65 protein-coding genes (1 of these 65 running past the window's edge) are annotated in these 54077 nt (G+C 60.3%); 27 read left to right on the top strand and 38 right to left on the bottom strand.

Annotated features, from left to right (window positions below; translation table 11 throughout):
• The 3 genes from ACR0C9_RS17085 to parC form a co-directional block, all read right to left on the bottom strand.
• On the bottom strand, nucleotides 1-559 hold a 559-nt coding region (locus ACR0C9_RS17085), incomplete at its 3' end, for a GTP-binding protein (RefSeq protein ID WP_480781554.1).
• A 115-nt stretch (nucleotides 560-674) separates the two neighbouring features.
• Nucleotides 675-1265, bottom strand: a complete 591-nt coding sequence (locus ACR0C9_RS17090; RefSeq protein WP_170454599.1) for a hypothetical protein — start codon at nucleotides 1263-1265, stop codon at nucleotides 675-677.
• Nucleotides 1266-1361: 96 nt separating this feature from the next.
• Complete coding sequence (gene parC, locus ACR0C9_RS17095) at nucleotides 1362-3710, bottom strand: DNA topoisomerase IV subunit A (protein WP_480781555.1); 2349 nt, start codon at nucleotides 3708-3710, stop codon at nucleotides 1362-1364.
• 215 nt (nucleotides 3711-3925) lie between these two features.
• Here parC and ACR0C9_RS17100 point away from each other — a divergent pair, with 215 nt between their 5' ends.
• The 6 genes from ACR0C9_RS17100 (at nucleotide 3926) to ACR0C9_RS17125 (ending at nucleotide 8345) form a co-directional block, all read left to right on the top strand.
• Nucleotides 3926-4573 carry an SH3 domain-containing protein gene (locus ACR0C9_RS17100; protein WP_480585398.1) on the top strand — a complete coding sequence of 216 codons (648 nt, stop codon included), beginning with the start codon at nucleotides 3926-3928 and terminating at the stop codon, nucleotides 4571-4573.
• A gap of 68 nt (nucleotides 4574-4641) precedes the next feature.
• Nucleotides 4642-5469, top strand: coding sequence for an SDR family NAD(P)-dependent oxidoreductase (locus ACR0C9_RS17105; RefSeq protein WP_170454602.1), 828 nt, complete (start codon nucleotides 4642-4644; stop codon nucleotides 5467-5469).
• A gap of 80 nt (nucleotides 5470-5549) precedes the next feature.
• The gene (locus ACR0C9_RS17110; protein WP_170454604.1) at nucleotides 5550-5753 is read left to right on the top strand and encodes a twin transmembrane helix small protein; all 204 of its coding nucleotides are present in this window, start codon (nucleotides 5550-5552) and stop codon (nucleotides 5751-5753) included.
• On the top strand, nucleotides 5754-6326 hold the full coding sequence (locus tag ACR0C9_RS17115; protein ID WP_170454606.1) for a cob(I)yrinic acid a,c-diamide adenosyltransferase: 573 nt from the start codon (nucleotides 5754-5756) through the stop codon (nucleotides 6324-6326).
• A gap of 331 nt (nucleotides 6327-6657) precedes the next feature.
• Entirely contained in the window at nucleotides 6658-7416 is a 759-nt protein-coding gene (locus ACR0C9_RS17120) for an electron transfer flavoprotein subunit beta/FixA family protein (protein ID WP_170454609.1), read from the top strand.
• Nucleotides 7416-8345: an FAD-binding protein gene (locus ACR0C9_RS17125; protein WP_170454611.1), complete on the top strand. Its 930-nt coding sequence runs from the start codon at nucleotides 7416-7418 to the stop codon at nucleotides 8343-8345. The genes ACR0C9_RS17120 and ACR0C9_RS17125 overlap by 1 nt, the downstream gene beginning before the upstream one ends.
• Nucleotides 8346-8401: 56 nt before the next feature.
• On the opposite strand, the gene ACR0C9_RS17130 is transcribed toward ACR0C9_RS17125, so the two are convergent.
• Nucleotides 8402-9214, bottom strand: a complete 813-nt coding sequence (locus ACR0C9_RS17130) for a DUF6473 family protein (RefSeq protein ID WP_480781556.1) — start codon at nucleotides 9212-9214, stop codon at nucleotides 8402-8404.
• Nucleotides 9215-9376: 162 nt separating this feature from the next.
• Here ACR0C9_RS17130 and ACR0C9_RS17135 point away from each other — a divergent pair, with 162 nt between their 5' ends.
• A complete protein-coding gene (locus tag ACR0C9_RS17135) occupies nucleotides 9377-10252 on the top strand; it encodes a 3-hydroxybutyryl-CoA dehydrogenase (protein ID WP_170454613.1) in 876 nt (291 codons plus the stop codon).
• Between the two features lie 74 nt (nucleotides 10253-10326).
• Here ACR0C9_RS17135 and ACR0C9_RS17140 read toward each other — a convergent pair whose 3' ends face one another.
• Genes ACR0C9_RS17140 through ACR0C9_RS17170 form a run of 7 tightly spaced genes read right to left on the bottom strand, consistent with a single transcriptional unit; the run spans nucleotide 10327 to nucleotide 15749 of the window.
• A complete protein-coding gene (locus tag ACR0C9_RS17140) occupies nucleotides 10327-11226 on the bottom strand; it encodes a lysophospholipid acyltransferase family protein (protein ID WP_170454615.1) in 900 nt (299 codons plus the stop codon).
• Nucleotides 11227-11265: 39 nt separating this feature from the next.
• Nucleotides 11266-11535, bottom strand: a complete 270-nt coding sequence (locus tag ACR0C9_RS17145; RefSeq protein WP_170380425.1) for an HPr family phosphocarrier protein — start codon at nucleotides 11533-11535, stop codon at nucleotides 11266-11268.
• Nucleotides 11536-11551: 16 nt separating this feature from the next.
• Nucleotides 11552-11944: a PTS sugar transporter subunit IIA domain-containing protein gene (locus ACR0C9_RS17150; RefSeq protein WP_170454617.1), complete on the bottom strand. Its 393-nt coding sequence runs from the start codon at nucleotides 11942-11944 to the stop codon at nucleotides 11552-11554.
• Nucleotides 11941-12822 carry an RNase adapter RapZ gene (rapZ, locus tag ACR0C9_RS17155; RefSeq protein ID WP_170454619.1) on the bottom strand — a complete coding sequence of 294 codons (882 nt, stop codon included), beginning with the start codon at nucleotides 12820-12822 and terminating at the stop codon, nucleotides 11941-11943. Before rapZ ends, ACR0C9_RS17150 begins: the two co-directional genes overlap by 4 nt.
• On the bottom strand, nucleotides 12819-13289 hold the full coding sequence (locus ACR0C9_RS17160; RefSeq protein ID WP_170454621.1) for an HPr kinase/phosphatase C-terminal domain-containing protein: 471 nt from the start codon (nucleotides 13287-13289) through the stop codon (nucleotides 12819-12821). The genes rapZ and ACR0C9_RS17160 overlap by 4 nt, the downstream gene beginning before the upstream one ends.
• 4 nt (nucleotides 13290-13293) lie before the next feature.
• Nucleotides 13294-15012 carry an ATP-binding protein gene (locus ACR0C9_RS17165; protein ID WP_480781557.1) on the bottom strand — a complete coding sequence of 573 codons (1719 nt, stop codon included), beginning with the start codon at nucleotides 15010-15012 and terminating at the stop codon, nucleotides 13294-13296.
• 32 nt (nucleotides 15013-15044) lie between these two features.
• The gene (locus tag ACR0C9_RS17170; RefSeq protein WP_170454625.1) at nucleotides 15045-15749 is read right to left on the bottom strand and encodes a response regulator transcription factor; all 705 of its coding nucleotides are present in this window, start codon (nucleotides 15747-15749) and stop codon (nucleotides 15045-15047) included.
• 344 nt (nucleotides 15750-16093) lie between these two features.
• Here ACR0C9_RS17170 and ACR0C9_RS17175 point away from each other — a divergent pair, with 344 nt between their 5' ends.
• From ACR0C9_RS17175 to ACR0C9_RS17200, 6 genes are all read left to right on the top strand, one after another.
• A complete protein-coding gene (locus ACR0C9_RS17175) occupies nucleotides 16094-17692 on the top strand; it encodes a phosphoenolpyruvate carboxykinase (RefSeq protein WP_170454627.1) in 1599 nt (532 codons plus the stop codon).
• 365 nt (nucleotides 17693-18057) lie between these two features.
• Entirely contained in the window at nucleotides 18058-18348 is a 291-nt protein-coding gene (locus tag ACR0C9_RS17180) for a hypothetical protein (RefSeq protein WP_170454629.1), read from the top strand.
• 33 nt (nucleotides 18349-18381) lie between these two features.
• Complete coding sequence (locus ACR0C9_RS17185; RefSeq protein ID WP_480781558.1) at nucleotides 18382-18924, top strand: hypothetical protein; 543 nt, start codon at nucleotides 18382-18384, stop codon at nucleotides 18922-18924.
• A 235-nt stretch (nucleotides 18925-19159) separates the two neighbouring features.
• Entirely contained in the window at nucleotides 19160-20851 is a 1692-nt protein-coding gene (locus tag ACR0C9_RS17190; protein ID WP_170454631.1) for an acyl-CoA dehydrogenase family protein, read from the top strand.
• A gap of 205 nt (nucleotides 20852-21056) precedes the next feature.
• On the top strand, nucleotides 21057-21611 hold the full coding sequence (locus tag ACR0C9_RS17195) for a hypothetical protein (RefSeq protein WP_170454633.1): 555 nt from the start codon (nucleotides 21057-21059) through the stop codon (nucleotides 21609-21611).
• A 105-nt stretch (nucleotides 21612-21716) separates the two neighbouring features.
• Nucleotides 21717-22109 carry an META domain-containing protein gene (locus tag ACR0C9_RS17200; RefSeq protein WP_170454635.1) on the top strand — a complete coding sequence of 131 codons (393 nt, stop codon included), beginning with the start codon at nucleotides 21717-21719 and terminating at the stop codon, nucleotides 22107-22109.
• On the opposite strand, the gene recO is transcribed toward ACR0C9_RS17200, so the two are convergent.
• Entirely contained in the window at nucleotides 22093-22818 is a 726-nt protein-coding gene (gene recO / locus ACR0C9_RS17205; RefSeq protein WP_170454637.1) for a DNA repair protein RecO, read from the bottom strand. The genes ACR0C9_RS17200 and recO overlap by 17 nt on opposite strands.
• 179 nt (nucleotides 22819-22997) lie before the next feature.
• On the opposite strand from recO, the gene ACR0C9_RS17210 reads away from it, so the two are divergent.
• Nucleotides 22998-23387, top strand: a complete 390-nt coding sequence (locus ACR0C9_RS17210; protein WP_170454639.1) for a VOC family protein — start codon at nucleotides 22998-23000, stop codon at nucleotides 23385-23387.
• Nucleotides 23388-23396: 9 nt separating this feature from the next.
• Here ACR0C9_RS17210 and ACR0C9_RS17215 read toward each other — a convergent pair whose 3' ends face one another.
• From ACR0C9_RS17215 to era, 3 genes are all read right to left on the bottom strand, one after another.
• On the bottom strand, nucleotides 23397-23720 hold the full coding sequence (locus tag ACR0C9_RS17215; RefSeq protein ID WP_170454640.1) for a SemiSWEET transporter: 324 nt from the start codon (nucleotides 23718-23720) through the stop codon (nucleotides 23397-23399).
• Between the two features lie 110 nt (nucleotides 23721-23830).
• Nucleotides 23831-24160 carry a DUF1491 family protein gene (locus ACR0C9_RS17220; protein ID WP_480781559.1) on the bottom strand — a complete coding sequence of 110 codons (330 nt, stop codon included), beginning with the start codon at nucleotides 24158-24160 and terminating at the stop codon, nucleotides 23831-23833.
• Nucleotides 24157-25065, bottom strand: a complete 909-nt coding sequence (gene era / locus ACR0C9_RS17225; protein ID WP_170520306.1) for a GTPase Era — start codon at nucleotides 25063-25065, stop codon at nucleotides 24157-24159. The genes ACR0C9_RS17220 and era overlap by 4 nt, the downstream gene beginning before the upstream one ends.
• A 158-nt stretch (nucleotides 25066-25223) precedes the next feature.
• On the opposite strand from era, the gene ACR0C9_RS17230 reads away from it, so the two are divergent.
• Nucleotides 25224-26600 (top strand): multicopper oxidase family protein, encoded by a 1377-nt coding sequence (locus ACR0C9_RS17230; RefSeq protein WP_480781560.1) that lies wholly within the window; start codon nucleotides 25224-25226, stop codon nucleotides 26598-26600.
• A gap of 118 nt (nucleotides 26601-26718) precedes the next feature.
• Here the strand turns inward: ACR0C9_RS17230 and rnc are convergent, their stop codons facing one another.
• The 10 genes from rnc to folK all read right to left on the bottom strand — a co-directional run bounded on the left by rnc (nucleotide 26719) and on the right by folK (nucleotide 34451).
• Nucleotides 26719-27399: a ribonuclease III gene (rnc, locus tag ACR0C9_RS17235; protein ID WP_480781645.1), complete on the bottom strand. Its 681-nt coding sequence runs from the start codon at nucleotides 27397-27399 to the stop codon at nucleotides 26719-26721.
• A complete protein-coding gene (lepB, locus tag ACR0C9_RS17240; RefSeq protein WP_480781561.1) occupies nucleotides 27396-28235 on the bottom strand; it encodes a signal peptidase I in 840 nt (279 codons plus the stop codon). Before lepB ends, rnc begins: the two co-directional genes overlap by 4 nt.
• Nucleotides 28236-28266: 31 nt before the next feature.
• Nucleotides 28267-28710, bottom strand: a complete 444-nt coding sequence (gene acpS / locus ACR0C9_RS17245) for a holo-ACP synthase (RefSeq protein ID WP_170454649.1) — start codon at nucleotides 28708-28710, stop codon at nucleotides 28267-28269.
• The gene (locus tag ACR0C9_RS17250) at nucleotides 28707-29198 is read right to left on the bottom strand and encodes a hypothetical protein (RefSeq protein WP_170624239.1); all 492 of its coding nucleotides are present in this window, start codon (nucleotides 29196-29198) and stop codon (nucleotides 28707-28709) included. Before ACR0C9_RS17250 ends, acpS begins: the two co-directional genes overlap by 4 nt.
• A complete protein-coding gene (locus ACR0C9_RS17255; RefSeq protein ID WP_170454652.1) occupies nucleotides 29198-29821 on the bottom strand; it encodes a LysE family translocator in 624 nt (207 codons plus the stop codon). Before ACR0C9_RS17255 ends, ACR0C9_RS17250 begins: the two co-directional genes overlap by 1 nt.
• A complete protein-coding gene (locus ACR0C9_RS17260; protein ID WP_170454654.1) occupies nucleotides 29818-30564 on the bottom strand; it encodes a pyridoxine 5'-phosphate synthase in 747 nt (248 codons plus the stop codon). The genes ACR0C9_RS17255 and ACR0C9_RS17260 overlap by 4 nt, the downstream gene beginning before the upstream one ends.
• Nucleotides 30557-31255 carry a DUF2062 domain-containing protein gene (locus ACR0C9_RS17265; RefSeq protein WP_170454657.1) on the bottom strand — a complete coding sequence of 233 codons (699 nt, stop codon included), beginning with the start codon at nucleotides 31253-31255 and terminating at the stop codon, nucleotides 30557-30559. Before ACR0C9_RS17265 ends, ACR0C9_RS17260 begins: the two co-directional genes overlap by 8 nt.
• 16 nt (nucleotides 31256-31271) lie before the next feature.
• Entirely contained in the window at nucleotides 31272-33404 is a 2133-nt protein-coding gene (locus tag ACR0C9_RS17270; protein WP_170454659.1) for a RelA/SpoT family protein, read from the bottom strand.
• Between the two features lie 29 nt (nucleotides 33405-33433).
• Entirely contained in the window at nucleotides 33434-33787 is a 354-nt protein-coding gene (gene rpoZ / locus ACR0C9_RS17275; RefSeq protein ID WP_010437681.1) for a DNA-directed RNA polymerase subunit omega, read from the bottom strand.
• 94 nt (nucleotides 33788-33881) lie between these two features.
• Nucleotides 33882-34451: a 2-amino-4-hydroxy-6-hydroxymethyldihydropteridine diphosphokinase gene (folK, locus tag ACR0C9_RS17280; RefSeq protein WP_480781562.1), complete on the bottom strand. Its 570-nt coding sequence runs from the start codon at nucleotides 34449-34451 to the stop codon at nucleotides 33882-33884.
• Nucleotides 34452-34588: 137 nt separating this feature from the next.
• Here folK and ACR0C9_RS17285 point away from each other — a divergent pair, with 137 nt between their 5' ends.
• From ACR0C9_RS17285 to ACR0C9_RS17315, 7 genes are all read left to right on the top strand, one after another.
• Nucleotides 34589-35164 (top strand): LabA-like NYN domain-containing protein, encoded by a 576-nt coding sequence (locus tag ACR0C9_RS17285; RefSeq protein WP_170520280.1) that lies wholly within the window; start codon nucleotides 34589-34591, stop codon nucleotides 35162-35164.
• A 187-nt stretch (nucleotides 35165-35351) separates the two neighbouring features.
• On the top strand, nucleotides 35352-36302 hold the full coding sequence (ispH, locus tag ACR0C9_RS17290; protein WP_170520277.1) for a 4-hydroxy-3-methylbut-2-enyl diphosphate reductase: 951 nt from the start codon (nucleotides 35352-35354) through the stop codon (nucleotides 36300-36302).
• A complete protein-coding gene (locus ACR0C9_RS17295; protein ID WP_480585349.1) occupies nucleotides 36299-36751 on the top strand; it encodes a DUF3429 domain-containing protein in 453 nt (150 codons plus the stop codon). The genes ispH and ACR0C9_RS17295 overlap by 4 nt, the downstream gene beginning before the upstream one ends.
• Nucleotides 36748-37341 (top strand): class I SAM-dependent DNA methyltransferase, encoded by a 594-nt coding sequence (locus ACR0C9_RS17300; RefSeq protein WP_480781563.1) that lies wholly within the window; start codon nucleotides 36748-36750, stop codon nucleotides 37339-37341. Before ACR0C9_RS17295 ends, ACR0C9_RS17300 begins: the two co-directional genes overlap by 4 nt.
• Complete coding sequence (gene rnhA / locus ACR0C9_RS17305; protein ID WP_170454671.1) at nucleotides 37334-37801, top strand: ribonuclease HI; 468 nt, start codon at nucleotides 37334-37336, stop codon at nucleotides 37799-37801. Before ACR0C9_RS17300 ends, rnhA begins: the two co-directional genes overlap by 8 nt.
• Entirely contained in the window at nucleotides 37798-38421 is a 624-nt protein-coding gene (locus tag ACR0C9_RS17310; protein ID WP_170454673.1) for a trimeric intracellular cation channel family protein, read from the top strand. Before rnhA ends, ACR0C9_RS17310 begins: the two co-directional genes overlap by 4 nt.
• Nucleotides 38422-38487: 66 nt before the next feature.
• The gene (locus tag ACR0C9_RS17315) at nucleotides 38488-39084 is read left to right on the top strand and encodes a Clp protease/crotonase-like domain-containing protein (protein ID WP_170454675.1); all 597 of its coding nucleotides are present in this window, start codon (nucleotides 38488-38490) and stop codon (nucleotides 39082-39084) included.
• A 2-nt stretch (nucleotides 39085-39086) separates the two neighbouring features.
• Here the strand turns inward: ACR0C9_RS17315 and speB are convergent, their stop codons facing one another.
• The 6 genes from speB to def (ACR0C9_RS17345) are packed head-to-tail and all read right to left on the bottom strand — an operon-like array spanning nucleotide 39087 to nucleotide 42414.
• A complete protein-coding gene (gene speB / locus ACR0C9_RS17320; protein ID WP_480781564.1) occupies nucleotides 39087-39908 on the bottom strand; it encodes an agmatinase in 822 nt (273 codons plus the stop codon).
• A gap of 59 nt (nucleotides 39909-39967) precedes the next feature.
• Nucleotides 39968-40204, bottom strand: coding sequence for a GlsB/YeaQ/YmgE family stress response membrane protein (locus tag ACR0C9_RS17325; RefSeq protein ID WP_170454679.1), 237 nt, complete (start codon nucleotides 40202-40204; stop codon nucleotides 39968-39970).
• 1 nt (nucleotide 40205) lies between these two features.
• A complete protein-coding gene (locus ACR0C9_RS17330; RefSeq protein WP_480781565.1) occupies nucleotides 40206-40442 on the bottom strand; it encodes a hypothetical protein in 237 nt (78 codons plus the stop codon).
• Between the two features lie 6 nt (nucleotides 40443-40448).
• A complete protein-coding gene (gene fmt / locus ACR0C9_RS17335; protein ID WP_170454683.1) occupies nucleotides 40449-41363 on the bottom strand; it encodes a methionyl-tRNA formyltransferase in 915 nt (304 codons plus the stop codon).
• A 41-nt stretch (nucleotides 41364-41404) separates the two neighbouring features.
• Nucleotides 41405-41899, bottom strand: coding sequence for a peptide deformylase (def, locus tag ACR0C9_RS17340; RefSeq protein WP_480781566.1), 495 nt, complete (start codon nucleotides 41897-41899; stop codon nucleotides 41405-41407).
• Entirely contained in the window at nucleotides 41896-42414 is a 519-nt protein-coding gene (gene def, locus ACR0C9_RS17345; RefSeq protein ID WP_170454687.1) for a peptide deformylase, read from the bottom strand. The genes def (ACR0C9_RS17340) and def (ACR0C9_RS17345) overlap by 4 nt, the downstream gene beginning before the upstream one ends.
• 94 nt (nucleotides 42415-42508) lie before the next feature.
• Between def (ACR0C9_RS17345) and ACR0C9_RS17350 the strand changes: the two genes are divergently transcribed.
• Nucleotides 42509-43681 (top strand): MalY/PatB family protein, encoded by a 1173-nt coding sequence (locus ACR0C9_RS17350; RefSeq protein WP_170454689.1) that lies wholly within the window; start codon nucleotides 42509-42511, stop codon nucleotides 43679-43681.
• A 68-nt stretch (nucleotides 43682-43749) separates the two neighbouring features.
• On the opposite strand, the gene ACR0C9_RS17355 is transcribed toward ACR0C9_RS17350, so the two are convergent.
• Nucleotides 43750-44103, bottom strand: coding sequence for a hypothetical protein (locus tag ACR0C9_RS17355; RefSeq protein ID WP_170454691.1), 354 nt, complete (start codon nucleotides 44101-44103; stop codon nucleotides 43750-43752).
• 216 nt (nucleotides 44104-44319) lie between these two features.
• Here ACR0C9_RS17355 and ACR0C9_RS17360 point away from each other — a divergent pair, with 216 nt between their 5' ends.
• Nucleotides 44320-45309 (top strand): glutathione S-transferase family protein, encoded by a 990-nt coding sequence (locus ACR0C9_RS17360; protein ID WP_170454693.1) that lies wholly within the window; start codon nucleotides 44320-44322, stop codon nucleotides 45307-45309.
• Here ACR0C9_RS17360 and ACR0C9_RS17365 read toward each other — a convergent pair.
• Nucleotides 45291-45653, bottom strand: coding sequence for a response regulator (locus tag ACR0C9_RS17365; RefSeq protein ID WP_170454695.1), 363 nt, complete (start codon nucleotides 45651-45653; stop codon nucleotides 45291-45293). The genes ACR0C9_RS17360 and ACR0C9_RS17365 overlap by 19 nt on opposite strands.
• Before the next feature lie 183 nt (nucleotides 45654-45836).
• Here ACR0C9_RS17365 and cobD point away from each other — a divergent pair, with 183 nt between their 5' ends.
• Genes cobD through ACR0C9_RS17380 form a run of 3 tightly spaced genes read left to right on the top strand, consistent with a single transcriptional unit; the run spans nucleotide 45837 to nucleotide 48887 of the window.
• Entirely contained in the window at nucleotides 45837-46796 is a 960-nt protein-coding gene (gene cobD, locus ACR0C9_RS17370) for a threonine-phosphate decarboxylase CobD (protein ID WP_170624257.1), read from the top strand.
• Nucleotides 46793-47713, top strand: coding sequence for an adenosylcobinamide-phosphate synthase CbiB (gene cbiB / locus ACR0C9_RS17375; protein ID WP_480585321.1), 921 nt, complete (start codon nucleotides 46793-46795; stop codon nucleotides 47711-47713). Before cobD ends, cbiB begins: the two co-directional genes overlap by 4 nt.
• A 10-nt stretch (nucleotides 47714-47723) precedes the next feature.
• Nucleotides 47724-48887: a lytic murein transglycosylase gene (locus tag ACR0C9_RS17380; protein ID WP_480781567.1), complete on the top strand. Its 1164-nt coding sequence runs from the start codon at nucleotides 47724-47726 to the stop codon at nucleotides 48885-48887.
• Between the two features lie 4 nt (nucleotides 48888-48891).
• Here ACR0C9_RS17380 and ACR0C9_RS17385 read toward each other — a convergent pair whose 3' ends face one another.
• The 5 genes from ACR0C9_RS17385 to ACR0C9_RS17405 form a co-directional block, all read right to left on the bottom strand.
• Nucleotides 48892-49239: an acyl-CoA thioesterase gene (locus tag ACR0C9_RS17385; protein ID WP_170455039.1), complete on the bottom strand. Its 348-nt coding sequence runs from the start codon at nucleotides 49237-49239 to the stop codon at nucleotides 48892-48894.
• Nucleotides 49240-49460: 221 nt separating this feature from the next.
• Nucleotides 49461-49811, bottom strand: coding sequence for a hypothetical protein (locus ACR0C9_RS17390; protein ID WP_480781568.1), 351 nt, complete (start codon nucleotides 49809-49811; stop codon nucleotides 49461-49463).
• A 53-nt stretch (nucleotides 49812-49864) separates the two neighbouring features.
• A complete protein-coding gene (locus ACR0C9_RS17395) occupies nucleotides 49865-53320 on the bottom strand; it encodes a chromosome segregation SMC family protein (RefSeq protein WP_480781569.1) in 3456 nt (1151 codons plus the stop codon).
• A gap of 140 nt (nucleotides 53321-53460) precedes the next feature.
• The gene (locus ACR0C9_RS17400) at nucleotides 53461-53856 is read right to left on the bottom strand and encodes a hypothetical protein (RefSeq protein ID WP_170454709.1); all 396 of its coding nucleotides are present in this window, start codon (nucleotides 53854-53856) and stop codon (nucleotides 53461-53463) included.
• Nucleotides 53857-53898: 42 nt separating this feature from the next.
• Nucleotides 53899-54077, bottom strand: partial view of an aminotransferase-like domain-containing protein gene (locus tag ACR0C9_RS17405; RefSeq protein WP_480781570.1) — the 3' end only. The gene runs 1021 nt beyond the window's last position; the window shows 179 of its 1200 coding nt (coding positions 1022-1200); its start codon lies off the right edge, out of view; it ends in the stop codon at nucleotides 53899-53901.

The following is a 54077-nucleotide window of genomic DNA, read 5'->3' on the forward strand; positions in this document are numbered from 1 at the left end:
TGATCTTCTCTTCGCCGATTTCCGGGTTGTTGCCTTCCATCGCGGCCAGAGCCGAACCTGCAACGATCGGAATATCGTCGCCGGGGTATTCGTAGCTGGACAGCAGTTCGCGAACTTCCATCTCAACCAGTTCCAGCAGCTCTTCGTCGTCGACCTGGTCAACTTTGTTCAGGAACACGACCATCTTCGGGATGCCAACCTGGCGACCCAGCAGGATGTGCTCACGCGTCTGCGGCATCGGGCCGTCAGCGGCGTTCACAACCAGGATCGCGCCGTCCATCTGGGCGGCACCGGTGATCATGTTCTTGACGTAGTCGGCGTGGCCGGGGCAGTCAACGTGCGCATAGTGGCGGTTGTCGGTCTCGTATTCCACGTGGGCGGTCGAGATGGTGATGCCGCGCGCTTTTTCTTCCGGCGCACCGTCGATCTGGTCATACGCTTTGAAGTCACCGAAATACTTGGTGATTGCTGCGGTCAGCGTCGTTTTACCATGGTCAACGTGGCCAATCGTGCCGATGTTGACGTGCGGTTTTGTACGCTCAAACTTTTCCTTTGCCATTCCTCAGGCGCCCTTTTGCGATTTGGGGGACCCTTGGTCCCGTGGTTACATCTGCGCGCGCGAGATATTTGGTTCACGGGGGAAAATCAAGCACATCCTTGGGGAAATGCGCCGATCACGCCGGATTTTGCGTAACCTCGGTGGATTCGAGCGGTTGGATCAGGTCTGGGCGCTTGTCGAACCAGCCATTGTCCTTGTGTTCTTCTGCCAGCCATTCCTCGACCCGGTCGGCCACTTTCAGGGCCAGACCGCTCATTTGTTCTTCTTTGGTCCGCTCATTGCCGGACCCTTTCAGCGCGCTGCCTCCGGTCGTGTCTTCCAGAACCTGGAACTGCTTGGCCTTGGCCAGAAATTCTTTCTTGTTCACATCGTAGACATTGACCAGCACAATCGCCGTGCTTTTGGGGTTGTAGATGACCGGAATGCCCGGAGGGGCCAGCATGTAGCCTTCGAGGCTGATACCGATGTCGTAATCCTGCGCGCCCTCATAGCGACCCAGCCGGATATCCACGGCGTTCTGAATCGCAGCTTCCCATTCCTGCGGCGTCGCATCGCGCGAGACTGGGCCTTGTTTGGCTTTCTCGGCAAACGCGTAATTCACCCGCAGCTTGAACTCGCCCAGCGACTCGGGTTCTTCATAGACCTGCGTCTGGGTGCACGCGCCCATCAGGGCCAGTCCGGTGATCAGGGTCAGAATGCGCAACATGATTGTGTCTCGATAGGCCTGTTTTCTTTGATCTAGCGCACCGATACGGGTTGTGCCAAGCCGTATCGGCAGAAATCCACCCGAGACCTGTTCAGATCACGAGAACTTATAGTCGCGCGGGAACCCGTAAGGCGGCTTTTTCCCGACGCTGGCGCGTTTTGCCAGCCATTGGGACATATCGGCCTCGTGCCGTGTCTTGTCGCCGCCCATGGACCATTTCAGGCCCTCTTCCCAGTTGAAGGTGGTGATGTCCGACAGGCCGCCATCTAGTTCCAGCGTTCCCTGCCGGCCACGCGCCATATTGTATCTCTGCAGGCGCACGCCCTTGCCGCGGGTCATCTCGGGCAGTTCCTCTGCCGGGAAGACCAGGAACTTGCCGTTCTGAGATACCACGGCCACGTGGTCGCCCGCGACCGGCTTGCAGATCATCGCTGTTTCGTCACCTTTGACGTTCAGCACCTGTTTGCCGTTCCGTGTCTGCGCCAGCACCTCATCCTCGGACACCCTAAAGCCGTTCCCCGCATCCGAGGCCACCAGCAGCTTGCGCCCCGGCTTGTGGATCAGAATGTCGATGATCTGCGCCTCGTTCGGCAGATCAACCATCAGGCGCAGCGGTTCGCCCATGCCCCGCCCGCCGGGCAGGTTGGCCGCGCTGACCGTATAGAACCGTCCGTTTGAGGCAAAGACCAGCAGGCGGTCGGTTGTTTCCGCATGGAAGATGAAACGCGGGCCGTCGCCGTCTTTGAACTTCAACTCGCGCTTCAGGTCGATATGGCCGGTCATGGCGCGAATCCAGCCCATCTGAGAGCAGACGACCGTGATCGGTTCGCGGTCGATCATCGCCTCAAGCGGCACTTCCTCGACCTGTCCGGCCTCAACAAACTGAGTGCGCCGCGCGCCGCCTTCGTAGTCTTTACCGAAGGTCTTTTTGGTCTCTTTCAACTGCTCGGCGATTTTGGCCCATTGCAGGGCGGGATCGGCCAGCAGGTCTTCGAGGTTGGCGCGCTCCAGCATCAATTCGTCACGCTCACGCACCAGCTCCATCTCTTCCAGACGGCGCAAACTGCGCAGACGCATGTTGAGGATCGCGTCGACCTGAACCTCGGACAGTTCCCCCTCGCCCGGTTTGGGCGTGACGTAATCAGACTCGTCGGTGGCGCGAACATGATCAATGCCCCAATCCTCGCGCATCAGCGCGGCCTTGGGGTCATCGTCATAGCGGATGATGTCGATCACACGATCAAGGTTCAGGAAGGCGACGATAAAGCCCTCCAACACCTCTAACCGATGGTCGATCTTGCCCAGACGGTGACGCGAGCGGCGGATCAGCACCTCTTGCCGGTGATCGAGGAAGGCCCGCAGCACTTCCTTCATCGAGCAGACCTTGGGCGTTACCCCGTCGATCAGCACGTTCATGTTCAGGCTGAACCGCACCTCGAGGTCCGAGTTGCGGTAGAGCATCCCCATCAGCACCTCGGGGTCCACGTTTTTCGAACGCGGCTCAAGGATCAGGCGGATGTCGTCGGCGGATTCGTCGCGCACATCGGCGAGGATCGGGATTTTCTTGGTCTGGATCAGTTCCGCGATCTTTTCGATCAGCTTGGATTTCTGAACTTGATAGGGAATCTCGGTGACAACGATCTGCCATTGACCGCGGCCGAGGTCTTCGACCTCGAACTTACAACGCAGGCGGAAAGATCCACGCCCGGTGCGATAGGCCTGCGCGATATTCTCGGGCGGTTCGACAATAACGCCGCCGGTCGGGAAATCCGGGCCGGGCACGTAGTTCAACAGCGTGTCGTCACGGGCATCCGGCGTCTTGATCAGATGCAGACAGGCATCGCAGAGTTCCGAGATATTATGCGGCGGAATATTCGTTGCCATACCCACCGCGATACCGCTGGCCCCGTTGGCCAGCAGGTTCGGGAACTGCGCAGGCAACACAACCGGCTCGGTCAGCGTCCCATCATAGTTGTCGCGGAAATCAACAGCGTCCTCGTTCAGACCCTCAAGCAGCGCCTCGGCCACGATGGTCATCCGTGCCTCGGTGTAGCGCGAGGCCGCCGGGTTGTCGCCGTCGATATTGCCGAAGTTCCCCTGCCCGTCGACCAGCGGGTAACGCACGTTGAAATCCTGCGCCAGACGCGCCATCGCGTCATAGATCGCAGCGTCCCCATGCGGGTGATAGTTGCCCATCACATCGCCGGAAATCTTGGCAGATTTCCTGAAACCTCCGGTTGCACTGAGTCGCAGCTCTCTCATCGCATAGAGGATTCGCCGATGAACCGGCTTCAACCCGTCCCGCGCATCCGGCAAGGCGCGGTGCATGATGGTGGACAGCGCATAGGTCAGATAGCGCTCACCAATCGCGCGGCGCAGGGGTTCGGCTACCTCACCCCCGTTATCGGGAGCCTCCATATTGGGGTCGTCGATCGTGTCATTCATACATGATGTGATACGACGCTAGGCCGTCTGGGTAAAGCAAGCAGAGTGCATTTTGCTGGGGACAAGTCGCGCTTTTTGCAACAGGGGGAGACAAGCTGGTGTTTTCCCCGAATTTTCGACTCGGCCACTCAATTATGGTACCATCCCAACAATTGGATGATTGCTGCCAAAATTTTTGTTCTGTTGTTGTAACGATTGACCTTGGGGGATGCGCCATGACGCGCCTGATACTGATTACTTTTGCCGCACTCGGCTGGGCCTTTTACGTGATGAGCGACGGTCCTGATTTCGAACCGCGTGGATTGCGGGCCGATAATCCGCAACGCATGGCGGCGGCCTTCCAGCCAACCCCCGAACCCAAGGCCCCGGCCCCGGTTGAAGATCTGGTAACGCAGGTCAGCTTTGCCCCTGAACCGGCTGTGGAACCAGCGCCTGCGCTTGATGCCCTGGCTCAGCCTGAACCGGCCCTGACCGAGGATGAGACCAAAGCCCTGTTGGCGCAGGTTGCTGCGGGGCTGCAGGCCAATCCGTCGCTGTTTGAAGACCAGACCGTGACGCTGGCACTGGCGTCTTTGGAAGACGGCATAACCTCGTTGCAACAAGTCGCAACCGACGCCGACCCCGAGGTCGTAGAGGTGCCGGTGCTGACTGAACCCGCAAAAGACATCCGGGAAATCTCGGGTACGCGCGTCAACATGCGTGACGGGCCCGGAACGATCTATCCGATCATTGGCAAGGCCCGGATCGGCCAAAAGGTCGAAGTGCTGAGCGAGTCCGGAACCGGCTGGTTGCGCCTTCGCGTGTTGCCCGGGCAACAGATCGGATGGATTTCCGCATCTCTTGTTCAAAAAACCCAAGACTAAGGTTGCCCGTCATTGTCCTGCCCCAATGCCCGCCATAGCTATTGGTGACATTCTGGGGCGGGATTCTCATGCAGAAATCGATTCTCATTACCGGGTGCTCATCCGGCATTGGCCTTGACGCGGCACACGGTATGCGTGCGCGCGGCTGGCGGGTTTTTGCCTCGTGCCGTCAGCAACGCGATTGCGACCGGCTGCGCGCCCAGGGGTTCGAAAGCCCCAGAATTGACTATCAGGACGCCGATAGCATCAAGGCCGGTCTGGCCGAGGTTCTTTCGGCCACCGGCGGCACGCTGGATGCGCTGTTCAACAACGGCGCGCACGGGCTGCCCGGCGCCGTCGAAGACGTTCCGACAGATGGTTTGCGCCATATCTTTGAAGCGAATGTATTTGGCTGGCACGAGCTGACACGCGAGGTGATTCCCGTCATGCGGGAGCAGGGGCATGGCCGGATAGTGCAGTGTTCGTCGGTTCTGGGACTGGTCGCGTTTCCGTGGCGCGGGGCTTATGTCGCGACCAAATACGCGATTGAAGGCCTCAGCGATACGCTGCGCCTTGAATTGCGGGGCACCGGTATTCGGGTGATCCTGATTGAACCAGGCCCGATCACCTCGAAGCTGCGGGAAAAAGCTATCCCTGTCTTTGAACGGTTCATCGACTGGGAAACCTCGGCGCTGCGCGAGAAATATGAAGAAACGCTGCTCAAACGGCTGTACGAAAGCTCGGGTCCAGATAGGTTCGAACTTCCGGCATCAGCCGTAACGGCCAAACTCGCGCACGCGGTTGAAGCGCGCAGACCAAAGCCCCGATACTATGTGACCACACCCACCTATATCGCCGGATACTTGCGTCGGATTCTGCCGACCGCGGCGATTGACCGGATTCTGTCCCGCATCTGAGACGAAATTACTGGTTCGCTTTTTGATCTTGTGGGGCTAGATCAGGTCCAACGAAACTAAAACGCAGACGGTGATACCTGATGGACCTATTGATGGTCGTTTTGCTTCTGGCCATGGCGGCGGTGGTCGTCGTGCTGACCCTTGGCATCGCGAATTTCGGCAAAGGCGGCATGGCGGCTGCAAAGAAAAGCAACAAGATGATGCGGCTGCGTATCCTGTTTCAGTTCATTGCCGTCGTTTTGATCCTTCTCTACGTCTATCTCAGCGGACAGGGAGCGCAGTAAATGGTCGTACTCAACAAAATCTACACCCGCACAGGCGATGACGGTAAGACTGCGCTGGGGAACGGAGAACGTGTCGCCAAATACTCTGGGCGTGTGGCGGCCTATGGCACCGTGGACGAGTTGAATTCCTTTGTCGGCGTGGCGCGGACCGAGGCTGATGGTCCAACCGATGCCGCACTGGCCCGAATCCAGAACGATCTGTTCGATCTGGGCGCGGATTTCTGTCGCCCCGATATGGAAAAGGATGCCGAGGCCGATTACCCGCCCTTGCGCATCGCCCCGGCCCAGATCGACCGGCTGGAGGCCGAGATCGACGCGATGAATGCCGATCTGGAACCCTTGCGCAGCTTCATTCTGCCGGGCGGATCGCGTCTGGCGGCCCAATTGCATGTGTGCCGCACCGTGTCACGCCGGGCCGAGCGGCTTGCCGTTGAACTGACAAACATGGAGCCGGTGAACGCGGTGGCCGTCAAATACCTCAATCGCCTGAGCGACTGGTTCTTTGTCGCCGCACGGTGCGCCAACAACAACGGCAAAGACGACGTCTTGTGGGTTCCGGGCGCGAACCGCTGAAAGCGGCGAAACGTCCAGTGGACGTTCTGGCGGCCGGAAGGGCAAAGCCTAGGGCTCAATCCCCGCAGGCACGAACGAGCGTTGCCCCGTAACAGGCTGAGACCCAGTTGTTTGACGCCACGACATGCCTGATCCCGCATGCTCAAAAATCGGCCCCACCCCGCACTGTTATTTTCCGCCGTGGCGTCAAAAATTACGAAACGCGACGTCCCGAGCCCCTGACGTGACGATTTTGCCCTGTTGCACCGTGAATTGAGACGCTATTCAGTCGTCCGAGAGCATTGGTGGAGTCGCGTTGCGACTTACCGTTTTTGTGAGGAGAAAGCGCAAAATGAAGGTACTCGTGCCTGTCAAGCGCGTGATTGACTATAATGTGAAGGTCCGCGTGAAAGCGGACGGTAGCGGTGTTGATCTCGCCAATGTCAAAATGTCGATGAACCCGTTCGACGAGATCGCGGTGGAAGAAGCGATCCGCCTGAAAGAAGCGGGCAAAGCTGACGAAGTGGTTGCCGTTTCGATCGGCGTCAAGCAGGCGCAGGAAACCCTGCGGACCGCGCTGGCCATGGGTGCAGACCGCGCCATTCTGGTTGTTGCCGCCGATGACGTCCATCAGGACATCGAGCCGCTGGCCGTCGCAAAGATCCTGGCCAAAGTGGTCGAGGAAGAGCAGCCCGGCATCGTTCTGGCGGGCAAGCAGGCGATCGACAACGACATGAACGCCACCGGCCAGATGCTGTCGGCCCTGCTGGGCTGGTCGCAAGGCACCTTCGCGTCCGAACTGGATATCGAAGGCGACACCGCCAAGATCACCCGCGAGGTTGACGGCGGTCTGCAGACCATCAGCGTCAAGATGCCGACCATCGTGACCGTTGACCTGCGCCTGAACGAGCCGCGCTATGCGTCGCTGCCCAACATCATGAAGGCGAAGAAAAAGCCGCTGGACGAGAAAACCGCCGCCGATTACGGCGTCGACGTCACGCCGCGTCTGGAAATCGTCAAGACCGAAGAGCCGCCGGCACGTGCCGCAGGCATCATCGTAGGCTCGGTTGACGAGCTGGTCGGGAAACTCAAAGAAGCGGGGGCTGTGTAATGGCTGTTCTTCTTCTGGCTGAAGTCAACAATGGCGAGCTGTCGCTGGACGCCACCGCCAAGGCCGTAGCCGCCGTCAAGTCGCTGGGCGACATCACCGTTCTGGCCGCTGGCGGTTCCGCTGCCGCAGCTGGTGAGGCTGCTGCAAAGATCGACGGTGTCTCGAAGGTTCTGGTTGCCGAAGACGCATCGCTGGGCCACCGCCTGGCGGAATCGACCGCAGCCCTGATCGTGTCGCTGGCCGACGGTTACGAGCACATCGTTGCCCCTGCGACCACCGACGCCAAAAACGTGATGCCGCGCGTTGCTGCGCTGCTGGACGTGATGGTGATCTCGGATGCGTCCGGCGTGGTTGACGGCTCGACCTTCGAGCGTCCGATCTATGCGGGCAACGCGATCCAGACCGTGAAATCGAACGACGCCAAGAAAGTCGTCACCATCCGCACCGCGTCCTTTGACGCAGCGGGCGAAGGTGGTTCGGCATCGGTTGAAACCGTTGCGGTTCCGGGTTCCGAAGGTCTGTCGTCCTGGGTTGAGGACAAGGTGGCCGAGAGCGACCGTCCGGAACTGACCTCGGCTGGCGTTGTTGTTTCGGGCGGCCGTGGTGTCGGCTCGGAAGAGGACTTCAAACTGATCGAAACGCTGGCCGACAAGCTGGGCGCGGCGGTTGGTGCCTCGCGCGCGGCGGTGGACTCGGGCTATGCGCCAAACGACTGGCAGGTGGGTCAGACCGGTAAGGTTGTTGCCCCCGATCTGTATGTTGCCGTCGGCATCTCGGGCGCGATCCAGCACCTTGCTGGTATGAAAGACTCGAAGGTCATCGTTGCGATCAACAAGGACGAAGAAGCGCCGATCTTCCAGGTCGCCGACTTCGGACTGGTCGCTGACCTGTTCCAGGCCGTGCCGGAACTGACCGAGAAGCTCGGCTGAGCAAAGACCCCAGGTCTTTGAAAGTGACGTTAGCAAAGGCCCGCCATTGGCGGGCCTTATGCGTCCAGGTCCCTCAGAACCGGCACAACCGCCTCGGCAATCTGCCTATGCGCCGCAGGGCCAAGCATGTGTTCTGCCATCGGCTGCTGTAGCGTCCCGAACAGCATATCCTCAAGCGTGTCCGACGCGCCGGACACGGCGGCCGAGCACGTGACTACCCGCGCGGCCTGCGGCCTCAGCGCCTCTACCATGCTGGCGTTCACCGGGATGGGGTCGTCCTCGATCGTATGAACCCGCTGAATCTGCAGATGCAGCAGCACCGTCTGCGGGTCCAGCTGCTCCAGAAACGTACCAAGGGACCGCAACCAACCCTGACGCAGTTCATGCGCGATCACTTCGAACCGCGCATCATGTCTTGCCTGCAGGCGCTTTAGTAAGTGGCGCACAAAATGCACCTCGGTAAAGTCGATGTCGGGATACAAATCCAGCAGGTCCTGCGTTGGCTCCAGAAACCGGTCATTGCGACGGGGGTGCACGCGGTAAAACCGGTTCGACTGGCCATGAACCTGAGGCAGTTGGATCACGCATCTCTGCGCCCGGTTTGCCAACCTCAGCAGACCTTGATCGCGCGTCAGCGCCTCGACACCGGCGAACAGGCTGCCAAAATTGGCGCAGGTTTTGCCCAGTTGCTTCTGTACTGCATCCGGAAACGGAGATTCGACAAAGCGCCCGAAGGTTTCATCCCCGCCGATGCAGGCGATAAACGGATGGTCCAGCGCGCAGGGCGGCCCCCTAAACCACAATCTGGTTCCGTCATACTGGCATACGTCATCCTCGGCCATGCCCGAGCCTGTCTGATGATAGCTCATCTCACTCACCCAATTTTCACCCGGTTGCCATCTTGCCGCCCCGGATGTTGAGATTCCCCTAATGTGCGCATTTGAAGCGAATTCGAGCGACCTCAGCCCCTTGCCGCAAGCCCCGAACTGCCGATACTGTCGCCGTAACGCGCAAGGCAAAGGCAGCTGAATATGGATGTGAAATCGGTCGGAGTGATTGGCGCAGGTCAGATGGGCAACGGGATCGCCCATGTGCTGGCATTGGCGGACTATGACGTTTTGCTGAATGATGTCAGTCAGGAGGCCCTGGATCGCGCCTTGACGACGATTGAGGGCAACATGGCCCGGCAGGCGTCACGCGGGAAGATCAGCGATGACGCGATGCAGGCCGCCTTGAAACGGATCACAACGACGCTGGAGCTGCCGCAACTGGGGCAAACCGATCTGGTGATCGAAGCCGCGACCGAACGCGAGACCATCAAACAGGCGATTTTCGAGGATTTGCAGCCGCATCTTCAGCCGCATACGATTCTGACCTCGAACACCTCCTCAATTTCCATCACCCGACTGGCCAGCCGCACGGACAGGCCCGAACGGTTCATGGGGTTCCACTTCATGAACCCGGTGCCGGTCATGCAGCTTGTCGAGTTGATCCGGGGGATTGCCACGGATGAACCAACGTTCAAAGCCTGCAAGGCAGTGGTGGACCGTCTGGGCAAGACAGCCGCAAGCGCCGAGGATTTCCCGGCCTTCATCGTCAACCGCATTCTGATGCCGATGATCAATGAGGCCGTCTACACCCTGTATGAAGGCGTTGGGAATGTGCAATCCATCGACCAGTCCATGAAGCTGGGCGCAAACCACCCGATGGGGCCCCTGGAGCTGGCCGATTTCATCGGGTTGGACACTTGCCTGGCAATCATGAACGTGTTGCATGATGGCTTGGCGGACACCAAGTATCGCCCCTGCCCGCTGCTGACGAAATATGTCGAGGCCGGTTGGCTGGGCCGCAAGACCGAACGCGGGTTTTATGACTATCGGGGCGAAGTGCCTGTTCCGACGCGGTAAGAGGGGGCCAGCCCCCTCGCCCGGATTTCATCCGGGCTCACCCCCGGGATATTTCTGGCCAGATGAAGGGCGGATTAGGGTTTGTCTGATGTGCCCAGCGACATGGTGCGGTTTCTGAGCCACGCCATGAAGCCGCGCGGATCGCGTTCCAGCAACTGCATGTCGTCGTCATTGATCGGTTCGCCGATAACCGGAGATTGCGGTTTTTTGCAGGACCGGACGATTTCGTGCAGCAGCAGACCCTGCCGCAGGATCGGCGACAGTTTGTTGGCGATCTGATACCAACGCGAGTTGCTGCCGGGGAAGAAGATCGGCAGCACTTGCGCACCCGAGCGTCGGATCATCTTGGCGGTGAAGACGTTCCATTCCCGCTCGATCGCCGGGCCGAACCAGTCGTCCGAGGACATAACAACGCCCGAGGGGAACAGGGCCACAACGCCGCCGTTTTTCAGATGCTCCATGGCCTTGCCGCGCATTTCAAGCATCTTGGCCTGTGCTTCGGGGTCGTGCGGAAAGGGAACCGGAATCATGAATGAGGTCGCAGCCTCGTCCAGCCCGGTCAGAACGGACCGGGTCAGGATGCGATAATCGCTGCGCACGCGCCCGATCAGTTCGGCCAGGATCATGCCGTCCACCATGCCGTGCGGATGGTTGGCCACGACAACAACCGGGCCTGTCTTGGGGATGCGGGCGATCTGTTCCTCGGGTGTGGTCAGGTCGATGCCCATCGTTGCCAGAGCACCGCCCCAAAACCTTTGACCTCGATAGTATTCGTTCTTTTTCTCGAACTTGTTGACCATCCGCAAAATGGTCAGTTTGCCGGTACACCATTCGATGGCGCGAATGGCGGTCGAGGTCCAGGCATCGTCGAACGAGTTCGCGTAGGTCAGGGTTCTACGGTCGTAGATTTCGCCCTGGTCTTCGGTCCCATCAACCACCGGGCCTGTCTTGGTCTCGTGCGTTGTTTCCGCCAATTCCTGGTCTTCCCGTTCTTTCTGTCCCGCGGGGCAGCCTTAGAACCCCTCTCCGAACTTGTCATTCACAAGCGTTTCCAGAGCTTCTGCCAATGCCTCAGCATCCGGCCCGGACGTCTCGACGTCAATAGTCGTTCCGCGCGAGGCTGCCAACATCAAAAGGCCCATAATGCTGTCTCCGGATGCAGAAAGGCCGTCCTTGGACACTTCGGCACTGGCGTCAAAGCCTTCCACAACCTCGACCAGCTTGGCGGACGCGCGGGCGTGCAGGCCCTTTTCGTTAATGATTTTCAAGCTTCGGTTGGTCATTTCAATGAGTCCGGTCTTAATCCAATGTCACATTTTGCGCATTGATGTACTTGCGTCCAGCCTCCATTGCCTGCCGCACGGCATCAGGGACCGGCAGGTGGCGGCTTTTGGCCAATTTGATCAGCATGGGCAGGTTGGCCCCATAAAGGATTCGGCGATCCTGAGGGGCACAGGCCCGCAGGCTGAGATTCGAGGGGCTGCCGCCGAACAGATCCGTGACGATCACAACGCCGTCGCCAAGGTCCACTTCATCCGCGGCGCGACAGATTTCAGCCTGTTTTTCGTCACGGTCATGATCGGCCTCGATCGCAATGGCTTTCAGGCCGGGCTGCGGCCCGACCACATGCTGCATGGCGGCCAGATACTCCTGAGCCAAGCCCCCATGCGCTACGATCACAATCCCGATCAATCCGGCCTCACATTCAACGATCGACGTTCCATCTCGCGGTGCCTAATTGCCACCTGCTGCCCCCCTTCCGCAAGGGCCTTTGCAACCGCTTCCGCCATCGCCACCGATCTGTGCTGGCCACCGGTGCAACCGAAGGCCACAGACAGGTGTGCTTTGCCTTCGGCGCGGAAGGCTGGCAGCAGCAGGTTCAGCAGATCTATGACGCGGTCAAAGAACGGCGCGTAATTAGCATCTGACTGGACATAGCGCGCCACATCCGGGTTTCGACCATCCTCGGACCGCAATTCGGGCCGCCAATAGGGGTTGGCGAGAAATCGGCAGTCAAAGACCATATCCAACCCGCGTGGCAGGCCGCGTTTATACGAGAAGGATTCGATTGATACCGCCAGATGCCGCCCGCCCTGGGGGGCAAACCAGCGCTCGACCTCTTCGCGCAGCTGATGCACGTTCAGGGTGCTGGTGTCGATCAGGGTGTCGGCAATCTCGCGGATGGGGGCCAGCAGCTCTTTCTCGCGCCGCACACCGGTTTCCGGCCCTGCATCCTGGGCGACGGGGTGACGCCTGCGGGTTTCCGAAAAGCGGCGCAGCAGGACTTCGTCGCTGCAATCAAGGTACAGAACCGTCAGATCCACCTGCGTCATCCGGCCCAGCTTTGCGGCCAGTTCGATAAATCCTATGGTCGAGAAATCGCGGTTGCGCGCGTCGATACCCAGCGCCATGGGCCGGTCAGGCTCGGCGCCTTCAAGCAGACGCGCCAGCAGGCCCATGGGCAGGTTGTCAATCGCTTCGAACCCCAGATCTTCCAGCACGTGAATGGCGGTCGAGCGGCCCGCGCCCGATGGTCCGGTCACCAGAACGATTCGCTTTTGCGCTGTCATTTGTTCGGCCATTCCGGGTCTACGCGTCCCATTCTAAGAAGTTGCATCAGGGCTGGTGCCAAATTGGGCACGCCCGCGCCGCGAAGCAAGGGAACAGTTTGCCTCAGCAACGGGGTCGTGACGGGTTCTGGCAGGCGTGCGGGTTCGGATTGGTCAAGGTCGAGGACAAAGCGCAGCGGCACAGGCTCCGTAGGTTGCGCACGAAGCAGGCCAATCCCGCGTGCCTCGATCAGACCCGCGATTTCGGGGACTGCGGAGGCAATGATTTGATCGTCGCGCATCGCCAGATCAATGCGATCATCGCCGACTAGCACCGCGCCCAGAGCCATCATCTGCAACGCCAGCGACGACTTTCCGGCCCCTGATGCGCCCACAATCAGCAGGCCGTGGCCACCTGAGGCGACGCAACTGGCGTGAACGCGGGCGCTGTCCCGGTTCACCGCATTTGTCAGGGACGGAATAGTCATGACCTCAGACAGGCAGCCCCACCACAAAACGGGCGCCCAGCGGGTCCGAGGTGACGTCCGCTTCGGTCGGGCGGATGTTTTCGGCCCAGATCACACCGCCATGCGCCTCGACAATCTGTTTCGAGATCGCCAGCCCAAGGCCCGAGTTGTTGCCGAAATGCTCAGCCGGGCGTTGCGAATAGAACCGTTTGAAGATTTTGGTCAGGGCCTGTTCCGGGATGCCGGGGCCGGTATCTTCGACCACCACAAGCACGCGATTGTCGCGCTGGCGGACCCAGACCCGGATGGCGTCGCTTTCTTCGCAGAAGGAAATCGCATTGGTGATCAAGTTGACGAAGACCTGTGCCAATCGCGCCTCAAGCCCGTTGATCACAATCGGATCCGACGGCAGGTCAGTGATATAGTCGATCCCCTTCGCGCGGGCATCCTCACCCAGAAACTGCCCGATATTGCCCAGCAGCTTGAGCAGGTCAAAAGGTTGTTCTTCTTCCTTGACCAGTTCCGCATCCAAACGCGAAGCATTCGAGATGTCGCTGACCAGCCGATCCAGCCGCTTCACATCATGCTCGATCACACCAAGCAATTTTTCGCGCTGATCATCGCGTTTGACCATGCGTAGTGTGCCGACAGCAGATTGCAGACTGGCCAGAGGGTTCTTGATCTCATGCGCGACATCGGCGGCAAATTGTTCGTTCGCATCGATCCGGTTGTAGAGCGCAGTGACCATCCCACGCAACGCACGGCTGAGCCGACCGATTTCATCCGGGCGCGCGCTGAGGTCCGGGATGCGGATACGCCCCGGATTGACGCCCGTACCCCGATCCTTGCCCATTTCCGCCGCCGAGGCGAGGTCGGCCAGCGGGTTGGCAATGGTCGAAGCCAGAACAAGGCTCAGACCGACTGAGACCAGCAGGGCGACGACAAACATCTGCAAAATGCGCTCCTGCTCGCGCCTAGCCAGCGCGTCAATCTCACCGGCAGGGCCGGATATTGCGACAGCACCGGCCGGGATGCCTTCGTAGAGAATAGGTGCCGCGGCCACGATCACAGTGTCGCCCGCGTCATCCTGCACTGCCTTTACCTGATTTTGACCCGCCAAAGCTTGTGGGACTATGGCCTGAACCTGCTGCGCCAGCGTCGGTGCTTCGGAGTCGGACGACCAGTTGAAAACCCGCGACAGACCCGTCCAGACCGCGTTGAGTGCATCGCTGATGACGGTGCCTCCGGTCTGCATATCCGCGTCCGATCGCAACAGGATGGGCATGTCAGATGCCTGTGGCGCGCCGCGGGTCCAGCCGATCAGGGTACCGCGGGAGTCGTAGACAAACACCTCTCCCCCTTCGGGCAGGCGAAGGCCGGACAGCGTGTCTTTCACATCAAGCTGGGCCGCATCGCGTGATGATTGCACCGCGCCCTGCCGCAGCTGCGTCTCGAACACGTTGCTGACAAGATGCGCGTCTCCGATCAGGTTGCGCGCGGTCTGCTGCACCTGCTCGGATCGCGAGTCATCCAGGTAAAGCAGCCCCGTGACAAGGATCACAAGGGCAATCAGATTGAACGTGATGATCTTGCGGGCCAGAGGCGAGCCGCGCAGTGAAAACAGGTTTCTGCGGGATCGTTTTGCGCTTAGCTCTGCAGAATCGGGGTCTTGCGGGATGACCCAGTCATCCCCAAGAACGACATCACCGTCGCTCAATTCATTGGCTTGTTCGGTGTCGCGCACGGAACCCCATTACCCCTTGTAGATGGCCGCGCCTATTCTTCGTTGTATCTGTACCCGATACCATAAAGGGTTTCGATAGCCGAAAACTCGGGATCAGCAGCACGCATCTTCTTGCGCAGCCGCTTGATGTGGCTGTCGATGGTGCGGTCGTCCACATAGACCTGATCGTCATAGGCCACATCCATCAACTGATCCCGGCTTTTGACAAAACCCGGACGTTGCGCCAGCGCCTGCAGCAACAGGAACTCGGTCACGGTCAGGGACACATCCGTCCCCTTCCAGGTGACCGCATGGCGCAGCGGATCCATCCGCAGGTCACCGCGTTCCATCACTTTGGTGTCGCCGGTGTTGGCGGCCGAAGCGTCACCGCTGGTTGCCTCTTGCCGCCGCAGCAACGCGCGAATGCGCTCGACCAGCAGACGCTGCGAGAACGGCTTTTTCACGTAGTCGTCCGCACCCATACGCAGACCCAGAACCTCGTCAATCTCATCGTCTTTCGAGGTCAGGAAGATCACCGGCATCTGCGTCTTTTGGCGCAGGCGCTGCAACAGATCCATGCCATCCATGCGCGGCATCTTGATATCTAGTACGGCCATGTCCGGCAGCTTTTTGTTAAACGCGTCCAGCGCGGCCTGACCGTCATTGTAAGTTTCAACCTCGAACCCTTCGGCCTCGAGCGTCATGGATACGGACGTCAGAATGTTTCTATCGTCATCCACCAGTGCAATCTTTGACATCGGGCTTACCCCTATTCCTGCTCACTTACGCAATAATACGCTTTTTTGTAAGGCATTGTTGGCGTTTTTGATGCGCCGAATCAATGCGTAACTGCGAATCGTGCCATTGTTGCGGCAGCTATGAGGCAAAAATGCCTTGCTGCCCGCAAAATGCTGCCCGGTTTTCCGACAGGAAATCTTTGGTGGCGCTAAACTTTAACTTGGTTGCGCTAACTGCGCCAAACCGTCCTGTTCATGCCCCAAACGACCGTGATAAGACCCGCCCATCGGCCGGTATGTCCCGGCAAAATGCCCCAAGAGCGCACCCGGCCAACCGCCGCCGCGCCGCACAGGAGAAGATACGCATGACATCTGGACGGGTTAACCCGCAATTCCGCCTCGAAGATCAGGGCATCGAGGGTCTGGGCAATGTCTATTACAACTTCATGGAACCGGCGCTGCTCGAAGAGGCCCTAAAGCGGGGCGAAGGCACCCTTGGCAATGGCGGGGCCTTCCTGGTCACCACCGGTAAATTCACCGGCCGTTCGCCCAAGGACAAACACGTCGTCAAGACCGACAGTGTGGCCGACAGCATCTGGTGGGAAAACAACGCGGCGATGAGCCCGGAAGGTTTCGACGCCCTTTATGACGACATGGTCGAGCATATGAAGGGTCGTGACTATTTCGTGCAGGATCTCGTCGGCGGGGCCGATCCGGCCTATTCGATCAATGTGCGCATGGTGACCGAACTGGCCTGGCACAACCTGTTCATCCGCCACCTGCTGCGTCGCCCGGATCGTGAGGATCTGGACGAGTTCATCGCAGATTTCACTGTCATCAACTGCCCCAGCTTCCAGGCCGACCCGGCCAAGCACGACTGCCGCAGCGATACCGTGATTGCAATGAACTTCGACCGCAAGCTGATCCTGATCGGTGGCACGGAATATGCAGGCGAGAACAAGAAATCCGTCTTCACCCTGCTGAACTACATGCTGCCGGAAAAAGGCGTGATGCCGATGCACTGCTCGGCCAACCACGCGGTTGGCAACCCGGTGGATACTGCCGTGTTCTTCGGCCTGTCGGGCACCGGCAAGACAACTCTGTCGGCAGACCCGTCGCGGATCCTGATCGGGGATGACGAACACGGCTGGTCGGATCGCGGCACGTTCAACTTCGAAGGTGGCTGCTATGCCAAGACCATCAACCTCAGCGCCGAGGCCGAGCCGGAAATCTACGCGACGACCAGCAAGTTCGGCACCGTCATCGAGAATATGGTCTTCGATCCCGAAACCAAAGAGCTGGATTTCGACGACGATTCGTTGACCGCGAACATGCGCTGCGCCTATCCGCTGGAATACATCTCGAACGCGTCGAAAACCGCGCTGGGCGGGCATCCGAAGAACATCATCATGCTGACATGCGATGCCTTCGGCGTTCTGCCTCCGATCGCGCGGCTGACACCGGCGCAGGCGATGTATCACTTCCTCTCGGGCTTCACCTCGAAGGTGGCGGGCACCGAACGTGGCGTGACCGAGCCGCAGCCGACCTTCTCGACTTGTTTCGGCGCGCCCTTCATGCCGCGCCGCCCCGAGGCCTATGGCAACCTGCTGCGCGACAAGATCGCCCAGCATGGCGCGACCTGCTGGCTGGTGAATACCGGCTGGACCGGTGGGGCCTATGGCGTTGGCAGCCGGATGCCGATCCGCGCGACCCGCGCGCTGTTGACCGCGGCTCTGGAAGGCTCGCTGCGCGACGCCGAGTTCCGCAAGGATGCCAACTTTGGCTTTGACGTCCCGGTCACAGTGCCCGGCGTCGCTGAGGTTCTGCTGGATCCGCGCCGCACCTGGGATGATCAGGAAGCGTTCGACAAGCAGGCCGCAAAGCTGGTGCAGATGTTTGCCGAAAACTTCGAACAATATGTCCCCTTCATCGACGAGGACATCAAAGCCGTCGCAATCGGCTGATCCGGATTAAGGGGCGTCCGCGCCCCTTTTTTCTGCGCTTGCGAATCCACTGATGATCAACCCAAAGTTGCATCTGACGCACCTCACGAACAAATTTATTGTTCTGAATGCCTGGTTGGGATAGGGATTTGGGTCATTAAACCGAAAAGACCCGGCGCATTTGCACCGGGCCGAAACTTAAAAGACCTTTGGGTTGCCTAAGCCAGCACACTCACCTCGGCAAATTGGGCAACCTAATCAGACTGGTAGTCTACTGGCATGGGGATGAGTGTCAATATGGGACTTGCTGACATATCTCGCGATCAGCGTGTTCTGAACCGTCGTGACTGGACGGCGTTTGGCACGGACAAAGACAGGTAAGAATTATGACCGAAATCTCGAAACTGACCGAACTGCGCAAGCTGATGCAAAGCATGGAGCGAACGCTGGGGCTGGAAAAGCTATCCCCGGTTGAGCGTGACATCTACTACGCCGCCGAGGAACTTTCCAAGGCCGATCAGGAGGTTCGCACCTTTGGTCTGATCGAACACACATTGGTTCAGAGCGTCTCGCGCCCGACATTTTTCCGCGCGCTGAAATCTCTGGTCGAAAAAGGCTATCTGTCGCAAAGCGGCAATGCCAACCGGGGACGTTATATCGTACATGCGCCCAGATAAGCTGGGCCTTGGGCGCATCGGTGGCTAGTTCCGGTGCGCAAGTGGGCCTCTGAAACCTTCTTTGCCTCTTTGGCCTATGTGGTCGCGTCGTTCCTCACCTTCGAGGTTCTGATGCCGCTTCAGAACATGTTCTTTCCGGAATACCCAAGCCGGGCCAGCCTGCTGTTCCTGCCCCATGGCGTGCGCGTGCTTTCCGCCTGGCTGTTGGGCTGGCGCGCGATCTTTGCTCTGCTGCCCGGCGTTTTTCTGGTCTTCGCCTTTCTGGGGGGAACGGATGTTTTCCTGCCCAGCCGCCTGATGGCGATGGCAATCGCTGTCACGACCGTTCCGTTCGTCTTCTACCTGCTGAAATGGGCCGGATGGGACCTGTTCCCACGCTCCGACAAAAAGCCCTGCTGGATTTGCGTGATGGGCGTTGGGATCGTCACATCTTTTTTGGTCTCGGGCCTGACCAATCTGGCCTTTGGCAGCGCGACGGTCGAGTATATCGCCTTTTTGATCGGCGACATCTCGGGTCTGTTCTTCCTGATGCTCGGGCTCTATTTCGCCTTCCGCTTTGCCGACAAACGGCGCTGAGGCGCTGTCATCGCCAGACGGTTGACGCGCCCGGGCCTGCGACAAATACCCCCAATTTGACCCCGGCCCGGCCCTGTGGAAATCAACGGATTTGCCGCTAATTCCCCCAATGAACCCATTCTGCACCGCAAAACGATCGGGAAATTTTCGAACTTTATCGCCACGTAATACGTATTTTTGTTGCGCTGCATGTGCAAAATGATATGACCAGACGACCCAGAAAAGGACACGATTCATGGCCCATGACGGACAGGATATGACCCAGATGACCACACACGCGATTTTGCCCGATCTTCTGACCTTGACCCGGCAGGCCGTCCCGGCTGTCGAAGCCGTTTTCGAGAAGGCGCGCAATTCGGTTCGCGAGATGGTGACATCCGACGGTCGCGTGTCCGGCGCCCTGATCGAAGCCAACCAAACGGCCGCTCACGGTCTGGCCTGGCTGGCCACCTACTATCAGTCGTTGAAGCAGATGCAGCGCTGGGCCGAAGCGTTGGACGCAGACGGCAAATTTGGCGAAATCGAGCAATTGCTGCACCAGATCGCCTTTGGGGAATACCTGCATCAGGTCGCTGGCGGCATCCCAATGAACCAGGGCGAGCTTGTGCGCCTGCAGGATCTGGGCCTTGGCTGGGACGCGCTGTCCAGCTTCCAAAGTTCCGAAATTCAAATTCTGATGGCGCAGGCCAACTCGCAGGCCGCTCGGACGCGGCTGGTCGAGTTGATGGAGGCGCAAGCCGGTTCTGCCATGTTCGGAGCTTCGGGCCTTGATGAAGAGCTTGAAATGATCCGTGACCAGTTCCGCCGTTACGCGGTCGAAAAGGTCGAGCCCAACGCCCATGACTGGCACCTCAAGGACGAATTGATCCCGATGGAAATCATCGAGGAACTGGCCGAAATGGGCGTGTTCGGTCTGACCATCCCCGAAGAGTTCGGCGGCTTCGGTCTGTCCAAAGCTTCGATGTGCGTCGTGTCCGAGGAACTGTCGCGCGGCTATATCGGCGTCGGCTCGTTGGGTACCCGGTCCGAGATCGCGGCCGAGTTGATCCTGGCGGGCGGTACGGATGAGCAAAAGGCCAACTGGCTGCCTAAACTGGCCAGCGCCGAGATTCTGCCCACCGCTGTCTTCACGGAACCAAACACCGGCTCGGATCTGGGCAGCCTGCGCACCCGCGCGGTCAAGAATGCCGACGGTGACTACGAGATCACCGGCAACAAGACCTGGATCACCCATGCGGCCCGCACCCATGTCATGACCCTGCTGGCACGCACCGATCCTGACACCACCGATCACCGTGGCCTGTCCATGTTCCTGGCCGAGAAAACCCCCGGCACGGATGACGCCCCCTTCCCCACCCCCGGCATGACCGGCGGCGAGATCGAGGTGCTGGGCTATCGCGGCATGAAGGAATACGAGCTGGGCTTTGACGGCTTCAAGGTCAAGGGTGAAAACCTGCTGGGCGGCGAAGAGGGCAAAGGCTTCAAACAGCTGATGGAGACGTTTGAATCGGCCCGCATCCAGACCGCTGCCCGCGCCATTGGCGTGGCCCAAAGCGCGCTGGATATCGCCATGCAATACGCGCAGGATCGCAAACAGTTTAGCAAATCGCTGATCAACTTCCCGCGCGTGTCGGGCAAGCTGGCGATGATGGCGGTCGAGATCATGATCGCGCGCCAACTGACCTATTTCTCGGCATGGGAAAAGGATCATGGTCACCGCTGCGATCTTGAGGCGGGCATGGCCAAACTGCTGGGCGCGCGCGTCGCCTGGGCTGCTGCCGACAATGGGCTGCAAATCCACGGCGGCAACGGCTTTGCACTGGAATACAAGATCAGCCGCGTCCTATGCGACGCACGCATTCTGAATATTTTCGAGGGAGCTGCCGAAATTCAGGCACAGGTCATCGCACGACGTCTGCTCGGCTGACCGAATTCGGCACTCCTGTTTCCCCAACTGACCCGGCCTTTGCGCCGGGTCTTTTTCTTTCGTTGACCGTTTTGCCTGGATCCAGGGTGCCGCGCCGATGGGAATTGGATGTGATCCGCCGAGGTCGGAACTTCCCCTTTGAAATTGACCCGAAACCCGGTTAGAGCGCCCCGACGACCCTCAAGACGGTTTACAGGCACCCGAAATGACCAGACGACTTTTTTTGCTTTTGGCGACCTTGGTATCCTTTGCCTTGGCGGGGTGCGCAAAGACCGTGCCAATCGCCAGCCAGACCGATGTCGATGCGCTGGCACAGGCCATTCAGTCCCTTGGACCAAATGTCGATCCGGTCGAGGCGCGTACGGCGGCGCAGATTTCCTACAGCTACTCTCGGCAACTGGCGCAAGAGTGGAACGTCACCGACCCTGCGATCATTCACAACGCAAAGATCATTAACGGCCTTCGCGAAAAGGGCCTGTGCAATGACTGGGCACAGGCCATGACCACACGGTTGCGGCAGGAGAATTTCCGGACGCTGGACTTGCACTGGGCCACATCCCCACCGACAGAGTTTCGGATCATCCACCATTCGGCCCTGATCAGCGCCAAGGGGGATTCGATGTATGACGGCCTGATCCTGGACCCCTGGCGCCAAAGCGGCGCATTGTTCTGGGCGCCCGTCCGAGAGGACACAAGATACAACTGGCGTCCACGGCTGGAGGTGCGAGAGCAATTGCTGAGCGGCGAACTGGCGTTCTAGCATCGCCCTTCTCGCCTGTCGCACAAGCGCTCGCAACGGCTTGACCAGCCGAAACGAAGCGGCCTAAACGCGTATTGCAAAGGCTCGTGACCGAAGGAGGTTGCAATGATCCGCTATGCCTTGATCCTGCCGCTGATGGGGCTGTTTCAATGCCAACAGGACGAAACGGTGGCTGCCTATGGCGCAGACGGTCAGACCTGGAAGTTGCAAGAGATCGATGGTCAGCCCTATTCCGCCAACGCTCTGCTACAGTTCCCGGAAGAGGGGCGGATCGCAGGACAGGCCCCCTGCAACAGCTATCAGGGCAGCCTGAACGCGCCATACCCGTGGTTCGAGGTTCAGGACCTGAGCGCCACACGCGCCGCCTGCCCCGAGCTTGAGCAGGAAGGCATGTACTTTGCCGCCCTGCTGACCATGACCCAATCCGAAGTGTCCGGCGATGTTCTGATCCTGCGCAACGACGACGGGCACGAGATGGTGTTCACAGCCGCCGAGTAAGCTGATCCACAAACCTTGCCCGCGCTTCGGGCAATGGTGTGTGCCCCAAGGCCGGGGCCACGCGGTGGTGCAAGAAATACCCTGTCGTTTTCAAGGCATCGACAATCTCGGTATCCGGTGCGGCCCCCTCGCCGCGCAGGCAAGGCGGCAGCGGCAACAACCGGTCCGCCCAGTCACCCGCCCCTGCCGCGCTAACCGCCCGCCCGGTCTTGGGCGAGACAAAGACCAACCCCTCGGAGGATCCGGTCACAGCACAGGTGGTCAGGTCCAGCCCAAACCCCAACTCCTCAAGCAATGCCACCTCCCACCGCAGATAAGCAAGCGGCCAGATGTCGTCCTGCCCCAGAAGGTCCATAAGCTGTTCTGTCTGCTTGTAGATAGCGGGATGCGGCTCGCGTTCAGGCAGGCAGAAGGAAAGCAGCGCGACCACCGCATTCAGACCCGCTAATGCCAGCCGCCCCGAAAACGCCGCCGCCGCGCGGGATCGCAGCGGTTCGACCTGAAATGTGCCGATATGCTCTTCCAACCGAGCCCGCCACAGCACGTCCAACTGCGCGCCCGGCTGAAGGATCGGGGCGATCTTGCGGCTGGTGCCGCCGCGTACCACCCCTGCGTGGCGTCCGTGGGCTTCGGTAAAGACCTCAATAATTGCGGCGGTTTCACCGTGGCGGCGAGAGGTCAGAAGTATGCCGTGATCGCGCCAGTCCACGTTTGGCCTCGTTAGGTTATCAGATATGTGTGCAGGAAATCTCAACGCTGTTACAGGTTCAAGATAGAAACGGATCAGGGTGGTTTTACAGGCCTCCAAAAACACGTTGCGTGAAACCTGTTAACGCAGTAATGTTCCCTTATTATTCCCTTTATGTTCTCAACGTAAGGATTCAGCAGATGTCCCTTAACTACGTCATGATCGGCTCAAACGATGTCGAAAAAGCCCGTAGCTATTACGACGCGGTTGTGCCCAAAATCGGCGGCAAGGTCATCGCTGAATATATGCCGCACGCGGTCTGCTACGAACTGCGGGGCGGTGGGTCCATGTGGGTCGCGACGCCATTTGACAAAGAGGCGGCGACAGTCGGAAACGGAAACATGGTTGGTCTGCTGTGCGAAAGCAAAGCGGAAGTGGGCGAGGCGCATGCGGCGGCGCTTGCCAATGGGGGATCGAACGAAGGTGATCCGGGCGACCGGCCTCAGTATGGCCCTAACTTCTATGCCGGTTACGCGCGCGACCCGGACGGGAACAAAATGAGCTTTGTCTATTTTGGCGATGCAGGCTGAACGCCCGCCTCAGAAGGTCATACCCGCGTGGATCAGAATGCCGATCACCATCAGAAGGTTCAGCACCATCGAAATCCCGTTGCCCACATAGATGGGCAGTTTGCCGACGACCAACCCATAGGCAAACCACAGAAACGACAGCGCAGCATAAAGGGACCAGGACAACAGGGACTGGCCGGTCGCGTGCTGCGAGTGGGTGAAATAGAGTTTGATTAACTGCGGAAGCGTGGCAAAAGGACCAACGACCCCGATGAAAACCATGAACCCCTCGAACCGCTGCATCCAGTGACCGAGCTCGGATTTTTCCAGTTTCTCCGCAAGCGTTTCAGCCAAGCAAACACCTCATTGTCTTGCGCTATTCCAAAATCAGGCCAGTTTTCCCAACCACATCCTGCATCAAAATAGTCGCTTTGAGCGGCGCGTAAAAGACCCAACTGCCAAGCTTATTCCAACCCCTCTTCCCCGAGCAAATGCCGTCCCTGCCGATCTTCTACCTCGATCACCCAGAGGTCCGGATCAAAGCGGCGTTGGCGTTGGATGGCGTCGTCAACGTCGCTTTCGGGACCAGAGGAGAGTTCAATCCACTTCCGCTCACCGCTCATCAGGTCAAAGCTGCGCTGGAACGCGATGGCTTGACCGTCCAGCGTGTTCAGTTTGACCAGTACTGCCCCGGCGGTGTTGTCTCCATGGGCGACGACAAAGGCCGGGATTTCCTGAAAGCGCAGCCGTGCCAGATAGGCGTGGACCCAGAACTCGGCTGTCAGGCGGGTCATGCGTTGCCGTCTTTGAAATCCAGACCCATTTCCGAATAGCGCTCGGATTCCTCAAGCCAATTGGGTCGGACTTTGACCTGCAGGAACAGGTGGATTTTGCGGTCGAGGAACTCTTCCAGTTCCGCCCGTGCGGCCTGACTGACGGCCTTGATGGTCTCGCCACGTTTGCCCAGAACAATCCCTTTGTGACCGTCGCGCATGACGTAGATGACCTGATCAATCTTGGCCGAGCCATCCTTGCGCTCTTCCCAGTTCTCGGTCTCGACGGTCAACTGATATGGCAACTCCTGATGCAGGCGCAGGGTCAGCTTCTCGCGCGTCATCTCGGCAGCGATCATGCGCAGGGGCAGATCGGCGATCTGATCTTCAGGATACAGCCACGGGCCTTCGGGCAGTTCCGAGGCGAGCCATTTGCGCAGATCGTCAACCCCGTGACCCTTTTCAGCGGAAATCATGAAGGTTTCGGCAAACGGGAAGCGTGCGTTCAGGTCGCTGGTCAGCGCCAGCAGCTTCTCGGATGGCACCTTGTCGATCTTGTTGATCGCCAGCGCAACAGTGCGTCCCTGTTCGATCTCTTCCAGCCCCTCTAGGATACGCTCGACCCCTTCGGTGATCCCACGATGGGCCTCGACCATCAACACAACGACATCGGCATCCGCAGCCCCGCCCCACGCAGCGGCGACCATGGCGCGGTCCAGACGGCGGCGGGGTTTGAACAGGCCCGGCGTGTCGACAAAAACCAGTTGCGCGTCGCCCTCCATCGCCACGCCGCGAATGCGCGCGCGGGTGGTCTGCACCTTATGCGTCACGATCGAAACCTTGGCCCCGACCATACGATTCAGGAGGGTGGATTTGCCTGCGTTGGGCTCTCCGATCAGGGCGATAAATCCGGCACGTGTGGTCATGTCTCTGGCGATCCTGTTTGCAAGTGCGCACCCCTATAGCAGAATGGCGACGCGGGCCAGAGGGATTTGTCGCATTGCGGCCATGCGTTTGCGGTGACACCTTCGGATCACGCCGCGCCAGATCCAGCCAGGCATCCCCATTTTCAAAGAGGCAAGACATGAAACGTCGTGAGTTTCTAATCGGCAGCGCAGCCGCTGCGGGCGCGGTGGGTCTGGGTGGTTTCGGACGCGCGTCAGGTGCTGAGGAACTGGTTATTCAACCGGCCAGTTTTACCCTGCGCGATCAGATCACAACCGGCATGGTCAGCGTGTCACCCGATGCGCCGCCCCCGGTGCTGTATGGCAAACAGGGTGAAGTGATGCGGCTGCCTGTGCGCAACACGCTGCCCGATTACACCGCGATGCATTGGCACGGGTTGCGTATCCCGAACGGGATGGACGGGGTGCCCTATCTGACCCAGATGCCGATTGGGCCGAATGAGGTGTTTGAGTATGAATTCACCCCACCGGATGCGGGCACATACTGGTACCACCCGCATTGCATGACGATGGAGCAGATGGCCCATGGCCTGACCGGCGTCATGGTGATTGCCGAGGCGGAAGACCCGGGTTTTGACAGCGAACAGGTTATCAACCTGCGGGATTTTCGGCTGGATGATGACGATCAGTTTCTGCCGGCTTATACCGCGCGCGGGGCGGCCCGCGCCGGGACGTTCGGAAATGTGCCGACGGCGAACTGGCTGACGGAACCTGTCTACGATCACGTGGCGGGCGGGCTGGTGCGGTTGCGGGTTCTCAATTCCGATACCACCCGCATCTACAAGCTGCACCTGACCGGGACCGAGGCGCGGATCATTGCCTGGGACGGACATCCGGTTGAGGTCAACCTGCCGATGCCCAGTGCCGAGAAACCCTTGTTGGTTGGTCCGGGTCAGAGGGTCGATTTTGCCGTTTCGATGCCGGATGGTGAGGGGCAAACCGTTGATCTGATGGCAAAACTGCCGGGAAGCCCGCCACGCCCCATGGCCAGACTGCGCGCCATCGGTAAATCGGTTGCGCGGGATTTGCGGGACTTGCGCCCCCTGCCCGCCAATCCGCTTGCCAAACCAGACCTGACGCGGGCTGAAGCGCATGAGTTCGTCTTTGGCTGGACGCCCGAGGGTGGGACGCCGAATAACGGGTTCTGCGGATCACTGGGTTACAATTTCTGGTCGATCAACCGAACGCCGTGGCCGGGCGACGCGACGCAGGATGTGGGGCCTCTGGCCACTTTGGAATTGGGCAAAAGCTATGTTCTGCGGCTGCGCAATGAATCGCCCAATCTGCATCCGATCCACCTGCACGGGCTGGCCTTTGTGCCGATCACGTCGAACCAGCGCAAATTACCGCCTCTGATGACAGACACGATGTTGTTGCTGAAGGATGAGGTGGTCGAGATCGCGCTGGTTGCGGATAATCCCGGCGACTGGGCGTTTCATTGCCATGTGATCGAGCATCAGAAAACCGGGCTGACCGGGTTTATCCGGGTTGTTTGAGGGTCGAATTGGCTGCGCCAATCCGACCGGAAGGGGGCCAGCCCCCTCGCCCGGATTTCATCCGGGCTCACCCCCGAGATATTTTTGGCCAGATGAAGAGCGGATCCGGGTTTGGCCGTTATTTTGGCAGATCGTTGAGCAGAGCTTTGGCCGCGGCTTGTTCAGCCTGACGTTTTGACCCGGCGGTGGCTTGTGCCTCGGTCCCGTCCTGCAGGCGGGCGGCGATGGTGAAGACCGGCGCGTGATCGGGGCCGCTGCGTTTGATTTCGACATAGGATGGGGGCTTTTGACCCCGTGCCTGAGCCCATTCCTGAAGCGAGGTTTTGGCGTCGCGGGCGTCGGCCTCGACCGTGTGGATACGATCCCCCCAAAGCGCGAGGATCACATCGCGTGCGGCTTCGAAACCGGCGTCGCGGTAGATGGCAGCGATCACCGCCTCCATCGCGTCGCCCAGAAGGGCCTGTTTGCGACGACCACCTGACAGCATTTCGGATCGACCCAGTTTCAGGACCGCGCCCAAATCGATCTGGCGGGCAACATCGGCACAGGCCTCTTTGCGGACCAACGCGTTGAAGCGGGGGGCCAGTTGGCCTTCGGTGGCCTTCTTGTCGGCCTCAAGCAGCGCCGTTGCCATCACAAGACCCAAAACCCGGTCACCGAGGAATTCGAGCCGTTGGTTATCCGGTCGCGTGGTCGAGGAGACCGAGCCATGGGTCAGCGCGCGCAACAGCAGTTCGGGGTTGGTGAATTCGTACCCCAAACGCTGCTGGAACGCCTTTATCTCGGCCGATAGCTTCAATTGACCGCCTTGAAGAAGCGATCGCCGCGCCATGTCCAGAAGAACAGCATGGACCGGCCTGCGGACGAGAACATGATCCGGTCGGCACGACCAATCAGGTTTTCGTAAGGCACATAACCGACGCCACCGGCGGATTGCGGCAAGCGACTGTCGCTGGAGTTATCGCGGTTGTCACCCATGAAGAAATAATGACCCTCGGGCACCGTATAGATGCCGGTATTGTCAGACCCCTGATTGCCGATATTCAGAACGTCGTAGGATACGCCATTGGGCAGAGTTTCGATCAACCGGGTTTTTTCACAGGTGCCGCCGATCCCGACAGGGCCGTTTTCGCAGCGCGGGCGCAGGCGTTGCGGGCCCTGCGGTTCGGCGATTTCGGTGAACACGCCGTCGGGCTGCTGCGAAACCGGGGTACCGTTCAGGATGATCTGCCCCTGACGCACCTGGATGCGGTCGCCGGGCAGGCCGATCAGACGTTTGATATAGTCACGACCCGTGACCGGGTGGCGGAAGACGATGACATCGCCACGGTCTGGCTCGCCCGCCCAGATGCGGCTGTTGTCGTCGCCTTGCATCCAGCCACACAGATCCTCGGCATCGATGTTCAGGCCAACGCTTGGGATGATCAGGCTGGGGCAGGACGCATAGGAGTAGCCATAGGCCATCTTGTTGACGAACAGGAAATCCCCGATCAGAAGGGTCTGCTTCATCGAGCCGGACGGAATCCAGAAGGGCTGAAAGAACAGGGTGCGGAAGACGCCCGCGATCAGCAGGGCGTAGACGATGGTTTTGATCGTTTCCCACACGGCGTTACCTGATTTGGCTTCCTCGGCCATACTGCTCTCCGGTCTTTTGGATTGTTGGGTGCTACATGCGGGTCGGTTGGGGGTGAGTCAAGGCTGCGTCCGGGTCTGTGACGACACGTGCCTCGATCACCACAAAGGCTTGGGCCCAAGGATGATCATCCGTCAGGGTGACATGGATGATGGCCTCGTGCCCTTCGGGGGTCATTTCCTTGAGGCGCTCGGCCGCCCAGCCGGTCACGTGCATCACAGGCTGGCCGGTTTTCAGATTGGTGACGGCCATATCCTTCCACGCGATCCCCATGCGCAATCCGGTGCCCAACGCCTTGGAGCATGCCTCTTTCGCGGCCCAGCGTTTGGCGTAGGTTCCGGCGGTGTCATGGCGGCGCTCGGCCTTGCGCTGTTCGATCTCGGTGAAGACGCGGTTGCGAAACCGGTCGCCGAAGCGGTCGAGCGTGCCCTGAATGCGGTCGATATTCGCGAGGTCTGTGCCGATGCCGAGGATCATTGGCTTGTCTTTTCCATTTTCAGAAAGGTCGAATATCCTCGCTTAACTCCGAAAACGAAAGCATAGCGGCACAGCAAAAATGAAACGATAATACAAAGCGCCAACTCGGCACCTGCTATCAGGGCCGTGTTGCTCAGAACGTTGATATCTGAAGGGCCATCGAAAACGAGTGCGAAAGTTATCAGCACCGCCACCGCCGCCAAAGTTGTGAGAACCATCTGACGGGCGATGATCCAACTTTTGTAGCTATCGCCAAGAGGCTTGCCGCGAATACCTTTGTCCATTCCGTAGGACGTGGCAGCCAAAAACATCGCCAGTCCCAGTGGAAGGGTTGCGAATGGCCATTCGAATTCGAACCACCACTTTATTAGATACAGTCCAATCAGATCGACGAAGACGAAGCACAAAAAGCCGAGACGGTTCAAGCCAACATCTTCGTGAGATTTGAAGAGCGTTTTCAATGGGCTTGCTGTCTCGTGTAGTTTCATCACGACAACCGTACCGTCAAAATCTTGTAACTCGCCACCCCGAAGAACCCGGCAAAGGCGAAATCAAACCAGCGGCGGGCGCGGCGGTAGGTGCGGACCATACGCTCGGACGAGAACAGGAAGGCGTAGCCGATGAAGATCAGCAGTGAGCCTGCGTAGAGCATAGCGAAATAACCCAACAGCATCGCAAGGCTGGCGTCGTTCGGCGCGACGATGGCGTAGATCGATCCCCAGCTGACGATTGCCTTCGGGTTCGTCAGGTGGATCGCCGCTCCTTTTGCAAAGATCGTCGGCAGAGACCCTGTGACCGGATTGCCCAGCGCCACCTCGTCGGAAGTCATCGCCCGGCGCAGGGCCTTGAGGGCCAGCCAGCCCAGATAGGCAACACCGATATAACGGATCACTTCAAACGCCCAGACATTGGCCAGCATGATCGCCGACAGGCCCAGCGCGGCGGCAATGCCCCAGGCAGCAGAGCCCGCGCAGATGCCCAGCGCAAAGACCAGACCGGCGCGGCGGCCTTCGTTCATGGCGGTTCCGGCGATGCCCATGGTCGCCGGGCCCGGAGAGCCTCCGGCCATCAGCCAGGCCAACCAGATGGCTATGAAGCCAGGCGTGATCACGCCCGCGCCTCGTCCATCAGGCGGCGCATTTCGGTAATAGCAGGAGACAGGCCCAGAAAGATCGACTCGCCGATCAGGAAATGGCCGATATTCAACTCGCGCACCTCGGGGAAGGCCGCGACCGGTTGTACCGTGTCGTAGGTCAGGCCATGGCCCGCGTGAACCTCAAGGCCCAGCGAATGGGCGAAGGTGGACATCTGGCGCAGGGCCTCCAGCTCGCGGGCGGCGTCTTCCATGCGACCTTCGGCATGGGCATCGCAATAGGCGCCGGTGTGCAGTTCGATCACCTCGGCCCCGATGCGGTGAGCAGCCTCGATCTGGCGCTGATCGGCAGCGATGAAGATCGAGACACGGCAGCCGACATCGCGAAGAGGGGCGATGAAATGGGCCAGCTTGTTTTCCTCGCGCGCGACTTCAAGCCCGCCTTCGGTGGTGCGTTCCTCGCGCTTTTCGGGAACGATGCAAACGGCATGAGGTTTGTGGCGCAGGGCGATTTTCTGCATTTCGTCCGTCGCGGCCATTTCGAAATTCAAAGGCACCGACAGAACCTCCATCAGCCCGTCGATATCAGCATCCGAGATATGACGGCGGTCTTCGCGCAAATGGGCGGTGATGCCATCGGCCCCGGCCTCTTCGGCCAGTTTGGCGGCGCGCAGCGGGTCGGGATAGGCCCCGCCACGCGCGTTGCGCACGGTGGCCACGTGGTCGATATTTACACCAAGACGCAAGTGGTTGTCAGACATCACGCGATTCCTTTTTCACGGTTTGACCCGAACCTAGAGCCTTTTGCACGGAAACGTCAGGCTTTGCTTCGGCCAGACGTTTGATTTCTTCAAACTTCGCCTTGATTTTGGCGCGTCGGCGATTCTGATAGCTGCGGATCAGGGGCAGGCTCAGATAGCCACAGATCAGCCCAGCCAGAATGCCGGGCAGGACACCACCGATCATGTAGGGATAGAAAACCTCGCGGTAGAAAACGCTCAGACCGTGCCAGTCGGCAATGCGGTCGGTGAACATCGCGAGGAAATTGTTCTTGAGGTCCCCCATCGCGTCGGCAAATTTGCCCATCAGGCCGCGGGTTTCGCTTTTTTCGAATTCGGTGCCCAGCAGGAAATGCCCCGTCTGCAGGCAGATCACACCGATCGGAACATAGGTTAGCGGGTTGCCGAAGAACGTGCCGCTTAGGGCGGCCAGTATGTTGCCGTTGATCAGCCGGGCACCAATGGCAGCTACGACGAAATGCAGGCCGTAAAACGGTGTGAAGGCTGCAAAAACGCCTGCTGCGATGCCACGTGCAATACGTTCAGGCGAGTCCGGCAGGCGACGGACGCGGTGTTTGACATAATGAAACGCGCGTGTCCAACCGCCACGCGGATAGACAAATTCCGATGCGATCTGGACAGGCGAGCGTCGATCTCGGCGCTTGAAAACCACTCCTGATCACCCCTTCTCAGCCGGCCGAAACGGGTGTTTTGGCCCGGTCCCGGTATCGCTCGACAGCGGCGACGTCGCTTTCAGCCTCAAGCGTCAGCATCAGGGAATGCAACTGTTCCAGATCGCGCAGTTCCACATTGATCAGCAGGCGGTAAAAATCCGGTTTCCGGTCAACGAATTCCAGGTTCGAGATATTGGCCTTTTTCTCGCCGATCAATGTGCAAATGCGCCCCAACACACCGGCGTCATTGCCAATGGTCAGATCCAGCGTCGCGCCATAAACGGCGGGGTGTGTGCCGGAATGCCAGTGCAGATCGACCCAGCGTTCGGGTTCATTTTCAAACTCGCCCAGACGGTCGCAATCAATGGCATGCACGACCACGCCCTTGCCGCGATAGGTAATGCCGACGATGCGTTCACCGGGCAAGGGCTGGCAGCAGGGCGCGCGGTCGAACTTCTGCCCCGGTTCCAGGCCGATCACCGCGCGGCGCAGCGGGATGGCGTCACCTTCGTCCTTGGTCAGTTCGGGGTAAACCGCCTCGACCACGTCATGGGCGGTCAGTTCGGCGCTGCCCAGACGGGCCAGCAATTCGTGGCGATCCTTCAGGCGCAGGTGTTTGGCGGCGGTATCCAGCGCTTTGTCGGTTGCCTTGCGCCCCACATGCTCAAAGCCTGAACGCGCCAGTTCCTTGCCCAATTTGATAAATCGCTCGCGGTCGACTTCGCGCAGGGCGCGCCGAATGGCCGTGCGGGCCTTGCCGGTGACCGCGATCTCAAGCCATGTGACCTGCGGCGTCTGACCATCGGCGGTGATGATGTCCACCGATTGACCGTTCTTGAGACGGGTCCACAACGGCACGCGGATGCCATCGACCTTGGCCCCCACGCAGGCATGGCCAATGCGGGTGTGGATTGCATAGGCAAAATCGATCGGCGTCGCCCCACGCGGCAGCTTCACCACGTCGCCCTTGGGCGTAAAGCAGAACACCTGATCGGAGTACATCTCAAGCTTCACAGCCTCGAGGAAGTCCTCGTGATCCTCCTCATTATCGAACTGCTCGGTCAGGTTGGAAATCCACTTGGCCGGGTCAACGGCAAACGGGTTTTCCGTGCGCACCCCATCGCGATAGGACCAATGCGCCGCAACGCCGGTTTCGGCCACATCATGCATTTGACGGGTGCGGATCTGCACCTCGACCCGTTTGCCATCGCGGCCCGACACCGTGGTGTGGATCGAGCGGTAGCCGTTTGATTTCGGCTGACTGATGTAATCCTTGAACCGCCCCGGCACCGCGCGCCAGCGCTGGTGAATTGCGCCGAGGGTGCGATAGCAATCCTCTTCGCTGGGCGTGATGATGCGGAACCCGTAGATGTCGGACAGGCGGGAAAAGCCCTGATCCTTTTCCTGCATCTTGCGCCAGATCGAATAGGGTTTCTTGGCGCGGCCAAACACCTCGGCCTCGATCCCGGCCTTGTCCAGCTCGTGCCGCATGTCGCCGGTGATGCGGTGGATCACGTCTCCGGTTTCCCGTTGCAGCGTGATGAAGCGGCGGATGATCGATTGGCGGCCTTCGGGGTTCAGGACGCGAAAGGCGAGGTCTTCCAACTCCTCACGCATCCATTGCATCCCCATCCGGCCCGCAAGCGGCGCGTAGATATCCATCGTCTCACGCGCCTTGATTACCTGCTTTTCCGGGCGCATCGCCTTGATCGTGCGCATATTGTGCAGACGGTCGGCCAGCTTGACCAGAATGACCCGCAGGTCCTTGGACATGGCCATGAACAGTTTGCGGAAGTTTTCCGCCTGTTTGGTTTCCCGGCTGGACAGTTGCAGGTTGGTCAGCTTGGTGACACCATCGACAAGCTCGGCAACCTCATTCCCGAACAGATCGGCCACTTTGCCATAGCTGGCCTTTGTGTCCTCGATCGTGTCGTGCAGCAGGGCCGTGATGATGGTCGCATCATCCAAACGCTGTTCGGTCAGAATAGCGGCAACGGCAACGGGATGGGTGAAATAGGGCTCGCCCGAGTGGCGGAACTGCCCCTCGTGCATCTGCATACCGAACTCATAGGCCCGGGCGATGCGATCAGCATTAGTCTTGGGGTTGTAATTGCGGACCAGCGCAATCAGGTCGTCAGCAGAGATCATCCGGTCCGCACCTTCGTGTAGCTTGGGGCTTAGCCCTGGCCTTGAGCCTCCATCAGAGCGCGCAGAAGCTTCTCTTCGGACATATCGTCATCCGCAGGCTTGTCGGATTCCGCACCCATCAGCAGCGCCATCTGATCTTCTTCCGGCTCGTCCACCTCGATCTGGGTTTGGTTGGCCTCGATCAGACGCTCGCGCAGTTCGTCCGCGCTTTGGGTTTCATCGGCGATCTCGCGCAGGGAAACGACGGGGTTTTTGTCGTTGTCACGGTCCACAGTGATCGGACCGCCGGCAGAAATCTCGCGCGCCCGGTGGGCCGCCAGCATCACCAGTTCGAACCGGTTTGGAACCTTGTCAACGCAATCTTCAACCGTCACGCGGGCCATGGGGCGCTCTCCGTTACTGAATCCATGTCAGGAAGAGGCTTATCTAAGACCGATTGCCCGCCTTGACAAGCACGAAATGCCGCAAAAGCAGGGATCACAGGGGCGTGACGGCCTGAACATCCCCGGCAGGCAAAGCTGCAACCATCTGTGTGACTGTCTGCTGCAACACCGGGTGGCACCAATCCGGCGCAATATCCGCCATTGGAACCAGCACAAACGCCCTGTCCTGAAGGCGGGGATGGGGCAGAATCAACTGATCCGGCGCCGCCTTCCGTTGTTCATCCGGGGCCAGATCCAGCCAGTGCGCATAGGTGGCCTTGTCAGGCATAACCCTATCCGCATAGCACACCAGATCCAGATCAAGCGTCCGCATTCCCCATCGCTGTATACGCTCGCGCCCAAACTCATGCTCGATCGCATGCAGCACGTCCAAAAGCTCTGGCGGCGAAAGGTCAGTGTCGATCGCCGCCGCCGCATTCACGTAATCCGGCCCCGCCCCTGCGGGGAAACAGGGGGTCGCAAAAAACCGGCTGACAGCGCGAATCACCACCCCATGACGTGAAAGCGCGTCAAGGGCGCGTCGAAGTGTCACTTCGGGTCCAAATCCTCTCAAATTGAGATTTGCCCCTAGGGCAACTATAGCATTTCGCGCGGAATCGCTCATGTATCTTCCTATGTTCGGCGCACTGCATACTTGCGATGGCCAACAAAAGCCCTAATTATAGGGTCACTACAGCGCGACATATTTACACTCACACACCAATCACTCAACGCGCTGCATTGTACCGGAAGGAAATATTTATGTTTTATAAAGACGAACGGCTAGCGCTGTTCATCGACGGCTCAAATCTTTATGCCGCCGCCAAAGCACTCGGGTTCGACATCGACTACAAACTTCTGCGGCAGGAATTCATGCGCCGTGGCAAGTTGCTTCGGGCCTTTTACTACACAGCGCTGCTTGAAAATGACGAATATTCGCCGATCCGCCCATTGGTGGACTGGCTGCATTACAATGGCTTCACCATGGTCACAAAACCGGCCAAGGAATACACCGACAGCATGGGGCGTCGGAAAGTCAAAGGAAACATGGATATCGAACTGACTGTCGATGCCATGGAGCTTGCACCACGGGTCGATCATATCGTGCTGTTCTCGGGCGATGGGGATTTCCGCCCGCTGATCGCCAGCCTGCAGCGTCAGGGCGTGCGCGTTTCGGTCGTATCGACCATCCGCAGCCAGCCGCCGATGATCTCGGACGAGCTGCGTCGCCAGGCGGACAACTTCATCGAACTGGAAGATCTTCGGGACGTTATCGGCCGCCCTCCGCGCGAGATGCCCGCTGAACCGCGCAGCGTCGCGGTTGCCTCGGGCGGCTGATCTTTCGGCCCGACATCGATGGAAAAATTTGCGCGGTCAGGATTCACCACCCTGGCCGCGCTTCCTTAACTATGGATTGGTTCTGAAACATCGTCTGGCTAGCACCGATTCATGTCAGATCAATGACGCTGTCCTGTCTGGACCAAGGCCGGGAAAAGACTTACCTGTGCAGTAAGGAGACAGCGACATGACCAAGCCGCCACTGACACTGTATCTGGCCGCCCCGCGCGGCTTTTGCGCAGGCGTAGACCGTGCCATCAAAATCGTCGAGATGGCGCTGCAGAAATGGGGCCCACCCGTCTATGTGCGCCATGAGATCGTGCACAACAAATTCGTTGTCGACGGGCTGCGCGAAAAAGGCGCTGTTTTTGTCAGCGAACTGGACGAATGCCCCGATGACCGCCCGGTGATCTTTTCTGCGCATGGCGTGCCGAAATCGGTACCGGCCGAGGCGTCTCAGCGCGAAATGATCTATGTCGACGCGACCTGCCCTCTGGTTTCGAAAGTGCATATCGAGGCGCAGCGCCACTATGAGGCCGGGTTGCAGATGATCATGATCGGCCACAAGGGGCATCCGGAAACCGTCGGCACCATGGGGCAACTGCCTGAAGGCGAGGTGCTGCTTGTCGAAACGGTCGAGGACGTGGCCGAAGTTCAGGTACGCACCCCCGACAAGCTGGCCTTTGTCACCCAGACCACCCTGTCGGTTGACGACACCAAGGACATCATCGCCGCTTTGCAAGCGCGCTTCCCGGCCATTGTGGGACCCCACAAGGAGGACATCTGTTACGCCACCACCAACCGGCAAGAGGCCGTCAAGGCCGTCGCCCCAAAAGCAGACGCTTTGCTGGTGGTCGGCGCGCCGAACTCGTCAAACTCACGCCGATTGGTCGAGGTCGCATCGCGCGCCGGATGCACCTATGCGCAATTGGTGCAACGCGCGCCCGACATTGATTGGCGCGCGCTAGAGGGGATCAAAAGCGTCGCGATCACAGCCGGGGCCTCGGCCCCCGAAGTGCTAGTGAACGAGGTTATCGATGCGTTTCGCGAGCACTACGATGTGACAGTTGAACTGGCCGAAACCGCCAAGGAAAACGTCGAGTTCAAAGTCCCCCGTGTTCTGAGGCAACCCGCGTGAACGGCGTACCCAAGTCGGCACTCTATCTGGGTCTGGCGGGTCTGATCCCGTTTGCCTGGGGCGCATTGACCTATCTGAACGCGGACCTGCAAGCCTGGGGCACGCGTGAGATCGGGCCGCGTTTTGTTGGCCCCTACGTTCAGTTGTTCTATGGTTCGGTGATCCTCAGCTTCATGTCGGGCGTGCTGTGGGGCTTTGCCACTAAGACCTCGGGCAGCAAGGCAACTGTGGGCTACACGCTGTCCGTCCTTCCAGCGCTTTGGGCTTTTTTCATGACCGGAGGCGGCCCGGTAACCGCCGGTACCAACCTGATGACCGGCTTTGCCGGGCTTTTGGTGCTGGACGCGCTGTTCTGGTACTGGGGTCTGGCCCCGAACTGGTGGATGCGGCTGCGTATTCTGCTGACCGTCATCGTGCTTATGTGTCTTGCCGTTGGAGTTTACCTATGAGCGACCGCGACACCATTTCCGTCTATGACGCGCAGGCCGCGCGCTATGCCGAGCTGACGGATGACGACAATACGGGCGACCCACAACTGACGCGATTTATTCAGGCCGTGCCCGAAGGCGGCAGAGTTCTGGATCTGGGCTGCGGGCCCGGAACGTCCGCCGCGCTGATGGCGCAAGCCGGGTTGCAGGTCGACGCGACGGATGCATCTGCCGAAATGGTCAGGCTGGCCTCGGCCCATCCCGGTGTTTCGGCGCGCCATGCCAGCTTTGACGCGCTGGAGGCTGACGGGGTCTACGATGGCATCTGGGCCAATTTCAGCCTGCTGCACGCCACGCGCGCCGCCTTCCCCACACATCTCAGCGCCATTCACCGCGCCTTGAAATCTGGCGGTGCGTTCTTCATCGCCATGAAACTGGGTGAAGGCGAAGGCCCCGACCGTTTGGGGCGCTATTATAGTTACTACTCCGAGGACGAATTGAAGACCTATCTGAAAGACGCAGGGTTCACCATCACCGATCAAAGGCTTGGCAGCGGCACCGGGCTGGACGGTTCGGTCTCTGACTTCATTTCGCTGGCCGCGCATGCCTGATCTGTTTGCCTATACGGATGGCGCCTGTTCCGGCAACCCCGGACCGGGCGGCTGGGGCGTGCTGCTGCGCGCAATGGACGGGGAAACCGTTCTGAAAGAACGCGAATTGAAAGGTGGCGAGGCCGAGACCACCAACAACCGGATGGAATTGCTGGCCGCAATCAGCGCGCTTGAAACGCTCGAGCGGCCCTCGACCATCACCATCGTCACCGACAGCGCCTATGTGAAAAACGGCGTGACCGGGTGGATTTTCGGCTGGAAGCGGAACGGGTGGAAAACCTCGAACAAAAAGCCCGTCAAGAATGTGGACCTGTGGCAACGTCTGGATACCGCCCAAGACCGGCATGACGTGACCTGGGAATGGGTCAAAGGCCATGCGGGCCACCCGGAAAACGAAAAAGCCGATGAGCTTGCCCGTGCAGGCATGGCCCCGTTCAAACCCAAAAAGGCACAGGCGTGAGCGGTCTTGCGCTGCTCGACTATGCCTCGGTTCTGATCTTTGCCCTGACCGGAGCGTTGGTGGCCAGTCGCGCACAGCTTGATCTGGTGGGTTTTGCCTTCATCGCCTGTCTGACTGCCGTGGGCGGCGGCACCGTGCGGGACCTGCTGCTGGATCGGCATCCGGTCTTTTGGGTCGGCCAGCCAGATTACATCCTGATCGCGGTTGCAGCGGCAGTGTTGGTGTTTTTCACGGCGCATTTGGTTGAAAGCAGATATAACTGGCTGGTCTGGCTGGACAGTTTCGCCCTGTCTATTGCCGTTGCGGCTGGCACGGGTGCCGCCCTGTCGCTGGACCAGTCCGGCACCATCGTTGTGTTGATGGGCGTGACAACGGGATGTCTGGGCGGATTGATGCGGGATGTGGTCTGCAATGAGGTGCCGTTGGTCCTGAAACAGGGGCAACTCTATGTGTCCTGCGCCTTTGCGGGGGCTTTGACTGCCGTATTGGCGACAAAGCTGGGATTGGATGGCCTTCTGACGCTGGGCCTGTGCGCATTGGTCTGCTGGGCGCTACGGGCCGGTTCGCTGCTGTTTGGCTGGCAATTGCCCGTCTATAAGGCCCGCCCACCCCGCCAATAGCGCCAAGATGGACGGCTCGCCCCTGCGCTGCTACCAAATGCAAAACCATTCGGAGCGCGGTTTCAGATGAAAGCATTGTCGGTTCTGGCGGGATTGTCCCTGTTGGCGGCCTGCGGCGAGTCCTACACGCCAGTGAGTTTCGTCGCCCAAGGCGATCAGATCATCGCCACGGGCACAATTGATCACACCACATTGGATGCGTTCGAAGATGCAATCGAACAGAACCCGCAGGCCTCGACCCTTGTTCTGCAGTACATCGAAGGTTCGGTGGACGATGACGCCAATGTCGTCTTCAGCCGCGTTGTCCATGACGAAGGATTCGACACGGTTGTCCCCTCGGGCGGTCTGGTCGCATCAGGCGGCACCGATCTGTTTCTGGCTGGCCATAACCGCACCTTGCACCCCGGCGCCTGCGTCGGCGTTCACAGTTGGAGTGGGTCGGGAATTGTCGCAACCGAGTTGCCCGAGGATGACCCCGAACATGACCGCTATCTGGACTACTTTCAGGACATTGGCGTCGATGACGAGTTTTACTGGTTCACGCTAGAAGCCGCCCCTGCGGACCAGATGCACTGGATGACCGCCGCCGAGGCGGACCGGTTCGACATGACCACACGCGCAGCACCCCAACTGGGCTCATCCGCCGTCTGCGACGAACGTTAGGTTCAGCGCGTCAACAACCGCGCGCCGATTTCCTTGACGAATTTGGCGGCCACCATCGCGGTCATGCCATAGGGATCGCGATGCGGGTTCAGCTCGACAATATCCGCGCCGATCAATTGGCCTTCAAAGCGATGGATCAGGTCGATCACATCGCGTGTGCTCAGCCCGCCGGGTTCGTGGTGGGACACGCCGGGCGCAAAGGCCGGGTCCAGCGCATCCAGATCCAGCGACAGGTAAACCGGCCCATCGAAAGACAGTTGCAAGTCCGCGCGCCAGTTGCGCATGTCGACCACCTCGACCCCGAACTTGTCGGCCTGCGCGCGCTGATGCGCGTTCATGGTGCGAATGCCGACCTGTACCAGACGGTTGATCTGACAGCTTTCCATCACCCGCGCAAACGGGCAGCCGTGACCCAGCGGGCCGATATCCTGCGTGTCGTAAAGGTCGGGATGCGCGTCGATATGCAGGATGTTCAACTCCTCGTACCGTTCGGCATGCGCCTTGATCAGAGGGAACGCGACCGAGTGATCACCCCCCAGCGACAACAACCGCGCCCCGGTCGAAATGCGCTGCGCGGCCCCGGCTTCGATCCGGTTGATGGGCTCCTGCCCGCGCATCTCGAACACGTCCAGATCGCCGGTATCCCTGAAACGTTCGGTTGCGCCAAGGTCGGTGCCACCCTCGGCCGTCAGATTGGCGGCACCCGAATGCAGCGCCTCGCGAATGCGTCCGGGTGCGAAGGCCGGACCTTGCAGAAAGGAAGAGTGCAGGTCCAGCGGAACGCCCATCAGGGCGACGTCACCGGAGTTCAGATCATAGGACATGGGCCACCTGTCATCAGATTTTCTGTGATCTGGCGGGTGATGCCGAGAAAGGTCAAGGCCTAACGGCGGCGGATGACCTGCCACAGCCAGATCACCAGCAAAGCCCCCAGCACCGCGCCGACAAAACCTGACAACCACCCCATCATCGTCGCTAAAGCGCGCAGCAGGAAACCCCCGACCAGAGCGCCCACGATACCGATCAGCATTGTCGTGGGGATATCAGCCTCGATCCGCATCAGGCGGGTGGCCAGAAAACCCGCAGCCGCGCCGATGACGATCAGGGCGATGACGGGCATGTCATCTCCTCCAATGGGTCGGCACGATGATCAGCGCGCCGATTGAGGACAAAACCGCGTTCAGCCCCGGTGGGCCAAAGCTGATACCGAACATGATGCGCACGAAATAGAACAGGAAGGCCCCGCCGACGCAGATGATGATCGATTGCAGATAGCCGTTATGGGTAAAGCCGGTTTTCTCGGACAGGTATCCGACGATCCCGGCGATCACGACTGTACCCATCAAGACCATTAACATTCAGTGTTACTCCGATGTCAGCCGTGTGCCGATCGGGATCGGACAGCCGCGCAGAAAGGTTTCCCGATCCTGCGCACCTTTACCAGCCCTTTGCAAGCGCAGCAGCTCGACCGCGCCCTGCCCGCAAGCCACATGCAGATCATCGTTCAGCACCTGCCCCGGCTGGCCCTGCCCGTCTGCGCGGCGCGAGGCCAGCAATTTGATGCGCTCACCGTCCATTTCGGTCCAGGCCCCCGGAAATGGCGACAGGCCACGAATCTGGCGGTCGATCTGTTCCGCCGAGCGCGACCAATCGATCCGCGCCTCGGCCTTGTCGATCTTCGAGGCATAGGTCACACCATCCTCTGGCTGCGGCTCGGGCGTCAGATCGGACAGGCGGCTCAGCGCGTCAACGATCAGATCCGCACCCATAACTGACAGGCGGTCGTGCAGCTGGGCCGTCGTTTCCTCAGACTGAATCGGGGTCGCTTGCCGCAGCAGGACCGGGCCGGTGTCCAGACCGGCCTCCATCTGCATGATACAGACACCGGTTTCCGCATCCCCCGCCATGATCGCGCGATGGATCGGGGCCGCGCCGCGCCAACGCGGCAACAGGCTGGCATGGATGTTCAAACAGCCCTGCGCGGGCGCATCCAGAATGGCTTGTGGCAGGATCAGCCCATAAGCGACGACAACCGCCACATCGGCGTTCAATGCGGCAAAGGCGGCCTGTTCCTCGGGTGATTTCAGCGATACCGGATGGCGGACCATCAGGCCCAGCGCCTCGGCCCGGGCATGAACCGGGGTTGGTCGATCCTTCTTACCGCGACCCGCCGGGCGCGGCGGTTGGCAGTAGACAGCGGCGATCTCATGCCCGGCATCGACCAGCGCATCCAGAACCGGGACCGAGAAATCGGGCGTACCCATGAAAATGACGCGCATGATCGGCTCCAGGTTATGCGGGTGCCGGGCTGAAGCCCGGCCTACGTTGATTTTCGCGCCTTGCGCAGCAGCATGTCGCGTTTGACCTTGCTCAGCCGGTCGAAATACATCCGCCCGTTCAGATGGTCGATCTGATGCTGAACGCTGGTGGCTTCGATGCCCACAAAATCGCGGCGATCGATCATCCCGTTTTCGTTCAGAAATTTGACCGTCACAGCGCGCGGGCGCTTCACTTTGGCCGACACGCCGAGCAGGTTCGGGCTGGCCTCCTCATGTTCGCGCAATTCGATCGAACTGTGCAGGATTTCCGGATTCGCAAGCCGCACGGCCCGGCCCCGCTCGGTCGAGCCATCCACCACGGCCAACCGCAGCATCACCCCGATCTGGGTAGCAGCAAGGCCAACGCCCGGCATCGCCTCCATGGTATCGATCATGTCATCCCAGATTGCGCGGATGTCATCGGTGATTTCAGCCACGTCCGCAGCCTTGGCGCGCAGGCGTTTGTCAGGCCACGGCAGGCAGGTGCGAACCGTCATGTGCGCGCCTTTTCGCGTTTCAGCTTCTGCATCTTGCGCGTGATCATCTGCCGTTTCAGCGGTTTGAGGTAATCGATGAACAACTTGCCGTTCAGATGGTCGATCTCATGCTGTACGCAGGTGGCCCAAAGACCGTCGAACGTCTCGTGCTGGGCGTTACCGTTCTGATCCATCCAGGCCACATCCACGACCTTGGGGCGCGTCACCTCGGCATATTGTTCGGGGATCGACAGGCAACCTTCCTCATACACATTGGTTTCGTCCGAAGACGCAATGATCTCGGGGTTGAACATGACCAGCGGGCGCGGGGCCTCGCCCTCTTCCTTGACGCAATCCAGCACGATCAGCCGATCCAGCACGCCGATCTGCGGCGCGGCCAGACCGATACCGGGCGCGTCATACATCGTCTCCAGCATGTCGTCGGCCAGCTTGCGCAGCTCGTCCGTCAGATCAGCCACGGGCGCGCAGACCTTTTTCAGGCGGGGGTCGGGATGGATCAGGATATTGCGTTTCATGGGGCTGATTTAGGCCATCGCGCCCGCCGCCGCAACGCCCCCCTTGCACATGCCCGATTTGCCGTTAGCTTTCGGCCAGAGAAACGGAGCTGACATGACCTTCAACACCCTGATCGACCGCCGCGGCACCCAGAGTTCAAAATGGGACAAGATGGAGCAACTCTATGGCGTTTCGCCCGAGGACGGGTTGGCCATGTGGACCGCCGATTCCGATTACCAGACAGCCCCCTGCGTGATCGATGCGGTCCGGCGCGCTGCGGATCATGGGGTGTTTGGCTATTCGTGGAAGCACCCCGAGTATCTGGGTGCGGTCCAGTGGTGGATGCAGAACCGGCATGACTGGCAGATCGACACCGATTGGATTCTGACCACGCAAGGGCTGGGCAATGCAATCGCCCTGTGCCTGGACGTCTGGAGCGATCCGGGCGACGGCGTGGTGATCTTCACCCCCGTCTACCATGAGTTCGCGCACAAGGTGAACAAGTCCGGTCGCCGCGTGGTGGAATGCCCGCTGGTCCGAGATGGTGACAGCTATGGGATCGATCTGGAAGACGCGCAGTCGCGGCTGGACGGGTCGGAAAAACTGTTGCTGTGGTGCTCGCCCCAGAACCCCTCGGGGCGCGTTTGGACATCTGATGAACTGAAGGCGGTCGCTGCATTCGCGGAACGTAACGGGCTGATATTGGTATCAGACGAAATCCATCACGATCTGGTTTACCCCGGAGCCAAGTTCGTCCCGATGGATGTTGCAGCGCCCGAGGCGCGCCCTTGGACCGTGACGCTGACGGCAGCATCGAAGACCTTCAACATCGCCGGACAGCGCACCGGCAATATGATCATCCCCGACCCAAAGCTGCGCGCGGCGATGAATCACCGGTTGGTTACGCTGGACTATGACCCCGGCGCACTGGGCGTCGCCATGATCACCGCCGCCTATTCGCCGGAAGGGGCCGAATGGGTCGATGCCCAGGTCGCGCATCTGGACGGCAACCGCCGCCTGTTTGATGCCGCCATCGCGGATATCCCCGGCCTATGGTCGATGCCCCTGCAGGCGACCTATCTGGCGTGGGTCGATTTCTCGGGCACCGGTATGGATCATGCCGAATTTGTCCGACGCCTGCGCGAGGACGCCCGGATTGCCTCGTCTTCCGGCCCCGGATTTGGAAAGGGTGGAGAAACCTTTGAACGGTTCAATCTGGCCACCCAACGTGCACGGGTGGAAGAGGCCTGCGCCCGGTTGAAACAGGCGTTTGGAGACCTGCAATAAGCCTGCTCTCGCCGGGCCGGATTGCTGTAGCGGCACCGACCGACAAAACCCGGCCCGAGAGGTTTCGCCTACTCCTCGTGCCCCAGCAACGCGATTGGGGCATCCGGGGCGCGGTAGAAATCCAGCGGCGCTTTGTCATGGGCGGCGGTGCTGCGCTTGAACTCGTATCGCATTTCGCCACCCTCTTCCTCATCCGCGATGATCAGGCACTGATACAGGTGGTTGGCGCCGTCGTAGATATCGACCAGCCCGCGCAGGCGCGGCGTGGTCTCGGCCTCGACCGTAAAACCGTCTTTCCACAGTTTGAGGATTTTGTAGCGATTGTCGCCAATCTCTACCCGCAAACGGCTGGATTTCTTCAGGGATGCGATTCGCGCAGCGTCTAATTCGGCGCGAATCTCCTTGGAAACATAGGTACTCATCAAAAATATCCCCCTTGAATGCATAATATTGTGAACACCGATACGTAAAAATCCAGTGAACTGCGTCACATAGGCTGAACCAACCGGCAAAATGTTGCGCGGACATCTCAGCGCTGTCTGTGCGCAAGCGCAGGTTGGTTGCGCAAAAGCTGGGATAGGAAGGGCAGCCTCTGCGCCCTATCTTTGCCCTGACACTTGGGATGCGGAGGACGCGCGATGGGCCTGCTGGTCGATGGAAAATGGCACGACACATGGTATGATACCAAATCCACTGGCGGGGCATTCAAACGCAGCGCCGCGCAGTTTCGCAACTGGCTGACCGCCGATGGCAGCGCGGGCCCGTCGGGCAAGGCGGGCTTCAAGGCGGAGCCGGGCCGCTATCACCTCTATGTCTCGCACGCCTGCCCGTGGGCGCATCGCACGCTGATCTTCCGCGAGCTAAAAGGCTTAAGCGATCTAATCCCGGTCTCGGTCGTGCATCCTGACATGATGGACAAGGGCTGGACGTTTGAGACAGACGATCACGGCGCAACAGGCGACGCCCTCTACGGTCTGGATTTCGCCCATCAGATCTATACCAAGGCCGATCCCGGCTATTCCGGGCGCGTTACGGTTCCGATCCTGTGGGACAAGCAGCAACAAACCATCGTGTCGAACGAAAGCTCGGAAATCATCCGCATGTTCAATTCCGCCTTCGACGGGATCACCGGAAACACCGATGATTACTGGCCCGAGGCGATGCGCGACGACATCGAAGAGGTCAACGCCCGCATCTATTCCGACGTCAATAACGGCGTCTACAAATCCGGCTTTGCCACCACGCAAGAAGCTTATGATACCGCCGTTCATCCGCTGTTCGACACGCTGGACTGGCTGGAGGACCGGCTGGGCCACAACCGCTATCTGATGGGGGATCGCGTGACCGAGGCGGACTGGCGCCTGTTCACCACCCTGATCCGCTTTGATCCGGTCTATCACCTGCATTTCAAATGCAACAAAAGGCGGCTGGTCGATTATCCGAACCTCTGGGCTTATACCCGCGAGCTATACCAATGGCCGGGCGTTGCGCAGACGGTGAACATGAACCATATCGTGCGGCACTATCACTACAGCCATGACAGCATCAATCCGCACCGGATCATCCCGGTGAACCCGGCGCTGGACTACATGGAACCGCATGGTCGTGGTCAGCGACCCGCCGCGTAATGTTCAACCATCGCCGCCAGATCCTCTGGCGGCGTTGCACTTTGCACATAGGCACAGGCATTGGGGCTGTGGGCAAAGATGGACCCGTCCGAAAAAAACGTGGTGTTGGTGACAAAGATCACCCGCGCCTCGGGGCGGCGATAACTGGCGAAATCGGCCACGGCCAGCGCACTGCCGCTTTCCAGCACCAGATCCAGCACGATGATGTCAAAGGCCGTGCCATACAGCGCGAGGATCGCAGCCTCTTGCCCGGCGACCAGTTCAACCTCGGCACCTTGTCGTTCCAGATGCCTTTTCCAGACCCGACCAAGGTCGGGGTTACTCTCAACAATCAGAACTTTCATTTGCAACAACCTCGGCACTTGGTATGGTGAGTGGTGCCGACCCCCGTGGTCTGTGATCCCGTGATTTCCTTAACAAAGTGTTAACGATGGTGCCGACACGCGCTGTTCACGCGGATTTGCTTGTCAAAACGGCAAAAATCCGCTTGAAGCAGGTCGAATCCGGCGTTTGGGACTTATGGCGCGATGACTGACACCAATTTGAACCCGCGCACCAAACGCGACCACGGCGGCGGGCTGGACGATGCGATCAAGCGGTATGGCGGCACGCGGGACGGATGGATTGATCTGTCCACCGGAATCAACCCGCACCCCTATCAGGTCTCAGACCTGATCGCGTCAGACTGGACGCAACTACCCGATCATGGCGCGTTCGAACGGCTCAGCGAGGCCGCGCGCCGCTTTTGGTCCGTCCCGGACGCCGCCGCGATTCTGCCCGCGCCCGGAGCGTCAGCCGTAATCGCGCGCCTGCCCGCACTTGCCGCGCCCGGTCGGGTTCAGATCACGACGCCAACCTATAACGAACACGCCGCCGCCTTTTCCGCACAAGGCTGGCAGGTGCATGCGGATGCCCCGGCTGAGGCCCGCGTCATCGTGCACCCCAACAACCCGGACGGGCGGCTTTGGCAGGAGGCCGACGCCAACGCCCCCCTGACAGTGATCGACGAAAGCTTTTGCGACGTAATCCCCGAAGCTTCCTTGATCCATTTGGCATCTCGTCCCGGTATCATTGTTCTGAAGAGCTTTGGCAAATTCTGGGGGCTGGCCGGGCTGCGCCTGGGTTTTGCCATTGGTCAACCTGACACAATTGCCAGGTTGAACGATCTGACCGGGCCATGGGCGGTATCCGGCCCCGCCCTGCGCATCGGCACACGCGCCTTGCAGGACGAGGCTTGGGCCGCGCAAACCCGAACCAGACTGGCGCAGGAGGCAGCCCGTCTGGACACAATGCTGACAAGCAAAGGGGCCAAGCTGGTGAGCGGAACGTCCCTGTTCCGTCTCTATAATGTTGATGATGCGCACGTCTGGCAGGACCGTCTGGCTCAGGCTCATATCTGGAGCCGCATCTTCCCCTATTCCAAAACCTATCTGCGCCTCGGCCTGCCCCCCTCGGACGGCTGGTCCCGGCTGGACGCCGCGTTATGAGCGCAGCGCTGCTGCTGGCCTGCGCCCTGTGTCTGGACGCAGCGTTGGGTGAGCCTGATTGGCTGTGGTCGCGCCTGCGTCATCCTGCGGTGCTTATGGGCAATGGGGTCGGCCAACTCGACAAACGCCTGAACCAGGGCGGAAACAAACGCCTCAAGGGCGTGATCGCGCTGGTTCTGCTGGTCGGTATCGCCGGGGCGTTGGGCTGGCTTCTGGCCTTGCTGGGACCGGTGGTCGAGGTCGTGATTTGTGCGATCCTTCTGGCCCAGAACTCGCTGGTTGCCCATGTCCGCGCCGTGGGCGACGGGTTGCTTGACTCGATCACCGAAGGGCGCGCCACAGTCGCCATGATCGTCTCGCGCGATATCTCCGACATGACCGAGGCTCAGGTCGCGCGGTCAGCCATCGAAAGCGCCGCCGAGAACCTGAGCGACGGCGTCATTGCGCCTGCTTTCTGGTTCCTGATCGGGGGGCTGCCGGGGCTGCTGATCTACAAGGCCGTCAACACCGCAGACAGCATGATCGGGTACCGAAACGAAACCTATCGCGACTTCGGCTGGGCCTCGGCCCGGTTTGACGATCTGCTGAATCTGATCCCGGCGCGACTGACCTGCCTGATGATCGTCGCACTTTCGGGCCAATGGTCCCGCTGGACCGAGATCATCGCGGACGCGCGCCGCCATATCTCACCCAATGCCGGATGGCCCGAAGCGGCAATGGCACGCGCGCTGGACATCGCCTTGGCCGGACCCCGCAGCTATCACGGGCAATTGCGCGATCTGGCCTGGGTGAACGGGAATGCAAGGCGCGAGATCGGCGCGGCAGAGGTTTTCCGCGCATGCCGTATGCTGTGGTCCGTCTGGGGGCTTGCACTCGGCCTCGTGTCAGTGTGGGTTGGAGTCACGCTGATTTTCTAAAGGACACCTTATGCGCTTGTTGCCTTCCCTGTTCGCCGCCGCCTTGTTTTCGGCACCCGCTTTTGCCCAATGCGGTGGCGGGTTCAGCCAGTTCGTGGGCGGCCTGAAAACCGAAGCGGTGCAGAAGGGTTTTGATCAGGGCACCGTCGATGCGTTCTTTCAGGGCGTTCAGCAGGACGGCGCTGTGCTGCGGGCTGACCGGGCGCAGGGCGTGTTCCAGATGCCTTTCATTGATTTCTCGCGCCGCCTGATCTCGCAAAACCGGATTGACCGCGGCCAGTCCATGTCGCGCAAATACGAGGCCGTGTTTGACCGGATCGAGCGGGAATACGGTGTCTCGCGCGGCGTGTTGCTGGCCTTCTGGGCGTTCGAAACCGATTACGGCGCGGTGCAGGGCGATTTCAACACCCGTAACGCGCTGGTGACCCTGGCCCATGACTGCCGCCGCCCCGATCTGTTCCGCCCACAGATCTTCGCGGCGATCGAGCTGTTCCGCCAGGGCAATTTCGACCCGCAGCGCACCACCGGAGCCTGGGCCGGCGAGATCGGTATGGTTCAGATGCTGCCGCAGGACATTCTGGACAATGGTGTAGACGGGGATGGGGACGGTCAGGTTTCGCTCAAGACCTCGGCCCCCGATGCGCTGATGTCCGGGGGCAAGATGCTGTCCCATCTGGGCTGGCAACCCGGCCAGCCCTGGTTGCAGGAAGTCACCGTGCCCGCGCAGATGGACTGGTCCCTGTCAGGCCCCGGCAAACCGCGTTCGGTGGCCGAGTGGCAGGCGATGGGCATCGAGGCACGCAGCGGGTCTTTGGCCGACCTGCCCGCCTCACTGATCCTGCCGCAGGGCCACAAGGGGCCTGCCTTTCTGGCCTATCCGAATTTCGACGTCTATTTCGAATGGAACCAAAGCTTCGTCTACGTCCTGACCGCCGCCTATTTCGGCACCCGTCTGGAAGGCGGCCAGATATACAACGCGGGCAACCCGACACCGGGCCTGTCCGATACCCAGATGAAGCAGCTACAAACCAAGCTACAGGCGCGCGGGCATGACGTCGGCAAGATCGACGGCATTCTGGGCGCAGGAACGCGGTCAGCCGTTCAGGCGGAACAGGTGCGGCTGGGATTGCCCGCGGATGCTTGGCCGACGGCGGAGTTGTTGGGGAAGTTGTAGCCCATTAATCGCCTTGATCGCTTTCAAAGACAGGCCGCGGTGCACCTGTATCGTCCAAAGCAACAAATACGAAATCCGCGTCGGTTACCTTTTGACCATTGTGGGATTGTCTCGGGCGTGCCCAGACATCCACATGCACACGCATGGATGTGCGACCAATTTTAACCAGCGTTGCGTAAAGCGTCACTTCATCCCCAACCTTGACCGGTTGCAGGAACTGCATTGCTTCGACCGATACCGTCGCTGTTCGTCCCTGTGCCACGCGCGCCGCCATATTGCCCGCAGCCAGATCCATTTGCGACATCAACCACCCACCGAAAATGTCACCCGCCGGGTTGGTGTCAGCGGGCATCGCAATGGTGCGAATGACAAGAACGCCGTCATCCTGCTGGCGACCATGCGATCCTCGTTTTTTTCCAAGTGCGAGCCGTGTGTCGGTGTCTTCAGTCACAGATCAAGTCCTTCGATGGGCAGATGTCAGGCAAGTATCTCGTCAGTCTGACAAGTTTAGCGTTCAAACTAAAGAGACGACCTATTTGCATGGTGGTTAAAGGCTGACCACATTGCCGACTATCACTCCGGCCGCACCGGATACCGATCCCCTTTCTCATCTATCAGAATTAATCGATCTCCACTGCGCACGTACAAGTCACACCGGCTGAATCCATTACGATAGGCGATGCAGACGCTGCCATCCTCGGCGATGCTGTAGGTGCCGAAGGCCGATTCCCCGCTGGCATAGGTGTAGGAATAAGCCCCGCCCGCCGAGAACTTGGATTGCCCGTCATCGTAGAAGGTGAGCGTGCGGCCTGCCAATGCGTCCAACTCCTCGGGGCTGAGGGGGACGTCGCCGGGTTTGGTTGGCCATTCAGCCGCTGCAAGCGGGCTGGTTAATAGCAGGGCAAGGATCAGAATACGTCTCATGCGCCCAAGTTAGCCCGATATCTTCGCAACGTTCATAACGTTGCGGTGAGCGGTCAGGCGACCATCTGCTCGGCCTTCTTCAGATCGACCGAGACCAGTTGGCTGACGCCCTGTTCCTGCATGGTCACACCAAACAGCCGGTCCATCCGCGCCATTGTCACCGCGTGGTGGGTGATGATCAGGAACCGGGTGTCGGTCTGGCGGCACATCTCGTCCAGCAGATCGCAGAAGCGGGTGACGTTGGCGTCATCCAGCGGCGCGTCGACCTCGTCCAGAACGCAGATCGGCGCGGGGTTGGCGAGGAACACGCCAAAGATCAGCGCCGTCGCGGTCAGGGTCTGTTCGCCACCCGACAGCAGACTGAGGGTCGAGAGCTTCTTGCCCGGCGGCTGGCACATGATCTCAAGCCCCGCATCCAGCGGATCGTCGCTTTCGACCATGACCAGATTGGCCTCGCCGCCGCCAAACAGGTGCTTGAACAGCATGGCGAAATTCGAGTTCACCTGCTCAAACGCGGTCAGCAGCCGTTCGCGGCCTTCGCGGTTGAGGCTGGCGATACCGCTGCGCAGGGCCTTGATGGCCTCTTCCAGATCGGCCTTTTCGCCGTTCAGGGTGTCGAATTCTTCCTGAACGTCCTTGGCGTCTTCCTCGGCCCGCAGGTTCACCGCGCCCATTGCGTCGCGCTGTCGCTTGTGGCGGTTTACCTCGGCCTCAAGTGCGTCGGCGGCGGGCATCTGGTCGGGATTCACGTCCAACTGGTTCAACAGTTGGTTTGGCGTCAGTTGCTGATCCTCGGCAATCCGCTCAGCTGCGGCGACGACGCTTTCCTTGGCCGCATCACACCGCGCCTCGGCGGCGGCGCGGGTTTCGCGCGCCTCGGAGGCCAGCCGTTCCGCCTCACGCTCGGCCAGGACAACATCGCGCTGCTGGGTCTCGGCCTCGGCCAGCTTGTCGGCGGCCTCGGCGCGGCGGATCTCGGCGGTTTCGATCAGCTCGTTCAGTTCCTCACGCGCCTCGGCAATCTCGCCGGGGGCGGCCATGGCCTCGGTCAGTTCCTCTTCCGAGCTTTCCTTGCGTTCGGCCAGTTCCGAGATGCGTTTTTCGGCGGTTTCCAGACGGTGCTTCCACCCGCTGAGGTCTTTCGTCACCTCCTGACTGCGGCGCGTCCGCGCCTCACCCTCACGGCGCAATTCGTCATGAGTCGAGCGGTGGGTCAGCATGGTGATCCGCGCCGCCTCGACCGTTTGCTTGATGTCCTCGACCTGCGCGCGGGCGCTGTCGAGGTCGCCCAACCCGGTCAACGCGCCTTCGGCCTCGCGCAGCTGCGCGCGGGCGGACATGGCGTCCTCTTTATGGCGGTCCACGGCCAGCGTCAGCGTTTCCAGCTTGCCCTGTGCCAGATTGCGGTCAGCCTCGGCCCGGCTGAGCAGGCGGGCGGTTTCGGCCATGCGCTGATCGGCGGCGCGGCGGGCTTCGCGCGCGCGGCGGTCGGCTTCGGTGACATCGGCCAGTTGCTGCGACAGTGCCTCATGCGCGGCGCGGGCACCATCGGCCTGCGCCTCGGTGCGGGCCAGTTCCTGTTTCAGCGCTTCCAGCTTGTTGAGCTGTTCCAATCGCAGGGCCGCCGCGCTTGGTGCATCCTCGGCCCAGGCGCGGAACCCGTCCCAGCGCCACAGATCGCCCGAGCGTGACACCAGCCGTTGACCCGGCTGCAACGACGCCTGCAACCGCGCGCCTTGATCCGCATCGACCAAGCCGATCTGCGCGATCCGACGGCTGAGACGATCGGGGCCGGAGACATGCAGTGCCAGAGGCTCGGCCCCCTCGGGCAACGGCTGATCGCTGTCATAGCCCGCAACCTGCACCCAGCCCGACGGGCCATCCCCGTCGACCAGAGGCGCGCGCAGGTCGTCGGCCAGTGCCGCCCCCAGCGCCTTTTCGTAACCGGGCGCTACGCGCAGCAGGTCCAGCACCTGCCCGCCTTCTGCCGTATCCCGTTCGACCAGCTTGGCAAGCGCAGTGGTTTCGGCACGGATCGCGCCCAACTCGCCTTCGGCCTCGGAGCGTTGCGCGCGGGCTTCGGCCTCGCGGGCCTGCGTGTCGTTGCGCAGCTCGTCAGCGGCGGCCAGCGCTTCTTCGGCGGCCTCGGCAGCCTCGCGGGCCTCTTCTTCGCCCTCTTGCGCGGCCTCAAAAGCCTCGCTGGCGCGGGTCAGGGCCGATTTGGCCTCATCCACGGCAGAGCGGGCCTTTTCTTCCTCGCCCTCGGACCGGGCCAGCGTTTTGCGGCTGTCCTCGACCAGACGCTGGGCCGACTGGTGGCGGGCAACGAGGCGGGCCATATCCTCGGTCTGCTGTGACAGGTGATCCTCGCGGTCCTGCAGAACCGATGCGGCCTCGCGCGCAATTTCAGCGGCCTCAGAGACCTTGTCGTCATGCCCCTCGGCGGCCTTGGCCAGTTCGCGGGCTTCCCATTCCAGACGCTCGATCATCTCACCCGCGTCGCGGTTCAGACCGGCCTCGCGCTCGATATCGTTTCCAAGTTGCCTGATGCGGTTGGTCAGCGTCTCGATGGTTTGACGCGCGCGGGTTTCCTGATCCGAGAGCTGATCGCGCTGCACCTGCTGGCGTTGCAGGACGGCGGCGGCGATGGCCTCTTCCTCACGCAGGGGCGGCAAGGTCTCTTCGATCTCGGCGCGTTTGGCGGCTGCGGCGCGGGCCTCGGCCTCGGCCCGGGACGCTTCGGTCAGTCGTTCGCGCAGCTTTTCCTCGGCCTGCTGGCGGGCCATGTCGGCCTCTTTCCAGCGGCGAAATAGCAGCATCCCCTCGGCCTGCCGCAATTGCTCGCCAATTTCACGATACCGCGCGGCCTGACGCGCCTGACGCGCCAGCTGCGCCAGTTGCGCGCCCAACTGTTCCAGCACGTCATCAACGCGGGTCAGGTTGGTCTCGGTCCCTTTCAGCTTCAACTCGGCCTCGTGCCGCCGCTGATAGAGGCCAGAGATTCCCGCAGCTTCCTCAAGAATACGGCGGCGGGCGCGGGGTTTGGCGTTGATCAGTTCGGCGATGCGGTTCTGCCCCACCAGAGCAGGGGAATGTGCCCCGGTCGAGGCGTCGGCGAACAGCATCTGCACGTCACGCGCCCGCACGTCCTTGCCGTTTGTCTTGTAGGCACTGCCCACATCGCGGGTGATGCGGCGCACGATCTCAAGCTGATCGCTGTCGTTGAACCCCGAGGGCGCGAGGCGTTCTGAGTTGTCCATGGTCAGGACCACTTCGGCGAAATTGCGCGCCGGACGCGTGGCGGCACCGGCAAAGATCACATCCTCCATCGCGCCGCCGCGCATGGATTTGGGGCGGTTTTCGCCCATGACCCAGCGCAGAGCCTCAAGCAGGTTGGACTTGCCGCAGCCGTTCGGCCCCACCACACCGGTCAGCCCGTCCGCGATGATCAGATCGGTCGGATCAACAAAGCTTTTGAAGCCGGTCAGTTTGAGTTTGCTAAAGCGCAAAAGCGACGAGTCCCTTGATTCCTGTTGTCAGGAAGTCTGCGCAACGGAGGGGCGAGGTGTCAACGTGATTGCGCAGGATATGGGATATTGGCCCGACTTATCCACAATATCTTGCCGAAATACGCAAATAAGCGCAGTTCTCAATATGGCGTACACTCGAACACTTCGTAGGCATAGCCGCTGGACGCGCCATAGTTGATACATTCGTAATTGGGTCGCGAGATGGCGGTCAGCAGCAACCGCTCCCCCGCCTCGCGGTCGCAACCCAAAACGCCGACCGTCACCGCCGCATCGCCCAGCACATCCAGGATCGGGCAACCCGACACCTGCGCCATGGCCAGCGCTGCACGATCCCGGATTGGGCCAAGGCGTGGGGCGTATTGCGCGTTGACGCGGACCGCCTCGGCCAGTTCGCCGCGCACGCGCACGTCAAACACACTGCCGTTTACGGCAACGCGCGTGGCAGGGACGTTGCGAAAATGGGGCGTGCCAGCCGAACAGGCCGCAAGCAGAAAGAGGGCGAGATACCGGATCATGCCGCAGGGTTGCAGTAAATTGGTTAACAGACCCTTTCCGCGTCAGGCCCGCAGCACGTTGCCCAACCTGCGAATACCTTCGCGGATCGTTGCCTCATCCGAATTGGAAAAGCTCAGCCGGATGGTATTGGCCCCGCTGCCGTCCGGAAAGAACGCCTGACCGGGCACAAACGCCACTTTCTCGGTCGCCAACGCACGCGCCAGCAGGTCGGACCCGTCTG

It is taken from the genome of Ruegeria sp. C12, assembly GCF_056537745.1.

Coding starts and splice junctions, on each gene's coding strand:
- ACR0C9_RS17210 (WP_170454639.1), top strand. CDS start 22,998: ATGTCCCTTAACTACGTCATGATCGGCTCAAACGATGTCGAAAAAGCC.
- ACR0C9_RS17270 (WP_170454659.1), bottom strand. CDS start 33,404: ATGATCTCTGCTGACGACCTGATTGCGCTGGTCCGCAATTACAACCCC.
- ACR0C9_RS17365 (WP_170454695.1), bottom strand. CDS start 45,653: ATGAAAGTTCTGATTGTTGAGAGTAACCCCGACCTTGGTCGGGTCTGG.
- ispH (WP_170520277.1), top strand. CDS start 35,352: ATGACCAAGCCGCCACTGACACTGTATCTGGCCGCCCCGCGCGGCTTT.
- ACR0C9_RS17135 (WP_170454613.1), top strand. CDS start 9,377: ATGGATGTGAAATCGGTCGGAGTGATTGGCGCAGGTCAGATGGGCAAC.
- rnhA (WP_170454671.1), top strand. CDS start 37,334: ATGCCTGATCTGTTTGCCTATACGGATGGCGCCTGTTCCGGCAACCCC.
- folK (WP_480781562.1), bottom strand. CDS start 34,451: ATGAGCGATTCCGCGCGAAATGCTATAGTTGCCCTAGGGGCAAATCTC.
- lepB (WP_480781561.1), bottom strand. CDS start 28,235: ATGGCCGAGGAAGCCAAATCAGGTAACGCCGTGTGGGAAACGATCAAA.
- ACR0C9_RS17360 (WP_170454693.1), top strand. CDS start 44,320: ATGGGCCTGCTGGTCGATGGAAAATGGCACGACACATGGTATGATACC.
- ACR0C9_RS17385 (WP_170455039.1), bottom strand. CDS start 49,239: ATGCCCGCTGACACCAACCCGGCGGGTGACATTTTCGGTGGGTGGTTG.
- rpoZ (WP_010437681.1), bottom strand. CDS start 33,787: ATGGCCCGCGTGACGGTTGAAGATTGCGTTGACAAGGTTCCAAACCGG.
- cobD (WP_170624257.1), top strand. CDS start 45,837: ATGACTGACACCAATTTGAACCCGCGCACCAAACGCGACCACGGCGGC.
- ACR0C9_RS17115 (WP_170454606.1), top strand. CDS start 5,754: ATGGTCGTACTCAACAAAATCTACACCCGCACAGGCGATGACGGTAAG.
- fmt (WP_170454683.1), bottom strand. CDS start 41,363: ATGCGCGTCATTTTCATGGGTACGCCCGATTTCTCGGTCCCGGTTCTG.
- ACR0C9_RS17380 (WP_480781567.1), top strand. CDS start 47,724: ATGCGCTTGTTGCCTTCCCTGTTCGCCGCCGCCTTGTTTTCGGCACCC.
- cbiB (WP_480585321.1), top strand. CDS start 46,793: ATGAGCGCAGCGCTGCTGCTGGCCTGCGCCCTGTGTCTGGACGCAGCG.
- ACR0C9_RS17300 (WP_480781563.1), top strand. CDS start 36,748: ATGAGCGACCGCGACACCATTTCCGTCTATGACGCGCAGGCCGCGCGC.
- ACR0C9_RS17105 (WP_170454602.1), top strand. CDS start 4,642: ATGCAGAAATCGATTCTCATTACCGGGTGCTCATCCGGCATTGGCCTT.
- ACR0C9_RS17400 (WP_170454709.1), bottom strand. CDS start 53,856: ATGATCCGGTATCTCGCCCTCTTTCTGCTTGCGGCCTGTTCGGCTGGC.
- ACR0C9_RS17090 (WP_170454599.1), bottom strand. CDS start 1,265: ATGTTGCGCATTCTGACCCTGATCACCGGACTGGCCCTGATGGGCGCG.
- ACR0C9_RS17330 (WP_480781565.1), bottom strand. CDS start 40,442: ATGTTAATGGTCTTGATGGGTACAGTCGTGATCGCCGGGATCGTCGGA.
- ACR0C9_RS17325 (WP_170454679.1), bottom strand. CDS start 40,204: ATGCCCGTCATCGCCCTGATCGTCATCGGCGCGGCTGCGGGTTTTCTG.
- ACR0C9_RS17130 (WP_480781556.1), bottom strand. CDS start 9,214: ATGAGCTATCATCAGACAGGCTCGGGCATGGCCGAGGATGACGTATGC.
- ACR0C9_RS17145 (WP_170380425.1), bottom strand. CDS start 11,535: ATGACCAACCGAAGCTTGAAAATCATTAACGAAAAGGGCCTGCACGCC.
- ACR0C9_RS17200 (WP_170454635.1), top strand. CDS start 21,717: ATGATCCGCTATGCCTTGATCCTGCCGCTGATGGGGCTGTTTCAATGC.
- def (WP_170454687.1), bottom strand. CDS start 42,414: ATGAAACGCAATATCCTGATCCATCCCGACCCCCGCCTGAAAAAGGTC.
- ACR0C9_RS17260 (WP_170454654.1), bottom strand. CDS start 30,564: ATGTCTGACAACCACTTGCGTCTTGGTGTAAATATCGACCACGTGGCC.
- ACR0C9_RS17110 (WP_170454604.1), top strand. CDS start 5,550: ATGGACCTATTGATGGTCGTTTTGCTTCTGGCCATGGCGGCGGTGGTC.
- ACR0C9_RS17350 (WP_170454689.1), top strand. CDS start 42,509: ATGACCTTCAACACCCTGATCGACCGCCGCGGCACCCAGAGTTCAAAA.
- ACR0C9_RS17175 (WP_170454627.1), top strand. CDS start 16,094: ATGACATCTGGACGGGTTAACCCGCAATTCCGCCTCGAAGATCAGGGC.
- def (WP_480781566.1), bottom strand. CDS start 41,899: ATGACGGTTCGCACCTGCCTGCCGTGGCCTGACAAACGCCTGCGCGCC.
- acpS (WP_170454649.1), bottom strand. CDS start 28,710: ATGATCCTCGGCATCGGCACAGACCTCGCGAATATCGACCGCATTCAG.
- parC (WP_480781555.1), bottom strand. CDS start 3,710: ATGAATGACACGATCGACGACCCCAATATGGAGGCTCCCGATAACGGG.
- ACR0C9_RS17170 (WP_170454625.1), bottom strand. CDS start 15,749: ATGTCAAAGATTGCACTGGTGGATGACGATAGAAACATTCTGACGTCC.
- ACR0C9_RS17195 (WP_170454633.1), top strand. CDS start 21,057: ATGACCAGACGACTTTTTTTGCTTTTGGCGACCTTGGTATCCTTTGCC.
- ACR0C9_RS17160 (WP_170454621.1), bottom strand. CDS start 13,289: ATGACTATTCCGTCCCTGACAAATGCGGTGAACCGGGACAGCGCCCGC.
- ACR0C9_RS17230 (WP_480781560.1), top strand. CDS start 25,224: ATGAAACGTCGTGAGTTTCTAATCGGCAGCGCAGCCGCTGCGGGCGCG.
- era (WP_170520306.1), bottom strand. CDS start 25,065: ATGACCACACGTGCCGGATTTATCGCCCTGATCGGAGAGCCCAACGCA.
- ACR0C9_RS17355 (WP_170454691.1), bottom strand. CDS start 44,103: ATGAGTACCTATGTTTCCAAGGAGATTCGCGCCGAATTAGACGCTGCG.
- ACR0C9_RS17250 (WP_170624239.1), bottom strand. CDS start 29,198: ATGAAACTACACGAGACAGCAAGCCCATTGAAAACGCTCTTCAAATCT.
- ACR0C9_RS17100 (WP_480585398.1), top strand. CDS start 3,926: ATGACGCGCCTGATACTGATTACTTTTGCCGCACTCGGCTGGGCCTTT.
- ACR0C9_RS17120 (WP_170454609.1), top strand. CDS start 6,658: ATGAAGGTACTCGTGCCTGTCAAGCGCGTGATTGACTATAATGTGAAG.
- ACR0C9_RS17390 (WP_480781568.1), bottom strand. CDS start 49,811: ATGAGACGTATTCTGATCCTTGCCCTGCTATTAACCAGCCCGCTTGCA.
- ACR0C9_RS17315 (WP_170454675.1), top strand. CDS start 38,488: ATGAAAGCATTGTCGGTTCTGGCGGGATTGTCCCTGTTGGCGGCCTGC.
- ACR0C9_RS17190 (WP_170454631.1), top strand. CDS start 19,160: ATGGCCCATGACGGACAGGATATGACCCAGATGACCACACACGCGATT.
- ACR0C9_RS17285 (WP_170520280.1), top strand. CDS start 34,589: ATGTTTTATAAAGACGAACGGCTAGCGCTGTTCATCGACGGCTCAAAT.
- rapZ (WP_170454619.1), bottom strand. CDS start 12,822: ATGACAGCGCAAAAGCGAATCGTTCTGGTGACCGGACCATCGGGCGCG.
- speB (WP_480781564.1), bottom strand. CDS start 39,908: ATGTCCTATGATCTGAACTCCGGTGACGTCGCCCTGATGGGCGTTCCG.
- ACR0C9_RS17125 (WP_170454611.1), top strand. CDS start 7,416: ATGGCTGTTCTTCTTCTGGCTGAAGTCAACAATGGCGAGCTGTCGCTG.
- ACR0C9_RS17220 (WP_480781559.1), bottom strand. CDS start 24,160: ATGACCCGCCTGACAGCCGAGTTCTGGGTCCACGCCTATCTGGCACGG.
- ACR0C9_RS17180 (WP_170454629.1), top strand. CDS start 18,058: ATGACCGAAATCTCGAAACTGACCGAACTGCGCAAGCTGATGCAAAGC.